We start from the raw sequence: 56,180 nt of genomic DNA, 5'->3' as shown, positions 1-56,180 counted from the left end.
CCGGGCTCACCGGGCTGCGCCTGTCGACCGGGCCGGACATGACGGCCGCCCACCGCCTGTACGAGCGCATGGGCTTCGTCCGCACGCCCGACCGCGACTGGGCGCCCGCGCCGGGCGTGGACCTGATCACCTACGCCCTGGCGTTCTAGCCGGGTGCGTCTAGGACGCGGCGCCCGGTTCCAGCGCGCCGTGCTCGGAGCAGCGGGCCGTCCAGCCCAGCGGCGTGACCTTGACGATCATCCGGCGGCGGCAGTGCGGGCAGTAGCGCGGCGGCTCCATCAGGCGGGCGGCGCGGCACGCCGCGTGGTCGCCCTCGGCGGCGGGTTCGCCGCACCTGTCGCAGTAGCTCAACGTTCCGCTCCCGGTGCCCGCATGCGCCCCACCACCCCGGTGTCGTAGGTCCCGTCGGCGAACTCGGGCCGGCCGAGCAGTTCTCGCAGGAAGGGCAGGTTCGTCGCGACCCCCTCGATGCGGAACGCGTCAAGGGCGGCGCGCGCCCGGCCCAGCGCGTGGGCGCGGTCGTCGCCGTGGACGCACAGCTTGGCGAGCAGCGGATCGTAGTGGGAGGTGACGGTGGTGCCCTCGGCGTACCCGGCGTCGATGCGGATGCCGTCCCCGACGGGCTCCTCCCACATCGTGATCTCGCCCGAGCCGGGGAGGAACCGCTGCGGGTCCTCCGCGAGGACGCGGAACTCGACGGCATGGCCGCGGGGCGTCACGCCGGTGAACGAGACGGGCTCGCCGGCGGCGACGCGGAACTGCTGCTCGACGAGGTCGATGCCGGTGACCATCTCGGTCACGGGATGCTCGGCCTGGAGGCGGGTGTCCATCTCCAGGAAGGTGAAGTCCTGTGCGGCGGGGTCGACGAGGCATTCGACGGTGCCGGCGCCGCGGTAGCCGACCGCCTCACCGGCGCGGACGGCGGCGGCGCGCATCCGCTCGCGCAGCGCCGGGGTGACGGCGGGCGACGGGGTCTCCTCGACGATCTTCTGGTGGCGGCGCTGGACGGAGCAGTCCCGCTCGCCGAGCGCGACGACGGCGCCGTCGGCGAGGCCGAGGATCTGCACCTCGACGTGCCGGGCGCCCGGCACGAACCGTTCGATCAGCACATCGTGCCCGGCGGCGCGGCCCCGCCCGGACAGGCGCTCGGCGGCGGCGCGGGCCGTCTCGTACGCCTCGCGCAGCGTCTCCTCGTCGTGGGCGGCGCCCATGCCGAGGCCGCCGCCGCCCGCGGCGGGCTTGACCATGACGGGGTAGCCGATGCGCTCGGCCTCCTCGACCGCGGTCTGGACGTCCGGGACGGGCTCCCACACCCCGGCCGCGACGGGCAGGCCCGCCTCCTTCATCAGGTTCCGGGAGTTGATCTTGTCGCCCATCCGGGCGATGACCAGCGGCGGCGGCCCGATCCAGACGCGGCCCTGGTCGGCGACGGCCCGGGCGAACGCGGCGCTCTCGGCGAGGTAGCCGTCACCGGGGTGGACGGCCTGCGCGTTCGTCCTGCGCGCGGCCTCCATGACCGCGGGGACGCTCAGGTAGCTGCGCGCGGGGTCGGCCGGGCCGATGAGGACGGCCTCGTCCGCCTCGGCGACGAACGGCAGGTCGACGTCGGCCTGCGAGTACACCGCGATGGCCTTGAGCCCCATCGCGCGTGCCGTGTGGATGACCCGGCCGGCGATCTCGCCCCGGTTCGCCACGAGCACGGACTCGAACACCTGCGGACTCCCCCCTCGCGGATCGGCGGGGCCGGTGCCCCGATCCGCCGAGACTAGCGGGGGCGGTGTCCCCGCGTCCGGCCGCGTACCCGACAAATCCCCGGCTCGCCGCTTGTGCGTCCCGGCAGCCCGCGGCGCTCCACGGGGCGCGCCCGGAGTCGCCTCCCGGCCCCGGCGATGATATCGGCGAAATCACCGGTCTCCTTTCGGACGGTTCGGCGAATTGACTGATCAGTGGTCCTCGGCGGCGTGGTTGTGCCGAGGCACAATTGACTTCACGTCGAACGGGGTTCACCGTGTGGACGTCGCGGCCGACCGTTTCCGCATTGACGCGGAATGATCTTGCAAATCCTTTCCCATCGGTCTGCCGCCGCATGCAGAAAATGCGCCGCGGTTCCCCCGCTCGGCGCGGCTCCCCAAGGAGGAGACCTTGTCCCTCAGAAGAATCCTCGTCGCCATCGGTGCGGCAACGGCGCTGGCAGGCGCCGTGCCGCTCCCCGCCACCGCCCAGGCTGCACCGGCCGCGAAGGCGGCGCCGGCGACGGCGCAGTCGCAGACCGTGACCCTTCGGTACGGGCCCTACACCATTCCGGCGGCAGCCGACGGCGAGCACGGCATGCTGCCGAACCAGATCGATTTCAACATCGAGAAGCCGTGCGAGAACTGCTATGTCACGGGCTTCAAGCCGAATCTCGTCTACGCGGACGGAAGCAACGCCAACATCAACACCGGGCCGATGCTGCACCATGCGGTGATCTTCAATTCGTCCGCGCGGGACACCGTCTGCGCCGGGCCCGAGCGCGTCCTCGCGTCGGGCAACGAGCGGGTCGAGAGCGTCTTCCCGGCCGGCTACGGGTTCCGGATCGGGTCCCGCGACCGCTGGACGCTGCTCGCCGACCTGATGAACCACGCGCACGAGGAGAAGACCGCCTACGTCGAGTTCACGTTCACCTACCAGTCCGTGTTCGGCTCGCGCATCACGCCGGTCACCCCGCTCTGGCTGGACGTCGGCGGCTGCGCGGACTCGACCTGGGACACGCCCCCCGGCCAGGAGAGCGAGAACTCCCGGACGTGGCGCTCGACGATCTCGGGTGACCTCGTCCACATCCGCGGGCACCTGCACCACGGCGGCATCGCGGTGCAGACCGAGAACGTCACCACCGGGCAGCTGATGTGCCGCAGCGTGGCCGAGGAGGGCGGCACGCCGGAGTTCGTCGACCACCACGGCAACACCGAGATCTCCGACATGCCGTCGTGCGGCGGCAGCCCGATCGGCCGGATCGACCGGGGCGACACCCTGAAGATCACCGCGTCCTACAGGGCGTCCGAGGAGGGATTCACGGGCGTCATGGGCATCATGACCGGCTGGGTGACCGGGAGATGATCTCGGTGGACCGGCTGGGCGAACCGGTGCTCGCGCTGTTCCGCGCCGTCGTCGGGCTGCTGTTCCTGTGCCACGGGACGGCGTCGCTGTTCGGCGTGCTGGGCGGCAACCGGGGCAGCGGCCAGGCGCTCGACTTCGCCGCCTGGCCGGGCTGGTGGGCCGCGCTCATCCAGTTCGTCTGCGGCGCGCTGGTGCTGGCCGGCCTGTTCACCCGCCCGGCGGCCGTCCTGGCGTCCGGTTCGATGGCGTACGCGTACTTCGTCGTCCACCAGCCGGACGCGCTGCTGCCGATACGCAACGGCGGCGAGAGCGCGGCGATGTTCTGCTGGGCGTTCCTGCTGATCGCGGTGTTCGGGCCGGGCGCGTGGGCGCTGGACGCCCTCCTCGCCCGCCGCCGGACCGAGCCGGTGAGGGCCGCCTCGCGCACCTGATCCGGATCGACGCGGAGGGGCCCGGCGACTCGGCCGGGCCCCTCCCCGCGCATCACGCGCAGCAGTGGCCGTGCGCCTCGGCCCGATCCGGTTCGGGACCCGCCACAGGCCGGGGCGGCGCCGGTCGCTGCGAAAGGATCTCCGCCAGGACCGACAGGGCGATCTCGGAGGCGGTGCGGGCGCCGATGTCCAAGCCCGCCGGGGTGTGGATCCGGTCCCCGTGCTCCAGGGACGCGGCCACCGCCGAACCCCGTTTCCGGCTGGCGATCAACCCGATGTAAGGGACGCCGGCGTGCAGCGCGGCCTTGAGGATGGCCTCCTCGTCCCGCCCGTGCGTGGCGACGACGACCGCCGCCGCGTCCGGGCCGGGCGGGTCGGCGGCCCCGGACGGGCGGGCGTCGAACCCGGCGGCGCGTCCGACGTCGACGAGGGCGCGGGCGACCGGCCCGTCCCCGTGCACGTGGACCAGGGCCGGCGGGATGACCGTTTCGAGGAACACGTCGAGCGTCCCGCCCGACAGGCACGGGTTGTTGACCGTGACGAGCCCGTCCATGGGGGCGCTGCCGGCTCCCGGGGTGATGCGCAGCAGCGTCGACTCGCCGGATTCGAGGAGCCGGAGCGCCTGGTCGCGCACCGTCGACTCGGCGCACCCGCCGCCGACGAACCCCTCCAGCGTCCCGTCGGGCAGCACGAGCGCCCGGTCGCCCGTCTTCGCGCTCGTCGGACGTTCCGCGCGGACGACCGTGGCGAGCACATAGGGCGTCCGCTCGCTCCGCAGTGTCTCGCCCATGGTCGACAGGGCCCTGTCCATCATGGGATCGCCAGGTCGGTGCGGAAGGGCCGCCCTTGGATGACGCGCCAGACGTTCGCCGGGGTGAGCGGCATGTCGGCGTGCCGGACGCCGTAGGGCCGGAGGGCGTCCACGACCGCGTTGACGATCGCGGCGGGCGACCCGACCGTCGCGGACTCCCCGACGCCCTTCGCCCCGAGCGGATGGTGCGGGGACGGGGTGACGGTCTCGCCCAGCTCCCACGACGGGCACTCCATCGACGTCGGAAGCAGGTAGTCCATGAACGAGGCGCCGAGATGGTTGCCGTCCTCGTCGAACGCCATGACCTGCATGAGCGCCATCCCGACCCCGTCGGCGAGCCCGCCGTGCACCTGCCCCTCGACGATCATGGGATTGATCCGGACGCCGCAGTCGTCGACCGCGATGAAACGCCGGACGGCGACCTTGCCCGTGCCGGGATCGACGTCCACGACCGCGATGTAGGCGCCGAACGGGTAGGTGAGGTTGGGCGGGTTGTAGACGGTGGTCGCGTCGAGGTGGCCTTCGACGCCCTCCGGCAGTTCGAGGCTGCCGTGCGCGGCCATCGCGATCTCCTGCATCGTGGCGCCGGACGACGGGTCGCCGCGGACGATCCACCGTCCCGGCGTCCACTCGAGGTCCTCCGGCGACGCCTCCAGCATCGCGCCCGCGACGATCCGGGCCCGCTCGCGCACCTTCCGCGCGACCACCGCCGTCGCCGCGCCCGACACCGGCGTGGACCGCGACCCGTAGGTGCCGAGCCCGAACGGCGTCTGGTCGGTGTCGCCGTGGACGACCTCGACATCGTCATACGGGATGCCGAGTTCGTGGGCGACGATCTGCGCGAACGTCGTCTCGTGGCCCTGCCCCTGCGTCTGGACGGAGATGCGCAGCACCGCCTTGCCGGTCGGGTGGACGCGGAGTTCGGCGCCGTCCGCCATGCCGAGGCCGAGGATGTCCATGTGCTTGCGCGGGCCGGCGCCGACCGCCTCGGTGAAGAAGCTGATCCCGATGCCCGTCAAGGGCCCGTCGCCGCGTTCGCGCCGGCCGGCCTGTTCGGCGCGCAGCTTGTCGTACCCGGCGATGTCCATGGCGGTGCGCAGGGCGCGCGGGTAGTCGCCGGAGTCGTACTCCCAGCCGGTCGCCGTCGAGTACGGGAACTGCTCGGAGCGCAGCAGGTTGCGCATCCGGAGTTCGGCGGGGTCGACGTCCAGTTCGGCGGCCAGCAGGTCCATCATCCGCTCGACCAGGTATGCGGCCTCGGTGATGCGGAACGAGCAGGCGTAGGCGACGCCGCCAGGCGCCTTGTTGGTGTAGACGCCGGTGACGGCGCAGTGGGCGGCCTCGATGTCGTACGAGCCGGTGAACACGTGGAAGAACCCGGCGGGGAACTTCGTCGGCTGCGCGGTTCCGTTGAACGCGCCGTGGTCGGCGAGGACCTTCACGCGCAGCCCGCGGACGCGGCCGTCCCGCGTCGCGGCGATCTCGCCCCGCATGTGGTAGTCGCGGGCGAACGACGTGGTCATGAGGTTCTCCGACCGGTCCTCCATCCACTTGACCGGCCGTCCCGTGACGATCGACCCGACGATCGCGCAGACGTAGCCGGGGTAGATGCCGACCTTGTTGCCGAAGCCGCCGCCGATGTCGGGCGAGACGACCCGGATCTTGTGCTCGGGCAGCCCCGCGACCAGCGCGTACACGGTGCGGTGCGCGTGCGGCGCCTGGGTCGTGGTGTGGACGGTGAGCTTGCCCGTCACCTTGTCCATGTCGGCGACGATCCCGCACGTCTCCAGCGGCGCCGGGTGCACCCGCGGGTACAGGACGTCCTGGGCCACGACCACCTCGGCCTCGTCGAAGACCCGGCCGGTCTGCTCGGCGTCCCCGGCCTCCCAGTCGAAGATGTGGTTGTCGGTGCGTCCTTCCAGGTCGTCGCGGATGAGCGGGGCGCCGTCGTCCAGTGCGGTGCGGGCGTCGATCACCGGCGGCAGCGCCTCGTAGTCCACGTCGATCAGCTCCAGCGCGTCCCGCGCGGCGTAGTGCGTCTCCGCGACGACGAACGCGACCTCCTGCCCCTGGAACCGCACCTTGTCGGTCGCGAGGACGGCCTGCACGTCGCCGGACAGCGTCGGCATCCACGCGAGGTTCAGGCCCGCGAGCGTCTCACCGGTGATGACGGCCCTGACCTGCGGGTGCGCTTCGGCGGCCGTGGTGTCGACCGCGACGAGCCGGGCGTGGGCGTGCGGGCTGCGCAGCACCGCCCCGTACAGCATCCCCGGCAGCTTGATGTCGTCGACGTAGTTGCCCTGGCCGCGGATGAAGCGGGCGTCCTCCTTGCGCGGCACCCTGCCGAAACCGTGATGCCCGTTCTCGCTCACGACGTCACTTCCTCGGTCTGTTCCGCCGGGTCGCCCGCGGGATGCCCGGCCGCCCAGCGGACGGACCGGACGATGTTCTCGTAGCCGGTGCACCGGCAGATCTGCCCTGACACGGCCTCGCGGATCTCCGCCTCGGACGGGTCGGGGCGGTGGTCGAGCAGCCACCGCGACGTCATCAGCATCCCCGGTGTGCAGAACCCGCACTGCAGGCCGTGGCACTCGGTGAAGCCCTTCTGGACGGGGTCGAGTTCGCCGTCCCGTTCCAGGCCCTCCACGGTCCGGACCTCCTTGCCGGACGCCATCACCGCCAGGACCGTGCACGACTTCACCGGCACGTCGTCCAGCCAGACGACGCAGGCGCCGCAGTTGGAGGTGTCGCAGCCCCAGTGCGTCCCGGTGAGGTCCAGTTCGTCCCGCAGGAAGTGGACGAGCAGCAGCCGCGGCTCGACGTCGCGGGTGTAGGGCCGCCCGTTGACCGTCACGGTGATGTTCATGCTCCGCCCCTCGTTCCGGCGCACCTCGCGTAGGCGCGGCGCAGCGCGCGTGTGGTCAGCTCCCCGGCCAGGTGACGCTTGTAGTCGGCCGGTCCCCGCTGGTCGGACCCGGGGTCGCAGTGCTCGGCGGCGACCCGCCCGGCCTCGGCGAACACCTCCTCGGACGGGGCCGCGCCGCGCAGCACGTCCTCGGCCTCGGCCGCGACGAAGTGCTCGGCCCGGACGGCGGTCAGCCCGATCCCGGCGTCGGCGATCCGGTCGCCGTCCAGCCAGAGGGCGGCGCCGGCGGCGGCGAGCGGCCAGTCCCCCACCCGCCGCTCGACCTTCTCGTAGGCGCTGGCGTGTTGATACCGACCCCCTGACGGGGTCCCGCCCCCACCTCGGCCGGGCCGGATCGGGATCCGCAGCTCGGTGAGCAGTTCGCCCGGCTCGACGACCGTCTCGTACGGGCCGGTGTGGAACTCGCGGAGCGGCACCGTCCGCTCCCCGTCCGGTCCCCTGATCACCGCGGACGCCCGCAGCGCCCCGAACGCCGCCGACAGGTCCTCGGACGGGTCGGCCTGGCACAGCGAGCCCCCGACCGTGCCGCGGTTGCGGACCACCGGGTCGGCGATCACGCGTTCCGCGTCGTGCAGGATCGGGAAGTGCTCCCCCGCGACCGCCGAGTCGAGCAACTCGGCGTGCCGGACGAGGGCGCCCACGCACAGCATGCCGCCCTCGACGCGGATGCGGGACAGCTCGTCCACGTCGTTGATGTCGATCAGCGCCTCGGGCTGGGCAAGCCGGAGCTTCATCATCGGGATGAGGCTGTGGCCGCCCGCCACCACCCGTGCCTCGTCTCCATGGCGCGCGAGCAGTGCGAGGGCCTCCTCGACGGTCGCCGCCTTCTCGTACTCGAAGTTCGCCGGTACTTGCACGAGACCCCCTCGGGGTGGGATGTGGCCGGATTCTCACCCCGCCCGCGAACAGGCACAACAGCCGAATAAGCGAAGGCTTAACGCGCGGCCGTCCGGGGCGCAGACTGGCGGCATGACCCTCACGCAGCTCGGCGCGTTCGTTCTCGTCGCCAGGCTCGGCTCGGTGAAGGAGGCGGCCCGCGCGCTGAACGTGAGCGAGCCCGCGGTCTCCCAGGCGCTCACCGCGCTGCGCCAGCACATGGGCGACCCGCTCCTCGTCCGAGGGCCGGGCGGGATGACGCTGACCGAGGGCGGCGCCCGCCTCCTGCCGATCGCGTCGCAGATGGTGGTGCTCGGCGCCGAGGCGGAGGGCGCCGTGCGCGCGGCCCGCGGCGCGCCCGAGGCGCTGCGGGTCGTCGCCGCCCCCGCGGTCGCGGAGTTCGTCGCGACGCCGCTGCTGGACGCGTTCACCGCCCGCTCCGCGCGCGACGTCGAGGGCAGCTCGGGCGTCGTCGCGGGACGGGAGATGCCCGTCCTGCTGCACAACCGGCTCGCCGACATGGCGATCGGCCCGCACCTCGCCGACGACCAGGGCCTGGTCAGCGAACCGGTCTTCCGCGCGAGCATCGTCGCCGTCGGGACCGCCGCCGGTCCGCGCCCGCTGTGGCTGGTCGACCCGTCCGGCACCGACCCGTCCAGCGAGACGTCCCGGCTGCTGCGCCGGCTGAAGGTCCCCGAGGACAGGGTCCGCGTCTACCCCAACCAGACCGCCGCGTGGGCCGCGGCCGCCGACGGCGACGGCCTCGCCGTGGCCCTCGCGCACCTGGTCGCTCCGCGCGTCCAGCGCGGCGAGCTGCGCGTCATCGCGACGCCCGCGACCCCGGCGGAGATCCGCTGGCACGCCACGACACTCGCGCCCGACCGGCGCCCGCCGCTGGCCGGCGCGTTCCGCCGCTTCCTCGCCACCGCCGAGGCGCTGCACATCATGCGCTCCCCCGGTTCCGGCGTCCCCCCGTCCCGCTTCCGCCCCCCGGTCTACGTGACCATCTGGAGCTGACCGGGGCCGCACGGGCGGTGTTGCCTGTACGGCCCCGGCCGGACGGGGTTCAGCCCGCCGAGATGATCTTTTCGGCGACCGAGGGCGGGACTTCGGCGTGGGCGTCGAACTGCATCGTGAAGACGCCCCGGCCGGAGGTCATGCCGCGCAGCGCCCCGACGTAGCCGAACATCTCCGACAGCGGGACCAGGGCGCGGACGACCCGGGCGCCGGCGCGCTCGCCGGTGCCCTCGACCCGGCCGCGGCGGGCGTTGAGGTCGCCGATGACCGATCCCAGGTACTCCTCGGGGGTGGTGACCTCGACGGCCATCACCGGTTCGAGCAGCACCGGGCGTGCGCGCCGGACGGCCTCCTTGAACGCCATCGAACCGGCGATCTTGAAGGCGAGCTCGGACGAGTCGACGGGGTGGAAGTCGCCGTCGAGCAGGGTGACCCGCACGCCCGTCATCTCGTGCCCCGCGAGCACGCCGGTCTGCATCGCCTCCTGGCAGCCCGCGTCCACGGACGGGATGAACTCCTTCGGGATCCGCCCGCCGGTGACCCGGTTGACGAACTCGTATCCGTCCTCGATGGGTTCGAGGGAGATCTGCACCTTCGCGTACTGGCCCTTGCCTCCCGTCTGCTTCTGGTGCTTGAAGTCGACCTTGTCCACCCGGCGCCGGATGGTCTCGCGGTAGGCGACGCGAGGCCGGCCCACGTTGGCGCCGACGCCGAACTCCTCCTTCATGCGGTCGATGAGGATCTCCAGGTGGAGTTCGCCCATGCCGCCGATCACGGTCTGCCCGTTCTCGTCGTGGACCTGGAAGGACGGGTCCTCCTCGGAGAGCCGCTGGATGGCGGCGCCGAGCTTCTCCCTGTCGCCCTTGGACCTCGGCTCGATCGCGACCTCGATGACCGGGTCCGGGAAGTCCATGGACTCCAGGACGACGGGGTGCGCCTCGTCGCACAGCGTCTCGCCGGTCGTGGTCTGCTTCAGGCCCATGACCGCGACGATGTCGCCGGCGCCCGCCGACTCGATCTCCTCGCGGCTGTCCGCGTGCATGCGGTAGATCTTGCCGATGCGCTCCTTGCGCGACTTGACGCTGTTCAGCACCGGGGCACCCGACACCAGCCGCCCGGAGTAGATCCGGACGAAGGTGAGCCGGCCCAGATACCGGTCGCTCATGATCTTGAAGGCGAGCGCGGAGAGCGGTGCCTCGTCCGAGACATCGGCCACGTCCAGCGGCGACGGCAGGTACCGCACGACCGCGTCCAGGAGGGGCTGGACGCCCTTGTCCTTGAACGCGCTGCCGCAGAACACGGGGGTGACCGCGGACGCGACCGTGAGCCGCCGGATCGCCGCGTGCAGTTGCTCCCGCGACGGCTCGGCGCCCTCCAGGTACAGGCCCATGACCTCCTCGTCGTGCTCGGCGACCGTCTCGATGAGCGTGCCGCGCCACCGCCGGGCGTCCTCGGCGAGATCCGCCGGGACGTCGACGACCACGTACCCGCCGTCCGGCCAGACGTGCGCCCGCCCGGAGACGAGGTCGACGACGCCCGTGAACTCGGCCCCGGACCCGATGGGCAGTTGCATGACCAGGGGGACGGCCCCGAGCCGTGTACGGATCATGTCCACGCACCGGTGGAAGTCGGCCCCGGCCCGGTCGAGCTTGTTGACGAAGCAGATGCGCGGCACGCCGTACCGGTCGGCCTGCCGCCACACCGTCTCCGACTGCGGCTCGACGCCGGCGACGCCGTCGAACACCGCCACGGCGCCGTCGAGCACGCGCAGGCAGCGTTCGACCTCGATGGTGAAGTCGACGTGGCCCGGCGTGTCGATGAGGTTGACGGTGTGTTCGGCGTCGTCGACGGTCCAATGGCAGGTCGTGGCCGCGGACGTGATCGTGATGCCCCGGTCCCGCTCCTGTTTCATGAAGTCCAGCGCGGCGGCGCCGTCGTGGACTTCGCCGATCCGGTGCGAGACGCCGGTGAAGAACAGGATGCGCTCGGCGGTCGTCGTCTTGCCGGCGTCGATGTGCGCCATGATCCCGATGTTGCGAACCTTGGCGAGGGCAAGGAATGTGGCTGTCATCGGGAGTCCTCCTTCGCTCTTGATGACGACCGCCGCCGGACAAGATCGTCCATTGCGGCATGCGCGACGGTAACGGCGCGGGCCACCCGAAGGCGAAGGGTTTTCCGGTGCTCAGTGAGCGCGGTCCCGGTCGATCTGGGCGAGAGTCTCGATGACGCTGCGCAGATGGGCGCGGGCGGCGTGCTCGGCGGCCTCCGGATCGCGGGCGCAGATCGCCTCGATGATCTCCAGGTGCTGCGGGAGGGAGACCTGCGGGCGGCCCGGGTGCATGGCGAGCCTGAACTGGTGGCGGACGTTCTGGGCGCGCAGCCGTTCCAGGACGCCGGCGGCCGTCCGCTGGCCGCTGATCTCGCGGATGCGGCCGTGGAGCCGCTCGTTCAGCCGGGAGTAGCCGAGGACGTCGCCGGACGCGACCGCGGCGCGCATCTCCTCGCCGACCGCCCGCAGGTCCGCGGCGTCCCCGGCGGTGGCGCGCTCGGCGGCCTTGGCGGCGCACAGGCCCTCGATGACCATGCGGACCTCGGAGATCTCGACGGCCTCGTCGAGCGACACCGCGCGGACGCGGGCGCCGCGGTTCTGCATGCGCTCGATCAGCCCCTCGTTGGCCAGTTCGAGGAGGGCCGCGCGGACGCTGGCGCGGCTGGCGGCGAACTGCTCGGACAGGTCGGCTTCGATCAGCCGCTGGTTCGGGACGAACTCGCCGCTGAGGATCGCCTCGCGGATCCCCGCCACCACGTCGCTCACGGCCGCTCCGAGATTGTCGCCAATTTTGTCGCTGATCTAAGGTAGCCCAGGCGGAGGATGCGCCGTTCGTCGTGGAGAAGGAGAACTGTATGCCGACCATCGCGGTTCTGGGGCTCGGTGAGGCGGGCGGCGCGATCGGGAGCGATCTCGTCGCGGCCGGGGCGGTGGTGCGCGGATACGACCCCGCGGTCGCGGCCCCGGACGGGATGGCCGGGGCCGGAAGCGAGGCCGAGGCCGTCGCCGGGGCCGATCTCGTGCTGAGCGTCAACAGCGCGCACGACGCGGTCGCGGCGCTCGAGGCGGGCCTCGACGCCGTCGGCGACGGTGCCGTCTGGGCCGACCTGAACACCGCGTCCCCGGGGTTGAAGCGGGAACTGGACGCCGTCGCGAAGGCCGCCGGGGTCCGCCTCGCCGATGTGGCGATCATGGCGCCGGTGCCGGGACGCGGGCTGCGCACCCCGATGCTGGCCTGCGGCGACGGCGCCGGGGACGTCCGCCGGGTCCTCGCGCCGCTCGGCGCGTCCATCGAGGTGATGGACGCCGAGGCCGGGGTGGCGGCGGGCCGCAAGCTGCTGCGCAGCGTCTTCTTCAAGGGCCTGGCCGGGTCGGTCGTCGAGGCGCTGGAGGCGGCGCGGGCCGCGGGCTGCGAGGACTGGCTCCGCCAGAACATCGTCGACGAGCTGACGGCGGCCGGCGAGGGCACCGTGGAGCGGCTCGTCACCGGGACGTACAAGCACGCCGTCCGCCGCGCCGCCGAGATGGAGGCCGCCGCGACGATGCTGGACGAACTGGACGTCCCGCCGGCGATGGCCGCCGCCAGCCGCGACCTCCTGACCCGCCTCTCCCGTTAGCCGACCGGCGGGGTGCCGTGGGTGTGGAACGACTCGATGGTCTTCAAGCCCCATGCCTGGCCCTTCGCGCGCTCCGCCTCCGTCCAGGTGACGGTCTTCCAGTCCGGCGCCAGGATGAGGCGGGCGGACGGGTTGCACAGCTCGACGCGGTTGCCGCCCGGCTCGTAGACGTAGAGGAAGAACGTCTGCTGGATGGCGTGCTTGTGCGGTCCCGTCTCGATGAAGACGCCGTGGTCGAGGAAGATGTCGGCGGCGCGGAGGATGTCCTCGCGGGTGTCGGTCGCGAACGCGATGTGGTGCAGGCGGCCGCTGCTGCCCGTCCGGTCCCGCGTGTAGACGAGGTCGTAGGACTTGTTGGTGAAGGTGACCCAGCGTCCGGCGATCGTGCCGTCGTCCAGGCGGATCTGCTCGGTCGGGTGCCCGCCGAGCACGTCCCGCAGGAAGTCGGTGCTCGGCTCGACCTCGGCGGCCAGGAAGTTGACGTGGTCGAGGCGGCGGACGCACACGCCCATCGCCGGGTACGCCTGCGCCTGGTTCTTCAGCGACGGCGCCAGCTCCGGCGGCGCCCGGTACCACTCCGACTCCCAGTAGATCTCCAGCTCGTGGCCGTCCGGGTCGCGGAACACGTACGTCGGGCCGATGCCGGGGTCGCCGTCGCGCCAGCCGATGCCGAGGCCCGCGTCCTCGATCGCCCTGACGCGCCGGTCGAGCGCCTCCCGGCTCGACGCCCGCAGCCCGGTCCGCCGGATGCCGGACGTGGTGTGCGCGGTGAGCTTGAGGGTGTGGTGCTCGTAGTCGTCCCACGTCCGCAGGTACACCGAGTCGCCCTCGGCGCCGTTCTCGGTCAGGCCCATGACGCGGGTGAAGAACCACAGGCTCTTCTCGGGTTCGGGCGTCAGCAGCTCGACGTGTCCGACATGGGCGATCTCGTGCTTGATGGTCATGGTCTGCTCCGGGGGAAGACGGTTCCGTCGAAAAGCTTGCGGGCCGTCCGGACGATGCTGGACCGGCGGACGGTCATGCCGTCCAGCTCGACCCGCACGTCCAGGCGCCCGGTGGGGTGCTCGATGCTCATCGGGACGCCCGGCGGCGGGAACTCGGCGAGGTCGTGGCCGGCCGCGCCGTCGATCAGCACCGCGGTGGCGACGCTGACCGCGCCGAGCACGCCGATCGAGGTGTGCACGCGCAGCGGGATGAACGTGCGGGTGCAGATCGTCCCGCCGGCGCGGGGCGGCGCGACCAGGGTGGTCTTGGGCACCGAGGCGGCCGTGACGTCGCCGAGGCCCATCAGCTCCCCGGCCCGGAGCCGCAGCGACTGGACGCGGTCGCGCAGCGCGTCCAGTTCGTCCAGGCTCTCGTACCCGGTGACACCGAGGTCGGACGCGGCGGCCACCACCACCGGCATCCCGTTGTCGACGCAGGTGACCTCGATGCCGTCGATCACATCGCGTAGACGGCCGGTGGGAAGCAGCGCCCCGCAGGACGAGCCTTCCGTCTCCGCGAAGTCCAGGACGACCGGTGCGGCGGTGCCGGGCACACCGGAGACGGCGGTGCCGCCGTCGTAGTCGACGACGCCGCCGGGCGTGGGGAACGTCGCGGTCGCGACGCTCCGCGAGTTGACCATTCTGATGCGGACGCTCGTGCGCTCGTCCCCCGCCGCGACCAGCCCGCGCTCGACGGCGAACGGCCCGACGCCGGCCAGCACGTTGCCGCAGTTCTGCCGGTCGGACACGACCGGTTCCTCGACGCCGACCTGGAGGAACAGGTAGTCGACGTCGGCGGCCGCGTCGGCGGAGCGGGAGACGACGGCGACCTTGCTGGTGAGCGGGTGCGCGCCCCCGATCCCGTCGATCTGCCGGGGGTCGGGGGTGCCCATGACGCGCAGCAGCAGGTCGTCGCGCACGGCCGGGTCGGAGGGGAGGTCGCCGGCCAGGAAGTAGGCGCCCTTCGACGTCCCGCCGCGCATCATCATGCAGCGAACTCCGGCGTTCACGACTCGGTGTACTCGACGTACTCGATGCCCATCTCGGGCAGCCGGGCGCGCAGCCCGTAGCGGTCGAGGCCGAGTTCGCCGCGCTGGAACGCCTCCCTGGTCGCGGCCTCCTTCTCCTCCCGCGCCCTGGAGGCCGCGATGGCGTCGGGGACGCCGCCGCGGGGGACGCGCAGCACGCCGTCGTCGTCGGCGAGGATCACGTCGCCCGGCCGTATGAGCTGACCGCCGATCGTCACCGGGACGTTCACCGACCCCGGTGTCGCCTTCACGGTGCCCTGGGCGCTGACGGCGGCCGACCACACCGGGAAGCCCATCGCGTGCAGTTCCGCGACGTCCCTGACCCCGGCGTTGATGACCAGGCCGCGCACGCCCCGGTGCTGGAGCGCGGTCGCGAACAGTTCGCCGAACATCCCGTCGGTGGACGGCGACGTGGTCGTCACCACCAGCACGTCACCGGGCCGGCACTGCTCGACCGCGACATGGATCATCAGGTTGTCGCCGGGCCACGACAGGACGGTCACCGCCGTCCCGCCGATGCGCGAGCCCAGGTGGACGGGACGGATGGACGGCCCGAGGTAGCCCGTCCGTCCCATGGCCTCGTGGACGGTCGCGACCCCGTACCCGGCGAGCGCGTCGACCGAGGCGGCGTCGGGGCGCGGCGGGTTCGTGACGACGACCGTCCTCACGCCAGGACCCCCGTCGTCTGCGGGTACAGCCGGACGTACGCCTCGGCCATCGTGCTGTGCGGCAGCCCGAGGTTCGGGCCGGCGTTGCGCTTCAGCTGCACGCCCCGCCGCTTGGCGAGGTCGGTGTAGTAGTCCCACATGTGCTGCTGGGCGGGCAGGCACTCCATGGCCTTGCGCTTGCGGTCGAACACCGCGGTGATGTCGAGCAGCACGTCCGGCTTGAACTCGCACTGCTCCGGCTGGTGCGGTTCGAAGAAGAACACCGGCGGGGCGCCGAGCGGCTCGCCGGGCGCGTCGTACCCGATGGCCTGCGCCAGTACCCGCGCCTGGAGCGCCATCCGCGCCGCCGCCGGGTGGTCGCCGTTGTAGGGGTCGGCGAGGGTGTGGGTGAGCACCACCGCGGGCTCGAACTCCCGGTACACGCGGACGAGCCGGTCCACCAGCTCCGGCGTCTCGATGAGCGGGTAGTCCCCGGCGTCCAGGAACTCGATCTCCGCGCCGAGTTCGGCGGCCGCGGCCTCCGCCTCGGCCCGCCGGATCCCCTTGATCTCCTCCAGCCCCTTGCCCGCGCGCCACGCCTTGGCGGACTCGCCGCGCTCACCGAAGCTCAGGCACACCACCTTCGCGCGGTCGCCGCGCTCGGCCGCCAGCGCGATCGCGCCCGCGGCGCGCCAGACGAAGTCACCGGCATGCGCGCTGATCACGAGAAGGGGGCTGGACGGGGCGTCGTTGCTCATGGCCCCACACTCTGCGCCTTGTCACCCAAATTGTCAACAATCCTGAGACCATAAAGGTCGGCGGCCGCGGACCTGGTCGAGCGGGAGGGGCTGAGCCGCGGGAGGGGCTGAGCCGCAGGAGCCCCTTCAACCACGAGGGCCACCGCGTGGTCCGCCGGGGATGTGGGTGGCCGGCGGGCCGCGCGATGGCCGGTTCGCGGAGGCGGGTCAGCCGTTGGACGGGTCCAGCGAGCCGACGGCCTCGGGGGTGAGCCTGGCGGCGCGCTCCCGCTGCGGGAAGTGGCCGACGTCGATGCGCGCGACCTCCTCGGCCGTCCGGTAGTCGATCACCGAGATCTGGTTCTTCTCGGCGAGCGAGACGAAGCAGTCGTGGCCGTTCGGACTGGTCTGCGTCCAGTACGGCAGGGCGTCGGTGTCGTAGTGGACGGTCCCGTCCGTGGTCAGGCCCGGCCTGGACACGATGGAGACGTAGTCGTCGATCGTCCCGGCCACGCACAGCTTGGTCTCGCCGGCGTTCATGGCCATGCCGTGGTGGGCGGAGTTCTGCGGGTAGTCGTCCGGGCTCAACGCGGCGCCCTTGTCACTGAACGGCATCTCCACCGTCCGCGTGATCTCGCCGGCCGTCAGGTCGTACTCGACGAACCCGTTCAGGTAGGACAGCTGCGCGTACATCGTCTTGTTGTCGCGCGTGAAGACCGCCGGGCGGATCCCGTACTCGAACTCGTAGGTGCGCAGGTGCTCGAACGTGTTCGCGTCCACCGCGGTGACCGACCTCGACCCCTTCAGCCCGTTGAGGATCTTGGGCAGCGAGGTGATGCCGATGCTGGAGTTGTAGAGGATCGACCCGTCGGGCGAGTAGTCGTTGGCGTGCGGGTAGGCGCCGGTGGCGAAGGCCGTCACCAGTGCCCCGGTCGCCGTGTCGATGACCTCCGCCTTGCCCGCCGTGGTGGCGCTGACGACGAACTTCGTCCCGTCCGGCGACAGCGCGGCGTGGTCGGCCTTGAAGCCCTCGATCTTGCGCCGCCACAGCATCCGCTTGCTCGCGATGTCGAACGCGACGGCGTCCGAGAGCACGCCCCGCGAGATGTAGAGGGTCGTGCCATCGGGTGACACGGCCATGTCGTCGACGAGCTTGCGGTAGCCCTGGATGTTGTTGACCACCTCGTAGCCGATGCGCTCGACCGGGTTCATCGCGTCCAGGCGCTCCTGCAGGTCCGGGACGACGTTGATCGAGCCGAGGTTCTCGTACGTGGCGGTGTCGATGAAGCTGACGGTGCCGCCCTGGCCGTTGCCGACGGCCATCACGTCCCGCAGCTGGACGGCCTCCGCCCTGGGGGCGAGGCCGCCGGCCAGCGCCGTCACCGCCGCCAGGAGGGCGCAGACGAGCAGCGCGGCGGGTCTTCGGAGACTGAGGGAGGGCATGACTACCTCCTGTGGGGGATGGTCTCCAGTCTGAAAACGACCGTATTCTGACTTGGTTACTGGACGGTAGGACAACGGGAGGCTCGACACAAGGCCCATATGCGGGAAAATGCCGTCCCGGGCGCGAAGGGAGCGATGTGGCAGGCAGGCGCGCGACACCGACCGGCAGGTACGGCGGCCGGTCGGCCGCCGATCGGCGCGCCGAGCGGCGCCGCAGATTCCTGGACGCCGGCCTGGAGCTGTTCGGCCGCGGCCCCGGCTACCGGGCCACCACGGTCGCCGCCCTCAGCGAGGCGGCCGGCCTGTCCACCCGGCAGTTCTACGAGGAGTTCAGCGCCTTGGAGGACCTGCTGGCCGAACTCCACCTGGAGGTCAACGACACGGCGGAGCAGGCCGTCGTCACCGCCCTCCCCGGCGTCGAGGGCCTCCCCCTGGCCGAACGCACGGCCCGCCTCTTCCGCGCCTACGCCGCGAGCATCACCGCCGACCGCGCCCGCATCCGGATCGCCTTCGTCGAGATCATCGGCGTCAGCCCCCGGATGGACCGCCAGCGCCTCGCCCGCCGCGCCCGCTGGATCGACTTCATCTGCGCCGAGGCGGCCGCCGCCGCCGAACGCGGCGAGATCGCCGACCGCGACTACCGGATCGCCGCCGCGGCCTTCACCGGCAGCATCACCGGGCTCCTGCACGACTGGGACGCCGGCTGGGTCGACGCCACCCTCGACGAAGTCATCGACGAACTCGTCCTCCTGCTCCTCGGCCGCCTCCACGCCACCGACACCTGACCCCGCCCGCCGAGGTCGTCGAGGTACGCGCCCGGAGGCGGGCTTGGTCGGTCAGGGGCGCATTTTTACCGACTTCATGTCGGCGATCGCCGGGGTGATGACGGCCAGGCGGGCGCCGGCCGGGTCGGTCATGACGGAGAACCGGCCGGGCTGGATGTCGGTCGGCGGGACGTGGATCCGTGCCCCGAGGTCGGCGGCCCGCGCGGCGACGGCGTCGCAGTCGGAGACCCAGAAGTAGGGAGTCCAGTGCGACGGGAAGCCGGCCGGCCACCACTCCTCCAAGGGGACCATGCCCGCCACGGACCAGTTGCCGACCTTCCAGTTGACGTAGGTGGGCGCGTAGTAGGAGCGGTCGACGGACTTCCAGCCGAAGACCTGGCCGTAGAAGCGGCGGGCCTCGTCGATGTCGGGACAGGCCAGTTCGACCCAGCACATCGCGGACGGCTCGTCGACGACGCCGGCGCCTTTGAGGTTGTAGGCAGTCCACAGGGCGAAGTAGGCGCCCTGGGAGTCGGAGCACTGGGCCATCCGGCCGAGGTCGGCGATGTCCATGGGTTCGACGAGGACCCGGCCGCCGGCGTCGCGGACGGCGTCGAGCGTGGCCGGGATGTCGTCGGTGCGGAAGTAGATCGTCCAGGACGAGCGTTGCGAGTTGTCGGCGAGCTCGTACATCCCGCCGATCTCGGGGCCCTGGATGTCGCCGAGGGTGAAGACCTCGTACTCCCCCACCGAATCGGCGGTCAGCGTGTAGGTGTACCAGCCGAACAGCTCGCAGTAGAAGTGCTTGGACGCCTCCAAGTCCGGGCTTGCCAGCTCGACCCACGACGCGAAACCTGGGGGGAATTCGGTCATCTCGGGCATGGCAGTCCCCTCGGAGCTCGCATGCCCTTCACGGTAGGAACGCGTGCGCAATCTCCGGTGTCGGAAACCGCCAAGCCCATCTCAATGATTCAGATGCTGACGACGGTCTGCAGGAGGCCCCAGACGAAGTGGGCCGCATACGTGCCGTCCGGTGTGGTGAGGGTCGCGTGCCATCGGCTCGGCACGTCGCCGTCCTGGTGGGCCACCGTCCCGAAGCACGCATCGACGTCGCCGACCACGCACGACCACGGAACGAGGTCGTCGACGGTCTCCAGGCGCGGCGCGGGAACGCCGTCGGCGCGGACGAGCCATTCATGCATGACCGTCCCGTCCGGTGCCATCATGATCTCGAAGCCCAGGCCCGGCCACAGGGGCAGCGGGGGCCACCGGGCGACATCGCAGGCGACATCGCCGAGCCGCCGTTGCGCGACCGCGGCGGGCGGGCCGAGAACGACCTCGTAGCGGCGCCGCCCGCGCGGGAACGTCCGGGATCGCAGAATGCGCTGCCAGCGGGCGTTGGCCTCCCGCATCTCGGTGCGGGACGCGCCCAGTTCGCGCATCGCGTCCTCGACGAGGCCGGGCTGGTAGTCGGCCATCCGGCGGAGCAGCACGAGCTGGAACTCCCGCCGAGCGAATCCCTTCATCACCGGTCACGCTACCGCGTGCGGGGTTCGGGCACCCTGTGCGTCGAGCCGTACCGCAGGACGGCCGGGGTGGGCCCGCGTCAGGACTTGCGGGCGCCGATGGAGGCCGCGATGGCGGGCCAGCTGCTTTCCAGCTCGCGCTTCCAGTACTTCCAGTTGTGCATGCCGGGCCCGTACAGGTTCGCTGTGACGGGGATGCCCGCCCGCTTGGCGGCGGCGACGAAGTTCTCGGTCATCGTGCCGGAGAGCTGCTCGCCGATCCGGCCCGCGTCGTGCGGGGGCGTGTCGGGTTTGTCGAAGGGACCGGGCTTCCCGTTGCCGGACGAGACGTAGACGCCGGTGCCCTTGAGCTTGGACACCATGACGGTCGCGTCGTGGGCGCGCCAGTTCGACCGCGCGAGGACCGGGTCGCCCCAGATCGCGGTGCCCGAGTCCCGGTTCATGGACGTCAGGATGACCGGCATGCCGGGGGCGGTGATGTTGAGGGCGCCGCTGTAGGACGCGGCGTACTTGAACGTCCCGGGGTTCCGCTCGGCATAGGTGATGGCGCCCTGCCCGCCGGACGACAGGCCGATCGCGGCGCGCACCGACCCGGCGTGGAAGTTGCGCTCCATCAGCGGGATGACCTCGCGGATGTGGAAGGTCTCCCACTCGGGGATGCCGCCCTTGCCGCCGTTGTACCAGTTCGTGTACGAGCCGTTCCAGCCGCCTTCGGGCATGACGACCATCGCGTTGTACGGGCCGATGATCTGCTCGATGTTGGAGTCCTTCGTCCAGGACATGAAGTTGTTCTGGCCGCCGTGGTAGGCGTACACGACAGGCCACGTCTTGGTGGTCTTGGATTGCCAGCCCGCCGGGACCATGACGCGGGTCTTCACCTCGGCGCCGAGCGCCGGGGACGCGATCGTCACGTCGAAGATCCGCGAGTTGAGCTTCTTGACACCGGTGATGGTGGCGCCGTCGGGGGCCTTGGCGTAGCCGCTGGACGCGGACCCCGCGGGCAGCTTCGGCTTCTTGCCGCGGTTGGCGGCGTTGGTGTCGGGGTTGCCGGGAGCGGGCGAGCCGCCGCCCGTGCTGAACGGGTTGGCGGTGAGCGGCACGTTGGGCAGCTTCGCCGGCTTCGGCGACTTCGACGGGGACGCGGCCGCCGCCGACGGCTGCGTCGCGGGACCGAACGAGGGCACCGGCTCGGAGTTGCCACTGGCACCCGACAGCCCCTTCGGCACGCCGACGCCGGCCTGCGCGAGGCCGACCATGACGGCGGGCAGCAGCACGGCCGCCGCCGCCGTCCCGGCGATGGCGATCTTCCTGTCGGTACGCTTCTTCATGGACTCCCCAGCCGGCTCAGGCCGCCCCGGGCCCGACGCTCCACTCGAACGTCGAAACTACTGTCCCCGCAGTCACACCCGCAAGTATTGTCAGTGAATGCAATAAAGGCGAGACGTTCGTGACGCTGCGTCACGTGGTTCCGGTCACAGCGCCTGCCCGGGGCGGACGGACTGGGCGTGCCGGAACACGTTCAGCGGGTCCCAGTTTCGCTTGATCTCCTGCAGTTTCGCGTAGGCGTCCTTGTAGTAGAGCGTCTCCCAGGACTGGCCGGACTCGTTCCACCGCTCGTCGTTCAGGTCGGTGTCCGGATACCCGATGTAGCAGCCGTCCGTGACGTCGCCCCCGGCCACGGGCACGCCGCCGGTCTCGGCGAACGTCGCCTTGTAGGTGTCGCGGATCCATGCGATGTGCGTGTCCTCGTAGGCGTCCTGCCTCGTCCAGTAGACCTGGTACTGGAGTTTCAGGACGGAATCGCGCTGCCGCACCGCCGTGTGGTGCAGGGGGCTGTTGATGGCGCTGCCGTAGGAGTCGACCTGGATCAGCGCCTGCTTGTTCACGTAGTCGGTGTATTTCTCCTTGCCGAGGTAGGCCCACATCGCGTTCATCTGCTGTTCGGTGAACGGCTTCCTGAGATAAGCGGACTTGTATTTTCCGCAGCGGTTCTCACCGCTGGCGTTCAGCGCCTGCGTGGCCGTCAGCCACGGCATCACCCGGGGAATGTCCATGTGGACGAAATGTTCGCCCATCACCGACTTCATCTTCGTCGCCGTGGGCCCGATCCGGCCATCGACGGCCTCGATGAAGTCGGTCATCGCCTGCGGCCCGTCAGGGTCGTCCACGTCCACCTGTGCCAGCAGCCCGATCTGGCCGTTGCTGACGTGGTTGAGCTTGAGCAGCGCGAAGAGCTTGCCGGCCGCCGTGGACGCGTTCTGATGGGCGTGGAAGTACTCCCCGTACGCGGTCACGAGCGCGGTGAACTCGTCCTTGGTGAAGTCCTTCCAATCCCAGGCGAGGGCGGTCAGCAGCACCTGTCTCGGCGGCTCGGGCAAGCCCCGGAACCAGAAACGGGTCACCACGCCGAAGTTCCCGCCGCCGCCCCCGGTGTGCGCCCACAGCAGCTCGCGGAGCCGCTCGTCCTCGTCGTCGCGTCTGGCCACGACGAGCTTGACCGTCTTGTCGGCGTTCACGACCGCCACCTCCACGGCGTAGAGGTAGTCGACGGTCAGCCCGTGCTGCCGGGACAGGAGCCCGAACCCGCCCGCCGGGATGTGCCCGCCGAGCCCCACCGAATAGCAGGACCCGCCCGGCAGCGTCTTCCCGCTGACCGGATACAGGTGGCTGTAGACGTGCCAGTTGGTCGCCCCGGCCTCCACGCAGTACGCCTGCATCCCGCTGTCGTACGACACCCCGCACATCGGGCTCACGTCCAGGATCACCCGCACGTCCTCGCCGCAGACGAAGTCCTCGTAGCAGTGCCCGCCGGCCTTCACGGTGATCCGTGTCCGCCGCGGGTTCTCCGGGACCTCGTTGACCGCCTCGGCGAGCGCCGCCCGGACCTCCTCGGGCGCCCGCACCAGCCGCACGTACTCCGGCTCGGCGATCCACCGCTGGTTGAACCCCCGGCTGAGCGCCGGATACCGCTTGTCACCGGGCCGGACGACCGTCGTGGGCAGTGAGATTTCGCTCATGGGAGCATCGCCTCCGCGCGCCTCGGAGCACCAACGCGAAGGTCCCTGCCCATCCGTTCCGGTGGGCAATCAATCGGTGACACACAGTTAACTTCTTGGAGAGGTCGGTTCCATGTCGGCGAGAAGCGAACCGGCCACTGCCTCCTCCAGGACCGCGGCGTCACGGGCGACCAGAGCCTGCGCCAGGCCGTCGTCCCAAGGAGCCTCTGTCACCCGTCCCGGCGGCGGATGCGGCCCCGGCGCCGCGTCCAGCGCCGCGAGATAGTCGCCGGACGACATGCGCCACGGACGGGCACCGGTCTTGGCCATGACATAGGCGGCGATCCGCAGGCCCTCGCCGTCGAAGTCACCGTGGTACCGGAGCGTCGCCCCGGAACCGCCGAGCGTGCGCAGCAGCCGGATGACGGCGCTGTTCGGCCAGCCCGACGAGCACACCAGCGGAGGGCAGCGGTCACCGAACCGCCGGACGGCCAGAGCCAGCACGGTGGGGTTCTCGGTCACCCACACCTCGGGCACGTCCAGACGGAGATCGTGCGAGTCGCGCAACTGCTGGAGGGTCACCGCGGACGCCTGGCCCGCGCCCGCCCACATCCGGAGAACCGGCGCGAGGACGCTCGGTCCCGCCGGCCTCAAGCCCGCGACCAGCACGGACGTGGACAGCGCGTCGCACTCGACGCCCGCGAGTTCCCACAGCGCCCTGCGCTCCTGCGCATCACCCGGCGGCTCGGCGCCTTGGAGAACCGCCCGGGCGCGCAGAACCAGCCCGGACAGCCGCCCGCCGTCGTCCAGCGCATGCGAGTCGCCCAGCACGCCGGTGGCGAAGGAGGCGAGCGGGACGCCGTCGGCGGGCAGCGCCGCCAGGACCTTGAGCGCCCGTTCGAGCAGCGCACGCGTGGACGGGACCGACGCCGAGACGAGCCCCTGGCGGCGGACGTCCGCGACCCACCCGAGCAACGCCGGTTCGGCGGTCACGACGGGATGCCCTGCGAGCCATTCCCAGAGGGCGGCCCGTTCGCGCTCCCGTTCCCTTCGGTCGCGCGCCCGGTCGCCGATCGGCCCGCGTATCTCCTCGGTGACCGTCCTGGCGTCGCAGCCGGTGAGTTCCAGGAGGACGGCGTCAAGGCTCGCCACGGGGAGGGAGACCGTGGGCGGCGGGTAACGGTCCATCCCGAGCAGGTCGGCCAGGGCGGCGCGCTGGCCGCCGTCCAGGCCCTTGACCGTGACGCGGCTGACCTGGGCGCCCGTGGAGAAGCGCCGGTGCAGTTCGCTCCACAGCGGTTTCAGGTCGGCGTCACGGAGGCGATCGGGGACGGTCATACGAGGACGTCCTCGTCCGGAGTCTCGGTGTCCGCGGCTTCGGTGCGGTGCCCGTCCCAGACGAACCGCGCGGTCGTCACTGCGTCGTCGCCGTCGCCGGTGATGAGCTGGTGGATGGCGATGCCGTCAAGCTCCCGGTAGTCGCACCACTCGTGATCGGACGTCAGCACCAGATCGAGCTCCAGATTCACGAGCAGGTCGAAGACCTGACCGCGGTTGGCGGTGTCCACGCCGACGAACACCTCGTCCAGCAGGATGAACCGGGGGCAGCCGGAGTCGGTCTGGTAGTGCGCCGCGACGGCCGCGAACAGCGGAAGATGCAGCGCGATGGCCTTCTCACCTCCCGACAGCGCGCCGTGGAGCTTGCGGGTGAGGTCCTGCCAGCCCTTCCCGTCGCCGCGTTCGAGCCGGACGGTGAAGCGGTGCCAGGCCGTGTAGTCCAGCACCTCCATGAGCTGCTCCTCCCAGCTCGCCGCCGTGTTCGCGGCCCGCGCCTCCTCCACGCGGTCGCGGAAGAACCGGTAGAGGGCCTCCCGGTCCTGCTCGTTCAGCCGAGTGGGGTCGCGCAGCAGCAGGTCGCGCGCGGCGCGTATCCCGGCGCTCTGCTGCGGATCCACCTGCCACACCAGCCGCACCGCCACCCGCGACGCCGTCCGGACGCGTTCGAGCCGCCGGTTCATCCCCTCGACGAGTTCCGTCGCCTGCCGGATGCGGTCGGCGAGATGCCTGCGCGTGTCCCCGGCGAGCGTCCGGTCGAACAGGTCGCGTTCCTTGTCGGTGATGTCCTGGCGCCGCTGGTCGCGTTCCGCCCGCAGCGCCGCGCTCAACTCCGCCGCCCCGACGCGCACCCCGTTCATCGTCGCGGTGAGCAACTGGACGTCGTCGTCCTGGACGAGTTCAAGGTCGGCCTGATCGGCGAGGACGTCCCGCGCGTGGTGCATCGCCTCGGACAGCCTCGCCTCCGCGTCGCGCACGTTCTTCGGCTCGTGGGGCGTCTTGTCCAGGGACACCCCGACCGAACGCGCACATTCGAGCGTGGCCTGTACGCCGCCGTCCGGGGAGAGCGCGATGTCGAGCCCGGCGTCGGCGGCCAGATGCCCGCTGACGAGATGCCGGAATCGTTCGGCGACCTGGTCGCGCACCCGGACGGCCTCGTCCCGCGCCCGCTCGGCCGCGGCCATGGTCGCCTGAAGGGATCCGAGTCGTTCCCGTAGTTCGAGCAGGTCGCCACGCAGCTCCTGCCGCCGGGTCCTGCACTGCTCGGATTCGGCCTTGGCCTTCTGCAGGTCTTCCAGGACCTGCCGGTGCTCGGCGCCGATCACGGCGTCGATGGTCCTGAGCTTTTCTTCGAGTCCCTCGGCCGCGCCCCTCGCGTCCCTCGCCCGCTCGCCCGCCTCGGCCGCCGTGCGTTCGTAGTCGGCGGCCGTCGTCTCCTCCGCGCGGGCACGGGCCTCGGCCGTGAGGAGCCTGGTGCGATGGTCGAGCCAGACGGTGCCGGTGTCGTGCATGTCCCCGACGGCTTCGGCCAACGTGCCGAGGGCCTGCTCGTCGACGGGGAGCCCGTGCTCGGCGCCGAGCGCCGTGAGGGCACGGAGCGCGCTCGTCGCGGTCTTCTCTCGCTCGGCCAGCCGCGCCTGCGTGTGCTTCAGGTCGTCGGCGCGTGCGGCCACGTCCCGCTCCGCGTCCCGGACGGCGCGCGCCGCCGCGACGACGGGTTCGTGCGGCGGGCGCCCGGCGAGTTCGGCGTCCAGCGCGGCCCGGTCCGCCTCCAGGGTCTCCAGTTCGCCGTCGCAGGCGGCCAGCTCACCCGCCAGTTCCTCGATCTCGGCGTCGAGTTCGTCGATGCGGCGCAGGCGGGCGCGTTCGCGGGCCGTCGCGCCGATGAAGGCCGGTTCGGGTTTCGTCCAGGCACCGGTCGCCACGCCGAGGCGCCAGGACCCGTCCGCCCCGACCGCGGCGGGGTGGTCGATGTCCAGTGCGTTCTCACCGAACGCGACACCGGTGAGGACGGCCCGCACCACGTCCGCCGCCACCGGGGCCCCGGGCTCGGGGGTGAGGACGTCGTTGAGGCTGCCGCCCACGGACGGCGGGCGGGCGAGGAGCGCCGGGGCGAAGGCGTCGTGCGCGTCACGGAGCAGGTCGCCGTCGGGCATGACCCACACGTCGAGCAGCCCGGCCGCTTCGAGCGCGGCCTCGATCCCCGCCTGGACGCCGGGTGCCACGCCGTCCCCGAACGCGACGAGGCGCCAGAGCGGTGCGCCCGGACGCCCGGACCGGCCGGCGGGCCGCGTGTGCGGATGCTCCGGCTCGATCACCGGCTGCCGGGCCAGCTCCTCGCGCCGCGTCCTGGCGCCGGCCAGGCTGTCGCTGACGGCGGAGCGCCGGTTGTCGAGGCCGGACCGTGCCCGGGCGAACCGCTCGGTCGCCTCGACACGCGCGGCCACCACCACGGCGTCGCATTCGCGCTCGTCCTCGGCGGCCTGGGCGAGGGCGTCCGGGTCGAGGGACGCCAGGTGCACGCAGCGCCGCGCCCAGGAGGCCAGCTCACCGGCCAGCACCTCGCGCGCCTGCGCGAACGAGACCTCGGCCGCGTCGCGTTCCCCGGCCGCGTCATCGAGACGGCCTTGGCTCGCGTCACGGTCCTCCTCCGCCTCCGTCCGCTGCCGGACGGTCGTTCGGTGCCGCTCGATCGCCGAACGCAGCGCGGCGATCTGCTGTTCACGGCTGCGCAGCGCCGCCCGCAGCAGTTCGCGCGCCCGGCGGATGCCGTCCTCCGCCTCCGCATCGCCGCTCTGTGCGGGGTGGCCGCTCTGTGCGGGATGGCCGCTCTGTGCGGGATGGCCGGTCTGTGCGGAGTGGGCCGGTTCTGCTCCGCGCTCGCCGGCTCCGGCACGCGGACCGGCGGCGCGGGCGGCCTCCTGGTGGACGCCGGCCAGTCCCGCGCGGTCGGCGGCGCGGGCGGCCTCCCGCTCGGCGTGGTGGGCGAGGTCCCGCCGCCTGGACGCGTCCGCGCGGGCCTGGTCGGCCGCGGCCCGTTTGCGCGCCGCGTCCACGGCGTGCCGGCCGGCGTCCCGCTCGGCGCGGGCGGCGACGTCCCCGGCCCTCCTGACGTCGTCCCTCAGCTGGTCGAGTTCGCGCCCCTTCTGGTAGGCGTCGCTCTCCTTGAGCGCTTCGATCCGGGCGCCGAGGAGGTCTCCGCGCCGTTCCTGGTCCTCCAGCGCCGCGGTGGCGCCGTCGCGTTCGGCGTTCGCGCGCTCGTGGTTCTCTCGGCCCGCGCGGGCCTCGGCGGTGAGGCGGTCCATCGTGCTCTTCGCGGAGACGACCCGTGCCGAGGCGGCGCGCAGGACGCGCTCCGCGTAGGTGCGCTGGCGGGCGGCGAGGCGGTCGGCCTCCTGGACGTGCCCGTCCAGCCGCCGCAGGTCCTCGCGCTGCCGGTCGAGCCGCTCGAAACCCTCGGCGATCTCGTGGATCTCCCCTTCGCCGAGCGGCGGCAGCGCGCTGGACAGCAGGTCCGACAGCAGGCCGGGGTCGAGACGCTCGGAGAGCTTGGGCGTGCGGAGCTGCCGCAGCGCGGTGAGGAGGGAGTCGTAGCGCTGCTGGGTCAGCCCGCCGTAGAGGGTCCGGCGGACGGTGGTGCGGTAGGCGTCCGCCGAGTCGTGGACCTGCCCGTCCTGCCCGATCGCCTCGACCAGATGGGCGCGGGTGAGCGGCTGGCCGCCGTCGCCCGTGAGGGACAGGCCGCCCGGAACCCCGATGCGCTGCTCCGTCGTGAAGTACGCGACCGTGACGTTCTTGGTGTTGGACGTCGCCTGCAGGCGGGCGCCGCAGGTGAACCGGCGCGGGCCGTCGGCGAACTCCAGCCACACGTAGCCGACCCGGGTCTTGCCGGTGTGGCCGTCGCCCATGAGGTTCCAGTGCATGGTCCGCTCGCTGCCGCCGAACGTGGACAGGCGGCTGGGCTTCAGGCTGGCGTCCAGCAGATACGGCAGCAGCAGTTCGAGGACCTTGGACTTGCCGCTGCCGTTGGGGCCGCGCAGCAGCAGCCGTCCCTTGTGGAACTCGAAGACCTCGTCGTAGTAGCGCCAGACGTTGAGGATCCCGGCGCGGGTGGGCCGCCAGCGCGGAGCCGGCGCCTCGGCGGGGACGAGTTCGGTGACGGTCATGGCTCCTCGCGGTTGACGGTGTACCGGTGGGCGGCGGGCATCGCCCGGACAAGGCCGTCCTCTGTCTTGGCCAGCCCGAACCCGGTCAGGACGGCGAGGGCGTCGTCGGCGAGCCGTCCGGCGCCGCCGTCGGACTGGTAGGCCATGGCCCAGCGCGGACGGCTCGCCAGGAGCCGCCCCGCCTCCTCCACGAGCCCCGCCGACGGAAGCGGCCCGTCCTTGATGAGCCGGTCGAGGAGCAGCAGGGCCGCCACCTTCGCGTGGCTGCCGTCGTCGGGGAACTTGGAATCCGTGGCGAGGGCGTCGGTGTCCACGAGCAGGTAGCCCTCGGCGCGTTCCTCGAACTCCAGCCCCGCCTCCCCCGCCGCCCTCCGGAGGATCTGCCGCCCGGTCGGCGACGCCGCGTAGGCGAGTTCGGCTTCGCTGAGGTCTTCACGGTAGACGACAGGGTCGTCCAGGAGTTTGCGCAGCAGCGAATGCCTGGCCCACAGGTTCCGCTGCGTCTCGGTGGAGTCGTCGGAGCCGTAGCGCCGCTCGACGGTCAGCTCCCGCAGGTCGGGCCAGCCGGTCTCCGGGAGCCGCGACGGCGCGACCGGGGCGGACAGCAGCCGCATGACCCGCGTCGCGTCCACCCGGTACAGGACCTTGGCTTCGGCACTGTCGAGATATGCGTCGGTCGCGCCGTCGACGGCCGTCACCGCGCCGTGGTGCTCCAGCAGTTTCAGCGCGTCCACGAAAGCGGCCCGCTCGTCGCCCCGGACGGGGTCGAAGGCGGGGATGTCCTCGTCGGCGGCGGCCGCCTGCACGACCCGCTGCGCGAGCATGCCGATCGTGGTGACCGGTGCGGCGAGCGCCTCGGCGGCGGCCAGGCACAGCAGCGTGTACCGGCGCCGGTCGAACGGCGCCCGCGTCGAGCGGCGCCTCCTCGCCGGACGGGACGGGTCCGCGTCGCCCCGCACCTTGACCAGCCGGGCGTACCCGAGCCGGGGTTCCACGAACAGCCGCCAGCCGCAGAAGTAGTCGAACCACGGGGCGAGCGCCGAGTGGCGGCGGCGGACCAGGTCGAAGCCGTCGGGATCCGTGTGCAGGGAGATCAACGGCCGGCGCAGCAGCAGCCGGACGGCCCGCGACAGTTCCTCTTTCTCCGCCTGGACGAGCTGGTTCGCCAGTTTGCTCATGCGCCCGACACCTTGCGGGTCGGCCCGGCGGCGAGGAAGCGGATGTCCACCAGATAATCGGGGCCCCTGAAGCGTCCCTTGGCGGTGCGCAGTTCCGCCGTCCGCCCGTCCGGCGGCGGCCACAGCCGCACCTCGATGCGCCCGTCGGACGTGAGGGCCCGCCTCAGCCCGTCCGCGTCGGGGCGTGCCGCGAGGGCACGGCCGATCAGGTCCAGAAGCCGCCTCAGCGTGTCGTGTTCGAGCCGTCCGAACGCGGACAGCCGCAGCGGCCCGTCAGTGGCGAGCCGCTGCCAGGCCGCCTCCAGCTCCGCCCGCTCACGCCGGGCCCGCTCACGCCGTTCGGTGCGCAGGGCCTTGACGTCCCGGACCTTGGCCGTCCGTCCCATCCGCTCCGTGCGCCCGCTGGTGCGCAGCAGCGCCGACACCTCGACCGGCGGCGTCTCGGCCCAGCGCGCCGCCGTGGGGATGGGCTCGGCGTCGGCGTGGGCGAGGTGGGCGTGCCGCGCGGACGTCAGCCCGAACGCCGTACCCCAGAGCCGGTGGGCGTCGTCCTCGCTCGGCGCGTTGGCGAACCATCGGGCGAGGGTCCGGAAGTCGGACGCGGCGCTGGACGACCGTCGCCGCGACTCGGTGATCCGGTCGAGCACCTGGAGCAGCGACACGATCGCCCTGCGCGCCACGTCGTGCAGTTGCCGGACCCGCGGCGTGCCTTCCTTCGGACGGAACCACAGGAGAAGCCCGTCCCACTTGGCCCTGCGCGCGGCCAGCCACGCGACCGCCGGGTCGGCGCCCTGCAACGGCGGCAGCTCCGCCCCGTCCAACGCCCGGCTGTGCAGGACGCTCACGCCGCGCTGCTCCACCACGTCCAACGCGGCGCCGATCGCGTCGGCGCGCACGTCCAGGTTGGTGACGAACTCCTGCAGGTAGGCGACCGTCGCGCCTTTCACGTCGCTGAACGTCGTGAGATCGGCGCCCTCCGCCCGCATCAGCCGTTGCAGCTCACCATTGAAGGACTTGGTGTTGTTGCGCAGCGCGTCGAGATGCCCTTCCAGCTCTTGCAGCGTCGTGAATATCCGCCGGTTGACGCCCGGGTCGTCGTCCTTGAGCAACTCCCCCAATTCCCCGAGCCGATCACCGATCGCATCGAGCACGGCCGTCTGCAGCGCACCGGACGTGGTGAGCACGGCCAGCGCATGCTGAACGCCCGCGAACGCCGCCTCGCCCTTCCGCGTCAGCGAGTACTGGAGGTTCTTCCGCTCGTACTCTTCAGCCGTCGCGTAACTGCCGGCGTGGTTCTGCACGACATCGAGGAGTTCCCACGCGGCGAGCTGCCCGAGCGCCCGCGTCAGCCCGGCGTCGTCCACGGGCGCGTAGAACCCGACCTGCCGCAACCGCTCCCGGACCTGGTCGAAAGTCAGCGACGTCTCCAGCCGCTCGTTCGCCTCCCCGAACGCGTACATGACCGCCGTATGCAGATCGGCCCGCTCGGTGGTGGTGAACTGGAACATCCCTTCCGGGACGCGCGGCAGCGCCAAACTCTCCCCCAAGCAGCCCTTTGACGAAGGCGGACAGCGCGCCGCCCTGGGCGGAACGGTACCCACTCTGTACGGGCCGTTGGGAGCATTTCCAGGCCGAGCACCGTGACCCCGGCGGGGTGGAGACCGGGGTCACGGCGTGGGGACCGGACTCAGCTGACGTCAAGCCGGCCGGTCACCAGGGTCAGGCCGGGTTGAAGTCGTACGTGGCGGTGACGGTGGCGGAGCCCGGGCAGAGCCAGCCGCTGGTCTTGGCCACGGTCTGCTCGGTGAAGGTGGCGGTGACCGGGAGGTCGGTGCCGGTGAAGCTACCGCTGATGTTCCCGCCGTAGGTGCAGCCGATGGCGCTCATCGAGAAACCGTTGATGCTCGCGACGCCGTTGTTGAGGCTGCCGCTCCAGGGCAGGCCCTCGGGCGTGACCGTGACGCCGCAGCCGCTGACCGAGGCGTCGGTGATGGTGAGGTTGCCGGCGGCGTCGATGGTGCCGGTCAGCGTGGAGTCGGTGCACTCGGCGGCGATGCCCGCGTCGATGACCATGTTGCCGTTGAGGGTGGCCGTGAAGTTACCGGCCGTCCAGGCCAGGGCGGGCGTGGCCGTCACGGCGACGGCGAGGGCGGCCGCGGCGGTGGTCGATGCGATCGCGGCCAGCTTCTTCGTGGTGCGGGACAAGGGAGTCCTCTTTTCGAACGGTGGGCGTCGCGCCTGCACCCGAAGGAATGGGGTGGGAGATCCTCGACCCGTGCTGCACCTCGCCCGTGGCCAATGGGCGGCGGGGCGTCGCGAATCGAGGAACGGGAGCCGGGAACCGTCGTGTCCGCATCGACGCGACGCTCCGAACGGCAACTAGAACGCGTTCTATCGAGAACAATAGCAAAAGCGACGGGATGGTCAATACCCGGACAGAGATATCGTCGTGGCCCCGGAGAGTGCATCACGGCACACGAGAACCTGTTGCAGAGTCAGGTAGGCGGGCAGGGCGATATCCCGGGGAATGGATCGAATACGGGCGGCCGAATCCCGCCCCTTCGGACACGTTCCAAGCGGGCGCGGCCGCACAGCGGCCATCGATCTGGGACTGAAATTTCACAACGGTCCCGATCTGGTTTGAATTTCGATGTGCGGTGACCGGCCTCTTAGAACTGTGGCCTGGTCTTTCGGGTGCCGGGTGCGCCTTTCGGGACGTTCCGGCGGATGGGAGGGCCGGCATTGTCACGCGGGTGGTTTCCGTTCATCGTGACGGCACCGCCAGCGTCCGTGAGCGTCCTTGAGGCCACCCCGCAATGCGACGCCGGGCGCGCAGAGCCGGACGGCAGGTGTCCCGTATGAACAGCTCCCGCAAACTGTGCTCCCTTCTCACCGTCCCGGCGGCGCTCGCCCTGGTCCTGGCCGGGCCCGCCGCCTCCTCCGCCGCCTCCGCCCCGGGTCCGGCGGAAACCGCCCGGCAGTACGTGGTGACCGGGCCCGCGACCGTCCAGCAGCGCAGCCAGGTGGCACGGACCGGGGCGGCGATCGACGACGTCCGGACGGACGAACTCAAGGTCACCGCCATCCCGTCCGAGGTGCGGGCGATCCGGAGGCTCGGCTTCACGGTGCAGGCCGCGCCGTCGCCGGCCCCGGCCCCGACCAGGGCGGCGACGTCCTACCACACGTTCGCCGAGATGCGGCAGGAGGTCGACTCCGTCGTCGCCGCGCATCCGCAGATCGCCCGCCAGTTCGTCGCCGGCCGGTCCTACCAGGGCCGCGACATCGTCGGCGTGAAGATCAGCGACAACGTGGCGGCCGACGAGGACGAGCCCGAAGTGCTCATCATCGCCAACATCCACGCGCGCGAGCGGCTCACCGCCGAGCAGGCGCTCGACTACATCGGGCAGCTCACCGACGGGTACGGGACCAGCTCCCGCATCACCGACCTGGTGAACGAGCGCGAGATCTGGGTCATGCCGATGGTCAACCCGGACGGCCAGGTCTACGACATGACCAGCGACACCTCGCCCGGCCGGTGGTGGCGGAAGAACCGCCAGCCCAACACGCAGTCGGTGGGCACGGACCTGAACCGCAACTTCGCCTACCGGTGGGGCTGCTGCGGCGGCTCGTCCGGCAACGGCTCCAGCCAGACCTACCGGGGCCCCAGCGCCGAGTCCGCGCCCGAAACCTCGGTGATCGCCGACTTCGTGCGGAGCCGGGTCGTGGGCGGCGAGCAGCAGCTCGGCATGTTCCTGGACATCCACTCAGAGGCGGAACTGGTGCTGTGGCCGTTCGGCTACACCTACAACAACACGGTCCCCGGGTCCATGTCCGCGGACGACGAGGCCGCCCACCGCACGATCGGCCGTGAACTGGCCGGGACGAACGGCTTCGTCCCGCAGCAGTCCAGCGACCTGTACATCACCGACGGCACGACCATCGACTGGACGTGGGGCGAGTACCGCATCTTCTCGTACACGTTCGAGCTGGGCGGGGGCAGCTTCTACCCGCCGCCGTCCGCGATCGACCGCGAGGTCCAGCGCAGCCGCGAGGCGCTGCTGCGGCTGACCGGCTACGCCGACTGCCCCTACCGGGCGATAGGCAAGGAGGGCCAGTACTGCGCCGCCTGACGTCCGCCCGCCGCGCGGCCCGGATCGTCGTGGAGCCGGCCGCACGCGCGGCTGCATGAGAAGACCGGCGGGTGAGACCACCCGCCGGTCTTCTCCATGGAGGCCGAACCGGGGTTTGACAAGTCGAACTACAGGATACCTATAATTCGAGTTGTAGGTTTCTTCTGCAGCGATCAGGTATCCGGGTCCCTGGGAGACCCGGGACATCTTCGGAGGTGAAGCACGATGCTGCTGACGTCGATCGACCCCTTCGTGCAGGAGTTCGAGCGCCAGTTCGACCGGGCGTTCCGGCAGGTCACCGGCGGCGGGAACGGCGGCGCGGGCATGCCGATGGACGGCATCCGCCGCGCCGACGACGTCGTCCTGCGGTTCGATCTGCCCGGGGTGGACCCCGACTCGGTGGAGATCACCGTGGACCGCGGGGTCCTGTCGGTCACCGCGCGCCGCGAGGAGGAGATCGCCGAGGACGAGCGCCCGTTCGTCCGCGAGCGGGTGATGGGCTCCTTCACCCGCCGGGTCTACCTGTCCGAGCACCTGGACGCCGAGGCGATCGAGGCCGCCTACGACAACGGCGTCCTCGCCGTCCGCATCCCCGTGCTGGAGAAGGCCAGGCCCCGCAAGATCGCCATCCGGCAGAACGGCCGCGGACGCAAGGCGATCAAGAGCTGACCGGCCCGCCGCGCGGCCACGGATCGGATCAGCCGGCGGCGGCCGATCAGCGCGGCCCCGTCCCGGCGAGGCGGTACCCCGGGTCACAGGTGCCGTTCCACCGGCGGCGGGGCCGCAGCCCCGGCCGCATGCGCCAGAGAGGGAGGGCGCGTGAAGCTGCCCATCGACGACGAGCACGCCGCCCTGTTCACCGTCGGCCAGGTCGCCGACATGCTCAACGTGCAGCAGGCGTTCCTGCGCCGCATCGACCACCAGCAGGTGGTCTCCCCGCAGCGTTCGACCGGAGGCCAGCGCCGCTACAGCCGCCACGAGATCGGCCGCATCCAAGAGGTCGTCATCATGATGGACGAGGGCATGACCCTGCCCGCCATCCGCCGCATCATCGAACTCCAGCACGAACTCGCGCAGGTGACCCGCGAACGCGACGAACTCGCGCACCACCTGGACGCCCTGCGCTCCGCCCCTGGAGACCGGCCCTGACCGAGCTCCGGGAGTCGAGCGCCCGCCGCCCGCGTCACCGTGGCCGGACGGGTGCGCTCCTCCTCGTACGAGCCGACCGCGGGCCGCCAAGGTTCGGGCGCGGACGGCCGAGCTGTGCGGTGCCGAGATCCGTTGTGGACGGGCCCTGCCGGCGCTGGTCCTGAAGGCTTCAGCAGACCTTTACCGTGCGGGTGATCTCCTGGTGGCTCGGGCTCTGCAGGACTAGGCGGTAGGTGTAGGTGCCCGGAGTCTCGCCCTGGAGGCCGCCGCTGGCGAAGGACGGCTCCGCGACGGTCTCGATCGGGTGGCCTCTGCCGAGGCGGCCGTTGAAGTAGATGCTGAACTTGATCTTCGTCGGGTTCTCGCTGCCGGTGATCTTGTATTTGAGCTCGAAGTAGCCTTCGGGATCCTCGCAGGCGGCGCCGGAGCCGACGGTGAAGTAGTCGATCCGGGCGGTGGGGCCGCCCGGCTCCGCGCCGCCGGTGCCGCCGGTCGAGCCGCCGCCGGTCGTGCCGCCGCCGGCGCCGCCACCCGTGGCGGTGCCGGGCCTGGAGGAGGTGCCTGGCGAGCCGGTCTGCCCGCCGCCGGGCCGCTTGGACGCCGTGCTCGACGGGGACGGTTTGCCCGACGCGCCGGGCTTCGACCCCGCTCCGGGGCCGTCCACCGTGCCGGAGCCCGTGCGTCCCTGCGGGTTCGCGCCGACGCGTCCACCCTGCTCACTGCTGCCCGCGGCGCCCGACTCCTCCGGCCACAGGACCCAGACCGCGACGCTGGTGAGCAGGGCCACCGCCACCGCGCCCGCTCCCGCGCCCAGCAGCACGACGGGACGGCGGCCGGGGGTCTTCTTCTTCCGGCCGGCGTCGTCGACCGTCTGCGGTGCGGCGGGCATCGGCGGCGGGCTCGGCATCGGCGTGGGACGCGGTGGGTCGACCACTGTCCGCGCGTCGGCCGGGCCGGCACCCCTGGCCTGCGCGCCGAGGAGGCGCAGGAGCACCGCCTGCATCGTGGGGCGCCGGGCCGGGTCCTTGACCAGGCACGCGGCGACGGTGGAGCGCAGCGGGTCCGGAAGGTCGCCGAGGTCCGGTTCGCCCTGCAGGACGCGGTGCATGATCGCCGGGAAGGTGTCCGCGCCGAACGGGGGCCGGCCCGTCGCGGCGTAGACGACGACCGAGCCCCACGCGAACACGTCCGCCGGCGGGCCGACCGCCTCCGCCGCGAACTGCTCGGGCGCCATGTACGCGGGCGTCCCGATGATGCTGCTGGTCAGCGTGAGCGGCGACTCGGTGTCGCGGGCGATGCCGAAGTCGATGACGCGCGGGCCGTCCGGGCCGAGCAGGACGTTCGACGGCTTGAAGTCGCGGTGGACGACGCCGGCCTCGTGGATGGCGGCGAGGGCGGTCGCGGTCGCCACGGCGAGGCGCTGCAGCGCGGATCCGTCCCGCGGCCCGGCCTGCTGGAGCGAGGGCCCCTCGATGTACTCGGTGACGATGTAGGGGCGCCGGTCGTCCAGGGACGCGTCGAGGACCTGCGCGATGCAGAACGGGTCGACGCGGCGGGCGGCGGCGATCTCCTTGGTGAACCGCTCGCGGACGCGGTTGTCGGCGGCCACCTCCGCGCGGAGCACCTTGACGGCGACCGGCACGCCGTCGGCGCCGTGCCCGAGGTAGACGACCCCCTGACCGCCCATGCCGAGCCGCCCCGACAGCCGGTACGGGCCGACGCTGGACGGATCGTCGGGTTCCAGGGGGTCGGTTGCCGGCATCGGATGTGACTCCTGGTGCGTGGGAGCGGGATTTACGCAACCTTATTGGATGAAAGGTCCGCTCCCACGCGAATCGCTGATCATCCGAAGCGTTCCCGGAGGGCCGGGAGGAGGTCGGACTCCGCCCAGGTGCGGAAGTCCTTCTGGTGCTCGGGCCCCGACTGGCAGAGCGCGATGTGGGTGAAGCCGGCGTCCGCGAACTTCTGGACGGCCTGGACGTAGTCGTCCACGTCGTCGCCGCACGGGACGGACTCGGCGACGTCCTCGGGCCGGACGGTCTGCGTCGCGGCCTCGAAGTTCACCGGGCCCGGGAGTTCGGCCATCACCTTCCACGCCGGCGTCGAGAACCTCCAGATGCGGTGCGCCCGCTCCCTGCACTCGTCGTAGTCGGCGCCGTAGGAGACGGGGATCTGCCCGTAGACGGGTTTGCCGGCGCCGCCCTCGTTCCGGAACAGGTCGACGACGTCGCCGACGGGCTGGTCGGAGATCAGCAGGTCGGCGTGCCGGGCCGCCAGCCGTCCGGCGCGCGGCCCGTAGGCGGCCATCCCGATCCGGACGGGCTGGTCCGGCAGGTCGTACACCTTCGCGGAGTCGACGCTGAAGTGCCGGCCCCGGTAGTTGACGTGGTCGCCGCCGAGCAGCGCCCGGATGATCTCGACGGCCTCCTCGAACATCTCGTGCCGGACGTCCACCGACGGCCAGCCGCGTCCGACGACGTGCTCGTTCAGGTTCTCGCCGGAGCCGAGCCCGAGCGTGAACCGCCCGTCCGACAGGACGCCCACCGTGGCGGCCTTCTGCGCCACCACGGCCGGGTGGTAGCGCATGATCGGGCAGGTCACCTGCGTCATCAGCGGGATGCGGTGGGTGGCCTGGGCGAGGGCGCCCAGCACCGACCAGGCGTAGGCGGAGTGGCCCTGGTCCTCCAGCCATGGGAAGTAGTGGTCGGAGATGACCGAGTAGCCGAAGCCCGCCTCCTCGGCCTCCACGAGGTCGGCGACGAGCTGCTTTGGCGGTGTCTGCTCGCAGAGCAGCGTGTATCCGAATTCCATGTCGGCTCGCATACCCGTCCGGACCTTCCGAACCGTAAAAGCACGGTCGGCACCGCCAAGACGCGTCAATCTCCAAGCAAATCCATGAGGTCGTGCGCGTGTGCGCGCAGGGGCCCTGGGGCCGCTCGCGCCCCGCCCATTCCGGGGGCTCCGATCACGCGCCGGAGCTGCGGATTCCCCGGCCTGCCGGGCCCGGACCTCCTGCCCGGCAGGGGCCTCGGAAACGCACACACAGGGGACGGAAGCGCAGGTGGAAGCACGCTTGGCCACCGTCCGTGACATCTGCTATACGTAGAGCTACCCGCTTCCGACCGGGGGGCGGGAGGGACATCCGGAATCCATGTGCGATCCGGGCGTGACAAGGGAGAAAAGGAACCACATGAAGTCCTACAGCTACACCGAGCTCGACAAGCTGACCGGCGAGATCCTGCCGGAGCGCGCCGTCCTGTCCACCCTGCTCGCCGGCGGTGGCCACGGCAACGGCGGCACCGTCGTCGTGCCGAACTGCGCGAGCAACGTTGTCAACAACGGCGCCGGCCTCGGCCAGCTGCTGCTCGGCGGCCCGAACACCACGAGCGTCGTCTGCAGTGGCGCCACGGTGGCCCACTGACCGATCGAGCATGATCCGCGGGCGCATGCCCGCACGGAAGGGCTGGTGTACCCGCCAGCCCTTCCCCCTCTTTCCGGGACAATGCGAAGGCGAACCGATGGGCCAGACGAACCCTCAGAACCTCACCTATGCGGACCTCGACCGGCTGTCGGGCCAACTGCTGCCCGGGCGGCTGCTGCTGTCGGCCGTCGGCCAGGGAGGTCACACCGAAGCGGTGTACGCCTGTCAGTACACCCACTCGGCCGGGACGACCGGTGTGCTCGGCACCGGCCTGCTCGCCGAACCCGAGCGCACGACGGCCGTGTGCTTCCCGGTCACGGTCGACCACGACTCATGAGCGGCCCCCCCGCGAACCAGGCCACCGACGGAGTGGACGCTCAGGTTTCCCTCACTCTTCCCGCCCTCACCGACGGCACCGAATTCGTCGGCGAGTTCAAGAACTCGGGCTACCGGGAGCCGCCCCAGCTCGTGTGCCTGCCCAACCGCCAGATCGTCAGGCTGCCGCCCCTGCTGTTCCTTGTCGCGAAGGCACTGCACGAGCACCGGGACCTGGCCGGCACACGGGACACGCCCGCCGCGCTCGACACGGTGGCCGCGTCGGTCAGCGAGCAGGCGGGAGCCCGGCTGACCGCCGAACAGCTCGTCTACCTGGTCGACCGCAAGCTCGCGCCGCTCGGCGTCACCACCTACAGCGACGGCACGCCGCCGCGGCTGGTCAAGGCCGACCCGTTCCTCGGGCTGAAGTTCAAGGTCGCGGTGTTCCCCGAGTCGGTCACCTGGTTCCTCGCCGGGCTGTTCAGCTGGCTGTTCCGGCCGATCATCGTCGCGGTCGCGGTCACGGCCGTCATCGTCGGCGAGGTCTGGCTGCTGACCTCCCGGTCGCTCGCGGACGCGCTCCAGCAGACCCTGCTCGTCCCGGTCAGCATTCTGCTGATCATGGGGCTGGGGATGCTGTCCTGCGCCTTCCACGAGGTGGGACACGCCGCCGCCTGCCGCTACGGCGGGGTCCGCCCAGGAGTCATGGGCTGCGGCATCTACCTCGTCTGGCCCGCGTTCTACACCGACATCACCGAGTCGTACCGGCTCGGCCGCGCCGGACGCCTCCGCACCGACCTGGCCGGCGTCTACTTCAACGCCATCTTCGTGGCCGGGCTCATCCTGCTGTACCTGTGGACGGGGTTCGATCCGCTGCTCGTCGCCGTGCTGTTCGTCAACTTCGAGATGATCCAGCAGCTGCTGCCGACGCTCCGGTTCGACGGGTACTACATCATGTCGGACCTGATCGGCATCCCCGACCTGTTCAAGTACATCGGGCCGATCCTGCGCCGGACCCTGCTGCGTCGTCCGGCCGACCCGAGGCTCCAGGACCTCAAGCGCTGGCCGCAGATCTTCGTCTCGGTGTGGGTGCTGACGGTCATCCCGCTGCTGCTGTTCCAGCTCGGCCTGATCATCAGCCAGATCCCGAAGCTGGTGGCGAAGGACTGGTGGATGATCCGCGAGCTCGCGTCCGCCGCGGCGAACGGTGCGGACCCGCTCGCACTCGTCACGTCCGGACTGCAGATCGTCCTGCTCATCCTGCCGCTGCTCGGCGTGGCTCTGATCCTGTTCGCGTCCGGAAGCTGGCTGGTGCGGCGGGCCGTCCGCTACGTGAACGGTCCCGCCGCCGAGCCCATGCCGCACGGCTGAGTTCACCGGAGCGCCGGAGCGCCGGGCACCCGCAGGGGCGCCCGGCGCTCTCCCGTATCCGGCCCGAATGCATTTTATATCTATTATCAATGGCCTTTGAATAAGTGCCGCCGCGGGAATCTGCATATCAGCCGCACGACGGCGCTCCCCCTGTCAAGGCCGGCACATCCCCGCCGGTGTTTCCGGAAGGCCCCCCCATTGTTTCGCCGCACCACCCTCGCCGCATTGCCGGCGGCCTTCGTCCTGCTCGTCCCACTCGTCCGGCCCGCCCTGATGGAACGCTCCAGCGCGGTGGCGGGCACCGGCGCCGAGGTCGTCGCCGAAACGCCCGTCGCGGCCCGCACCCTGGACCTGACCATCGACTCACCCGCCATGGACCGCCGCGAGAAGGTCCGGCTCCTCCTGCCGCGCGGGTGGTCGGAGAACGCCCGCCGCACCTGGCCCACGCTGTGGCTGCTGCACGGCGGAGTCGACGGCTACGAGGCCTGGACGCGCGACACCGACGTCGCCGAACTCACCGCCCGCAGCGGCGTCATCGTCGTCATGCCGAACGGCGGACGCTGCGGCAACTATTCCGACTGGTGGAACTACGGGAACGGCGGCTCCCCGCAATGGGAGACATTCCACATGACCGAACTCCGGCGGATTCTCGAACGCGACTACCACGCCGGAAAGCGGCGGGTGATCGCCGGTAATTCCATGGGCGGTCTCGGCGCCATGCTGTACGCGGCCCGATTTCCCGGCATGTTCGAGGCCGCGGCCGCGTTCAGCGGATACCTGCACACCCTCCACGGCCACGAGCCGGGCCGGAACTCGACGGGCTGGGGGCCGGCGCTGGCGTGCCCCGGCACCGACTGGCGGCGCGTCTGGGGCGACCCCGACGACCAGGCCGCGATCTGGCGCGCGCACAACCCCACCGACCTCGCGGGGCGGCTGCGCGGCGTCCGGCTGTGGGTGGCCAGCGGCAACGGCAGGGCCGGGTCGCTCGGCGGGCTTCCGTTCACCGACCCGGTCGAGGCGGCCGCGAGCGAACACGCGCACGCGTTCGTCGGTAGGCTCCGGGACCTCGGCGTCCCCGTCAGCGCCCGCTTCTTCGACGGGCAGCACGACTGGCCGTACTGGGAGCGCGACCTGCACGAGGCGTTCCCGATGCTGATGGACGCCCTGCGGCCCGGGTAGGCCGCGGCTCAGGTCTGGCGCATCGGTTCCGAGGCGTCCTTGGGGACTTCGGGCGGGCCGTGCCATTCGAGGAGCAGGACGGTGGCGTCGTCGTCCAGCCGGCCCGCGTGGTGCTCCAGGATCTTGTGGATGAGCCGCCGCAGCGTCTCGGGGACGGGCAGGCCGTTGGCCTCCTGCTTGATGATGAAGTCGACGAAGCGGCGGAGGCCGAACTCCTGCTTGTCCGGGTCGCGTGCCTCCACGATGCCGTCGGTGTAGAACAGGACCCGGTCACCCGGTTCGAGTTGCAGGTCGCACAGCTTGGGGACGATGCCGAGGCCGGTGCCGAGCGGGGTGCCCGGCCGGCACTCCAGGGTAGTCACCCAGCGTCCCCGCCGGAGGACGACCGGCGGGGGATGCCCGTACAGGGCCCACGACAGGATCCCCGTCCGGATGTCGAGGTCCGCCAGGGCGGCCGTCACGAACCGCCCGCCGTCCTGTTCGGCCAGCACGTCCTCGATCGCCCGGCCCGTCTCGATGAGGTCCGCGCCCTGGAGGCGGCTGTTGCGGCAGGCGGCGACGGCGAGGTTGGACGTCAGCCCCGCGGCCGTGTCGTGCCCCATGGCGTCGAAGACGGCGAGGAAGGCGGTGTCGGCCGCCAGCGCGTAGTCGAAGGCGTCGCCGCCCAGCCGGTAGGCCGGCTCCAGGGCCGCCCCGACCACCACCTGGTCGTTCGCGAACGTCATCGGCGGCATGAGCCGCCACTGCATCTCCGCCGACACCGTCATCGGCCGGGTCCGCACCAGCCGGGAGAAGGAGTCGCTGTACGGCCCCTTGCTGACGATGATGAGCGCGACCAGCCCGGCCAGGAACTCGGCGTCTTCCTCGGCCCGCTCGTCGTCCCGGCGGACGGTGACCCGGATCACCCCGATCCGCTCGGCGCCGTCGAGGACCGGCACCCACCGCTGGCAGGTCCCGTCGTCGAACGTCTGGCCCGTGACGGGTTCCACGGTCTGGAACGCCCGCCCGGCCAGCGTGCCCTCGATCTTGAGCTCCGCGGCCTCGTGGCCGGGGTCCCGCCCGGCGTCGTTCCCGCGCCCGGTCAGGAGCCGCAGAACCGTCTGCTGCAGGTCCGCGACGTAGATCACCGCGTCGTCCATGCCGGACTCGGCGGCGTGCCGGGCGACGGCGCCCGGCAGCTGCTCCATGGACATCATGTGGCTGGCCGCCACCAGCTCTCTCAGCATCGACTCGCCGCCCTACACCCGTCCGCTCTCCGTCGAAACCCGGCTCACACCTCTGGAAGAGCGCCCTACCCGCCCTGGGCCGCGCCATGTGAGCCTTGTGTCACGTGCGACGGGGCGACGGGGCGGCGGGCAGCATCGCGGTGAACTCGGGCTTCAGCAGGTCGCGGACGCTCGCGTAGGAGCCGGCGAAGCTCAGGTTGCCGCAGCCGTCACTGCCGCCGGCGAGGAAGGCGATCTGGAACTCGCCGGCGGTGAAGAACGGGCTCAGGAAGGGCGGGTCGGTCTCCCTGCCCGGGGCGGAGGACGGCTTCCTGGGGAAGAAGTCGGAGACCTTGAACCGTCCGTCCGAGCTGCAGTCCGCCCAACGGCGTTCGCCTTCCGAGCGCTGCCGGACGAGCGACTGGAGCCGCCGCACGCCCGCGGCCGTCAGCGTGCCGGGACGGAACACGTCGGCGGCGGTGAGCCTGCGGCCGGTGCGCAGGTCGACGGTGACGACCTCGCCGCCGGGCGACCCGTCCGCCTGCAGGCACCAGTCGGAGATCTGGAAGTAGCGGACGGACACCAGGCGGGGGCCGCGGACCCCGAGCGTCGTCTCGGTGCCGATCTTCACCGGCCTGCCCTGGCAGGGCAGCGCGCTGTCGCCTCCCCCCGCCATCGCGATGAGCCGGTCGAGCGGGCCGCGCAGCTCGGCGTTGATCCGGCGCTCCAGGGCCGGGTCGTCCAGGCCGCTGACCTTCGGGTACCGCGCGTTCTGGATCTGGATCGTCGTCCGGCCGGCGATCGTCCGGTTGTCGGCGGCCAGGGTCACGACCGCGACGGGCCGGGGCGGCGGCTCCGTGCTGTCCTTCACCGCGTAGACCGTGCCGCCCGCCGTCGCGGCGACCACGGCCGCGCCGGCGGCGGCCATCGTGCCCTTGCCGGCCGCCGTGGCGAGGAAGCCCTTGCTCACGGCGGCCCCCGTGGTACCGGCCGTCGTGCCTCCGCCCGCCCCGGCCGCGCCCGTCGCGCCGGCCGTGGCGGCGGTGCCCGCGGTGGCGGACGCGGCCGGGGCGACCGCGAGCGCGCCGAGCGGGAACAGCGCGGCCAGGGCGACCGCGGCGGCCGCCAGCGCGCGGACGCCGCGCTGCTCCCAGTCGGTCCCGTAGGCGGCGGCCGCGGCGGACTCCAGCTCCGCCACGAACGCCGCCGCGCCGGGGGGCCGCTCCGCCGGGTCCTTCGCCATCCCGCGCAGGACGAGGGGGCGCAGCGGCTCGGGCACGTCGCGGGTGTCGACCGGCGCCGTGAGGTGCTGGTTCATCAGCGCGGCCCGCTCCGCCGCGGCGAACGGCCGCCGCCCGGTCACGCATTCGACGAACACGCAGGTCGCGGCGTACACGTCGGTGGCGGGGGCGGACGGTTCGCCGCGCCACTGCTCCGGCGCCATGTAGACCGGCGTCCCGGCGGACGAGCCGTGCCCGGCCAGGACGGCGACGCCGAAGTCGACGAGCTTGCTGAGCCCGTCGGCCCGCACCACGACGTTCGCGGGCTTGTAGTCGCGGTGGACGACGCCGACGGCGTGGGCCGCCGCGAGCCCCAGCAGCGAGCCCTTCAGGACGAGCAGCGCCGCCTCCGGTGCGAGGGACCCGTGTTCGCGCAGCACGTCCTTCAGCGATGCCCCGTTGATCGCCTCCATCACGATCGCGGCGCCGTGGTCGCTCTCCACGAACCGGTAGAGGCGCGCCACGTACGGGCTGGTCAGCCGGCCGAGCATCTGCGCCTCGGCCCGCAGCCCGGCGACGGCCCCCGCGTCGGCGCCGGCGAGGTACTTGATCGCGACCGGGGTGCCGGCCGTGGCGTGGCGAGCGAGGACGACGCGTCCCTGGGCGCCCCGGCCGAGTTCGCGGTCCTCGGTGAAGTCCGCCAGCCGCCAGTCCATCCGGTCTCCCCTGCTTCGTCGATCATGCCTCACAGACGGTGACGCCGCCGTGTGCGGAAAGGTTCGCGGAAAGTCCGGCCGGGCGTCACCCCCGGGCCGCGGAGGCGGGTGAGATGGGCCACACCGGACACGGCGGGCGCGCGAGCCCGGGAACGTTCGAAGGCACAGGTCACGGGCCCGGCTTATCGCTATCTGACAAACCGGGCCAGAAAGGTTGGGCCTGAATTGCCGGAGGGATTGTGCTAAACCCATCTGGGGTTCGCCGGACTGGAAGGATCTTCATGGGCGCAGCGGAGGCTCTCGGCCGGGTGATCGATACGAGGCGCTATCCGCTGACCGAGCCGGACGGCGCCGGATGGGACTCCGTCGTTTCCCGCACCCGCGCCGCACTGGCGGAATCGGGGTGCTGTGTACTGCCCGACTTCATCCGCCCGTCATTGCAGGACGAACTGAGCGCGGAATGCGCGACGATCGCACCGCGCGCCCATTTCGACGTCGAAACGGTCAACGCCTACAACATCGACGTCGGCACGCCATTGCCGGAAGATCATCCGGGCCGCATCACGATCGAGCGGGGCAACGCGTTCGTCGCCCGCGACCACATCCCCGCCGGCTTCATCATCCACCGGCTCTATTCGAGCGGGCTCTTCCAGCGGTTCGTGGCGGCCTGCTTCGGGCTGCCGCGCGTGCACGAGCTCGCCGACCCGCTGTCGGGGCTGTGCCTCAACGTCGTCAACCCCGGGATGGAGCACCCCTGGCATTTCGATACCAACGAGTTCACCGTGAGCCTGCTGACCCGGGAGGCTGAGGACGGGGGCGCCTTCGAGTACTGCCCGAACATCCGGTCGGCGGAGGCGGAGAACTTCGACGACGTCCGCCGGGTGCTGACCGGGCACGGCGGGGACCTCGTCCGCCGGCTGACGCTGCGCCCCGGCGACCTGCAGCTTTTCAAGGGACGCTACTCGCTGCACCGGGTGGGCGCCGTCGGCGGCGACACGGCGCGGCACACGGCGATCTTCGCCTACAGCGAGCGCCCGGGGGTCGTCGGCAGCGTCGCGCGCACGAAGCAGCTCTTCGGCCGCGTCCTGCCCGAGCACCTGGCGGCGGAGGGACGCGCCGTCCGGGTCGACCGGCTGCTGGACTGAACATTCTCCATCCGGCCCGTCCCCGGGGCCGTCACCCGTGCCGGCCGCCGAGAATGGAAAGTGTTCACTAGGGAGGCTCTCCGTGCGCGTCGACACGACGGGCAAGATCTCGCTCGACCACATCTACACGCGGCCCGACCCCCGCGCCTACTTCAGCACGCTCCGCGAACTCGACTACAACATCCCGGAACTGGCCAAACCGCACTTCCGCCGGCTCATCGCCGAATACCGGGAGGCGCGCCGGGCGCCGTCCCCGGCCGTTCTGGACATCGGCTGCTCCTACGGCATCAACGCGGCCCTGGTGAAATACGGCGCCACCATGGACGAGCTGTACGATCGCTACAGCGGCCGTGACGCCCACCGGCGCACACGCGCGGCGCTGCTGTCCCGCGACCGGGAGCTGATCCGTTCCGGTGAACCTGCGAACAACCTGCGCTTCTTCGGCCTGGACGCCTCGGAGCAGGCCCTTTCCTACGCGCTCGAAGCCGGATTCCTGGACGGCGCCGTCCACGCCGATCTGGAGGACGCCGAGCCGACCGACGAACAGCGCGCGCAACTCGCCCATACGGACCTGGTCATCTCCACGGGCTGTCTCGGATACGTCACCGAGCGCACCATTTCCCGGATCATCGAGGCGCAGGAAGGGCGCAGGCCGTGGATGGCGCATTTCGTCCTGCGCATGTTCCCGTTCGACCCGATCGCCGAGACGCTCGCCGGCGCCGGGTACGAGACCGTCCGCCGCGACGGCCTGTTCAGGCAGCGGCGGTTCGCGACGCCGGAAGAGCAGTCGCTGGTCCTGGACCGCCTCGCGGACATCGGCGTCGACCCGGGCGGCCTGGAGGCCGACGGCTGGTTCTACGCGCAGCTCCACATCTCCAAGCCCCGCGACTGAGCACTGACGACACGAGGAACGAATGAACGCCAGCGAACAACTCTCGACCCGCACCTTCGGCAACGAGGAGCGTCTGCCGCGGGTGCCGTTGCCGACGCTCGACGCGACCTGCGAACGGTTCCTGGAGTGGTGCGGGCCGCTGCTGACCGAGGACGAGCGGGCCCGGACCGAGTCCGCGGTGGCCGAGTTCACCCGCCCGGACGGCCCGGGCCGCGTGCTGCACGCGGCGCTCGAACGCTACGACGCGGCCGAGGGCGTGCACAGCTGGCTCGACACCTTCTGGCCGTACCGCTACCTCGGCCGGCGCGACCGGATCGCGTTGAACGCGAACTTCTTCTTCCTCTTCAAGGAGTCGGACGAGGGGCAGGTCGAACGCGCCGCCGGGCTCATCGCCGGCGCGCTGGACTACAAGCTGCGGCTCGACGACGAGGCCGTCCCGCCCGTCCTGCAGCGCGGCCGGCCGCTGACGATGGAGCAGAACAAGTTCCTGTTCTCCACGACGCGCATCCCCGACGCCGAGCAGGACACCGTCCGCGCCCCCTACACCGAGGAGTGGCCGGGGCCGTCGCGGGCCCGCCACATCGTGGTGTTCTTCCGCGGCAACATGATCCGGATGGACGTTCTCGGCCCGGAGGGGCGCCCCCACACGCTGGACGAGCTGACGGCCGGGCTGCAAGCGATCATGAAGGCCGAGGCGGCGGCGGAGCCGTCCACCGGCCACCTCACCACCAAGGCCCGCGCCGAGTGGGCCGAGAGCCGCCGGGCCCTCCTCGCACTCGACCCCGGCAACGCGAAGGCGCTCGACGACGTGGAGACGGCGCTGTTCTGCGTCTGCCTGGAGAACTTCACCCCCAAGAACACCCTCGACGCCTGCGACCATCTGCTTCACGGCGACAGCGGCAACCGCTGGTTCGACAAGGCCGTGTCGTTCGTCGTCTTCGGCGACGGCACCGCGGGCATCAACGTCGAGCACTGCGGCCTGGACGGCACGACGATCCTCAGCTTCGTCGACGCGGTGCTGAACACCTCCCCCGAGAAGCTCTCCCAGCGGTCGGGCGCGGTGTCGCAGGGCCTCCCGATCGTCGAGGCCGTCGAGTTCGTCCTCGACGACGACCTGCGACGCGACATCCGGGACGCCGCGTCGTCGTTCGCCGCGTACGGCGCCGCGACGGCCACCGCCACCGTGTCGTTCGACGACTTCGGCACCGACGCGATCAAGCGGCTGAGAATGTCGCCGGACGCGTTCGTCCAGATGGCCTACCAGCTCGCCCACAGGCGAGCGAAGGGCCTCACCGGCGCCACCTACGAGTCGATCGCGACCCGGCAGTACCGGCACGGGCGCACCGAGGCGATGCGCGTCGTCACCCCCGAGGTGCTGCGCTTCGTGGAGATCATGGACGATCCCACCGCCGGCATCGTGGCCCGCCGGGACGCGTTCCGCGCCGCCGCCGACGCGCACGTCAGGCGCGCGAAGGAGTGCCAGTCCGGCCAGGCCCCCGAGCAGCACCTCTGGGAGCTGCAGCTGATCCAGAAGCGGCGCGGCGACGAGCTGGGCGTCACCGGGCCGCTCCCCCTGTTCGATTCGCCCGGCTGGGTCACGATGCGGGACGACTACCTGAGCACCAGCTCGGCGCCGTCGGTCAACATCCGGTACTTCGGTTTCGGGGCGACCAGCGAGAAGTGCGTCGGCGTCGCCTATGTGCTGCTCCCGGACCGCTTCAACGCCTACCTCAGCACTCCCCGCCCGGTGGCGGACGCGATGCAGACGTTCGCGGACCGGCTCCGCGACGCCGTCCACGAACTGCGGGAGCTGCTCGCCTGATCAGCGGCCCGGCCGGGCGGGGCGGTGGATCCGCCCGACCGGGTACGGCCGGCGCCGCGGCCGCGCACCTCGGGGTCATGCCGCCGCCAGGGCCTCGGTGGGGCTGAGGCGGGACGCGCGCACCGCCGGGTAGAGGCCGGCCACCGCGCCGATGACCAGTGTCGCGGCCACACCGCCCGCCACCGCCCACGCCGGGATGACGACCGGCCAGCCCTGGTAGAGGGCGTAGACGGCGGTGACGAGCGCGCCGATGAGCGCGCCGCCGGCGCCGCCGAGCGCCGACAGCAGCAGCGACTCGGCGAGGAACTGCGTGCGGATCTGGCCGCGGGTCGCGCCGAGGGACCGGCGCAGGCCGATCTCCGAACGGCGCTCCAGCACCGAGATGACCATCGTGTTGGCCACCCCGACGCCGCCGACGAGCAGCGCGACGGCGCCGAGTCCGAGCAGCAGCCCGGTGAACGCCTCACCGGCGGCCTTCTTCGCCGCCAGCGCGTCCGACGGGCGCGACACCTCCACCTCGTTCGGCGCCTGCGGGTTCGCGGTCGCGCCGAGCACGTCCCGGACGTCCTCGACGCTCGCCTCGTGCGAGCGGGTGTAGATCGTCGTCGGATGCCCGTCGAAGCCCAGCCGGTCCTGCGCCGCCGGCCAGCCGACCAGCGCCGCGGTGTCCAGCTCGGGGGCGAGCGGCGCCGGTTCGAGGATGCCGATGACGGTGAACCACCGGCCGCCGACGAGCACCCGCACGTCCGGGGCGGCGTGCCCGATGCCGAGCCGTTCCGCGGCGGTCGCCCCGAGCACCGTCGCCGGGAACGCGCCGGTCGCGGCGTTCAGCCAGACGCCGCTGCCGAGTTCGGCGCCCGTGGCGGCCCGCAGGTCGGTGCGGGCGGCGTAAGCGGCGATGCCCTTCGTCTCGGTCTCGGGCACCTTGTTCGTCCGGTACACCTTCGCCTCGTCCAGCAGGCCGATCGCCGACACCTCCCGCACCGGGGCGATCCGCGCCACCATCGCCTCCGACTCGGGGGGAAGCTGCGCCTCCTCACCGGTGAGCGTGTTGCCGGGCGAGACCGTCAGCAGGTTCGTGCCGAGCGCGGCGAGCGCCCGGTCGAGGTCGGCGCGGGAGGACGAGGACACGCCGACGACCGCGACCATCGCCGCGATCCCGATCGCGATGCCGAGCGCCGACAGGAACGCCCGCATCGGACGGGTGCGCAGCCCGACCGCGCCGACCCGGACCACGTCCCCCGGCCACATCCGCGCAGGCCGCAGCGCGGGGCGCCGCACCGGGGCCGTCATCGCGCCGCCCCCGGGGCGGGCGGCCCGGCGAACGCGGCGCCGGCGGCGGAGTCGTCCACCACGAGGCCGTCGCGCATCCGGACCCGGCGGGGCAGCCCGGCCGCGATCTCCCGGTCGTGCGTGATGATCACGACGGTGGTGCCGGCGGCGTGCAGTTCGCGCAGCAGCGCCATCACCCCGTCCCCCGACGCCGAGTCGAGCGCGCCGGTCGGCTCGTCCGCCAGCAGCAGCGCCGGCTCGCCGGCCACCGCCCGCGCGATCGCGACGCGCTGCCGCTCGCCGCCGGACAGCTCGTGCGGCAGATGGTCCATCCGGTGGCCGAGGCCGACCCGCTCCAGCGCCGCCGCGGCCCGCCGGCGCCGCACCGCCGGGCGCAGCCCCGAGTACAGGAGGCCGTCCGCCACGTCGTCGAGCGCCGGGGTGCCCGCGGCCAGATGGAAATGCTGGAAGACGAAGCCGATGCGGCTCGCCCGCAGCGCCGACAGCCGGTTGTCGGCCAGCCGTCCCACGTCGTGCCCGTCGATGTGGACGCTGCCCGAGGTCGGGCGGTCCAGCGTGCCGAGGACGTTGAGCATGGTCGACTTGCCGGAGCCGGACGGCCCGGCGATCGCGACGAGTTCTCCCGCGCCGATGTGCAGCGAGACTCCGTCGAGGGCCCGGACGCCGCCGGGGTAGAGCTTCGTCACGTCCCGCAGACTGATCATTTCGGCACCCCCACGACCGTGCCCTCGGCGATCCCCGGCCCGGAGACCTCCACCCTGCCGTCCGCGAACAGGCCGGTCTCGACGGGGACGTACGACGAGGCGGCGCCCTTGACGACCTCCACGCCGAAGCCGCCCTCCCGCAGCGCGACGAGCGCGGCGACCGGCACCGTCAGGACGTTCTCGCGCTCCCCGGCGGTGAACGCGACGTCGACGGACGCCAGCGCGTACTCGGCGGCGGCCTTCTTCGCCTCGCCGGAGTCGAGCCAGATGGTCACCTCCACCTTCGTCGACGGGTCCTGGCCCTGCTCCCCCGGCTCGATCACCGTCGTGACCTCGTCGATCTTCGCCGTGACGGTCTCGTTCTCCGGCAGGGTCACCTCGACCTCGGCGCCCTCCTCGGCCATCCGCTGGTCGGCGGTGTCCAGTTCCACGGTCACGGCCTTGGCGGTGCCGGTGCAGTCGAGGATCTTCTTGCCGGGCGCCGCCGGCTCGCCCGCGTTCGCGTGGACGCCGTCCACCCTGACGGGCCCGGACGCGAACGCGACCCGTCCGAGTTCCACGATCCCGGTCTCGGCCACGCCGATGTCGTCCTGCCATTGCATGACCGCGTCGGCGGTGTCCGCGGTGTACTCGCCGTCCACGGTGAAGCCGCCGTAACCGAGCTTGGCGAGGTTCGCCTCGAACCGCTTCACGTCGGATCCCTCGGCGCCGATCGCCAGAGGCCGGTAGGACGGCTTCGACCCGTACATCAGCACGACCGGGTCGCCGTCCACCTCGTACAGCTCATGGCCCCGGGTGATCTCGTCGCCGCTCTCGGGAAGCTTCGTCAGCGTCCCCTTCGCCTGGCTCGTCACCGTGTGCGCCGGGCCGTAGCCGAGCCGCCCGTCCTCGGTCAGGGTGTCCTTGAGCGTCTGCCTCGTCACCTTCGCGGTGGCCGGCGGCAGGCCCGCCGCCGTCCCGCCGCCGGAGTCACCGCCGCCGCCGAGCGCCGCGGCCGTCGCCACGCCGCCGACCGCGACCAGGGCGCCGACGGCCAGGGCGACCTTCAGGCGCGGGAGGCGGCGGCGCGGCGGATGCTCGTGCTCCTTCGCCGGCGCCCGTTCCGCGGTGGCACCGCCCATCACTTCCCGCCGCCCTGCAGGACCTTCTCGCATTCCTGCTGCGCCTTCTCCAGGTCCGGGTCATCGCCGACCTCGTTCTTGTTGATCCGGATGCCGGGCTGGTTCGGATCGGGGTCGGGGAACTTCTCCACCCCGTTCCGGCGCATGCACTCGGCGAACTCGCGGGCCCGCTCCTGCTGCCTCGGATCCGGCGCGCCGGTGCGGTTCGCCTGCGGGCTGTACTGCCGGCACGCCTCCATGGCCTTGTCCACGACGGCCTTGTCGCCCTTGACCTTGAACCGGACGCCCTGGCCGGGCTTCGGGTCCTCCATGTCCACGCCGTGCTCGCGCATGCACTGGGCGAACTTCACGCCCATCTCCTCCGGGCTCGGCTTGTCGCCGTCCCCCGCCGCGCCGCCCTGCTTCGCGCCGCCCGCCGACGCCACGCCCGAGCCGTCCTCCTCGTCCGAGCCGCAGCCGGACAGGGTCAGGGCCAGGGCCAGCGGCACCACCGCAAGGATCCGCAGTCGCATCGTGTCGTCCCCTCGTCTCCGCGGCCGGAGCGGTTCCGGCCGGACGGACAGCGATGCAACCCCGCCGGACGTTTCCCCCGCGTTTCCGCGCCCCGGGCCCTGCACGGCCGGCCGGTTCACTAACGGAAACGAAACACCCCGCCGGGCACACTTTCACCGGTCGAGGCAGGTGGAGGGAGCATCATGCGGGTGCTGGTGGTGGAGGACGAACGGCTGCTCGCCGGCGCGATCGCCGAATGGCTGCGGGACGAGGCCCACGCCGTCGATCTCGCCCACGACGGGGCGGCCGCCCTGGAACGCGTCGGCGTCAACGACTACGACGTCGTCGTCCTGGACCGCGACCTTCCCCTCGTCCACGGCGACGACGTCTGCCGGGAGATCGCCCAGGGCGAGGCCACGGCGCGCGTCCTGATGCTCACCGCCGCCGCCGAGATCACCGACCGCGTCGGCGGCCTCGGGCTCGGCGCCGACGACTACCTCACCAAACCGTTCGCGTTCCCCGAACTGGCCGCCCGCGTCCTCGCCCTCGGCCGCCGCTGCCGCCCCGCCGCCCCGCCGACGCTGCACCGCGCCGGCATCACCCTCGACCCCGCACGCCGCGAGGTGTTCCGGGACGGACGCTACGTCCCCCTAGCGAAGAAGGAGTTCGCGGTCCTCGCCGAACTGCTCCGCGCCGACGGCGCCGTCGTCTCGTCCGAGCAGCTCCTCGAGAAGGTGTGGGACGAGCACGCCGACCCGTTCACCGGGGCCGTCCGGCTCACCGTCCTCAAGCTGCGCCGCAAGCTCGACGACCCGCCCGTCGTGGAGACCGTCAAGGGAGCGGGGTACCGGATCCCATGAGGATGTCGCTCCGCACCCGGCTGACCCTCACCTACGGCGTCCTGTTCTTCGTCGCGGGCCTGCTGCTCCTCGGCGTCACCTACGTCCTGTTCGGCCAGCAGCTGTCCCGCGGCGGCAACACGAAGTTCCTCGCCACCCACACCGGCCCCGGCCCCGCCGAATCGCCCGCGCTCCCGGACGACAACGGCCGGCTCATGGCCGAGACCCGGCGCCTCTTCGAGAAGGAGCGCGACGAACTGCACGACGCGGCCACCACCTCCCTGGTCACCCAGGGGTCGATCGCGCTCCTGGTCGTCGGCGGGGCCGCGGCGGGCTTCGGGTGGCTCATCGCGGGCCGGGTCCTCACCCCCTTGCACCGCGTCACCGACACCGCCCGCCGCATCGCCGCCTCCCCCGCCGCCGACCGCGGCCTGCACGAGCGCATCGCGCTCCGCGGCCCCCCCGACGAGGTCAAGGAACTCGCCGACACCTTCGACGCGATGGTCGAGCGCCTCGACCGGTCCTTCGACGGCCAGCGCCGCTTCGTCGCCAACGCCTCCCACGAGCTGCGCACCCCCCTCACCCTGGGCCGCGCCCTGGTCGAGGTGGCGATGCACCGCGCGTCGGCGTCCCCGGACGTCCGGCAGCTCGGCGAGACCCTCCTGCAGATCAACACCCGCCACGAACGCCTCATCACCGGCCTGCTCCTGCTCGCCCGCTCCGAGAACGAGATCACCACCCGCGCCCCCGTCGACCTCGCCGACGTCGTCGCCCACGTGACGTCCCAGACCGCCCGGGAGGCGAAGGACGCCGGCGTCACCATCGAGACCGACACGGCCGAGGCCGTCACGACCGGCGACGCCCTCCTCCTCGAACGCGTCGTCCAGAACCTCCTGGAGAACGGCCTGCGCCACAACACCGAATCCGGCTGGGTCACGATCTCGTGCCGGACACAGGACGACCAGGCCGTCCTGGAGGTCGCCAACTCCGGCCCCGCCGTCCCGCCCTACGAGGTCCCCGCCCTCTTCGAACCCTTCCGCCGCCTCGACGCCGACCGCATCGTCACCGCGAAGGGCGCGGGCCTCGGCCTGTCGATCGTCCAGTCCATCGTCCGCGCCCACAACGGCACCGTCACCGCCGTCCCCCGCGACTCCGGCGGCCTCCACCTGACCGTCACCCTCCCCCACCTCCCACCCGTATAGCCGCACAGGCTGAGTGTGCACTTGTCCGCAGTCCGCGGGAACGGCGCGGGTTACGGTGAGCCCAGGTCGGTCTAACCGCGGAGGGCCCGGCATGACGACCTATCTGGGCGGGGCGAACATCGGGGGCGACTCGGTCTCCGGCAACAAGATCGTTCACATGGCCGCGGCACCGCCGGAGGCCGACGAGCCCCCGCGTCAGCTTCCCCTGGACATCCCGGGGTTCACCGGACGCCTGGACGTCCTCTCCCAGCTCAACTCCCTCGTCGAGGCCGGCGGCTCCGCTCCGGTGATCATCGCGCTCACCGGTATGCCCGGAATCGGCAAGACGGCACTCGCGGTGCACTGGGCGCACCTGATGTCGGAGCGCTTCCCCGACGGGCAGCTTTTCATCGATCTGCGCGGCTACTCCAAGCGCGGCGCTCTGTCGCCCCGGGAGGCGCTCGGCCAGGCACTGCGGACGCTGCGGGTTCCGGCCAGCCGGCTGCCCGTCGACGAGGACGAGCTCGCGGCCCTCTACCGCTCGCGGCTCGCCAACAAGCGCGTCCTGATCGTCCTGGACGACGCCGCCGACCCGCAGCAGGTCTACCCGCTGCTGCCAGGCACGTCATCATGCGTCGTCGTCGTGACCGGACGACGGAAGCTCACCGCGCTCGTGGCGCGGTACGGCGCGCGGGCCATACCGCTCGATCTTCTGCGCGCGGCCGAGGCACTCGACCTGGTCAGCGAGGTCGCGGGAGCCGAACGCACGCGCGCCGAGCCGAACGCCACCGCGGAACTCGTCCAGATGTGCGCGCGGCTCCCGCTGGCCCTGCGCGTCGCCGCCGCGAACCTCGCCACCAGCCCCCATCGGACGGTCGCCGACACGGTCGCCGCGCTCGCGGAGGGCGACCGGCTGTCGAAGCTCGCCCTCGGCGAGGACCCGGGCGAGGCCGTCGGCGCGGCCTTCGACCTGTCGTATCGGGGCCTCGTCCCGGAGACGCGGCGCGCCTTCCGGCTGCTCGGGCTGGTGGAGGGGCCGAACGTCGCACCGGAGGCGGTAGGGGCGCTCCTGGGAACGACACCGGAGGCGGCACGGCGGCTGCTCGACCGGCTGGAGACCGCCGGCCTCGTCCAGGCGATGGGACGCGGCCGCTTCCACCTTCACGAACTGCTCCGCGAGTACGCGCACGGGCGGGCGCTGAAGGAGGACTCGCCCGTCGTCCGGACCGCGGCGATCCAGCGGTTCGCGACGTGGTACCTCACCACCGCCCAGCAGGCGGGACGGTTCCTCGACAGGTACCGCCGGACGATCCGGCAGGAACTGACCGCGCCGCCCGTCAACCCCGACCCCGCCGAGCGGGCACGCCACCTCGAATGGTTCGCCGCCGAGCAACAGAACCTGACCGAGCTCACCCGGCAGGTCGCCCGCCTCGACTGGGACCAGCTGACCTGGGAACTGGCCGACGCCGTCTACGACTTCTTCGAGCTGCGCCGGTACTGGCACGAGAACCTGGAGGTCCACAGGCTCGGGCTGGAGGCGACGCACCGGGGATCCAACCCGCTCGCTCGCTTCTTCATGCATCACCACATCTCGGTCCTCTACCGCGAGCTCGGCCGGACGCAGGAGGCGCTCCTGGAGGCGGCGTGCGCCCTCCAGCTCGCCACCCGGCTCGAGGACCGCTACGGCGAGGCGGCCGTCCTGGACAACATGGCCCGGACGTATCTTCAGCTCAGCGACTACCGGATGGCCCTCGAACTGGGCAAGGAGGCGCTCGCGATCCGCCGCGAGATCAGCGACCGGCACGCCGAGGCGACGACGCTGGACACCCTGGCCCGCGGCTACCAGGGGCTCAGCGAGTACGGCATGGCCTATGAATGCGCCGCCGACGCCCTGGAGATCCGCAGGGAGATCGAGGACCTGAGGGGCGAGGCCGAGACGCTCGACATCATGGCCCGGATCTACTACGGGTGGGGGCGGATCAGCGAGTCACAGGCGTCCACCGAGCAGGCCCTGAAGATCCGCCGCGAGATCGGGGACCGCCATGGCGAGGGCGAGACGCTCGCGTTCCTCGGCTACCTGTACATGCGGATCGGCCGGCACTGCCAGGCACGGGCGCACGCGGAAGAGGCGCTCATCATCCGCCGCAAGATCACCGACCGGCAGGGGGAGGGTCATGCCCTCGTGTACCTCTCCACGATCAGGCGGCGTCTCGGCTGGCACGAGAAGGCCGTGGAGGCCGGGCTGGAGGCGCTCGACATCCTCCAGGAACTGCGCGACCGGCATGGCGAGGCGGAGGCGCTCGACAGCCTGAGCCGCTGCTACCGGCGCATGGGCATGTACACGAGGGCGAGAGAGGAC

The 56,180-nt window shown here is 71.9% G+C and carries 49 protein-coding genes (2 of these 49 running past the window's edge); 19 read left to right on the top strand and 30 right to left on the bottom strand.

Translation table 11 applies throughout. The features are described from left to right. On the top strand, positions 1-149 hold the final stretch of the coding sequence (locus AB0C35_RS14100) for a GNAT family N-acetyltransferase (protein WP_358454732.1). 346 nt of this gene lie to the left of the window's left edge; the window shows 149 of its 495 coding nt (coding positions 347-495); its start codon lies off the left edge, out of view; the stop codon is at positions 147-149. A gap of 10 nt (positions 150-159) precedes the next feature. Here AB0C35_RS14100 and AB0C35_RS14095 read toward each other — a convergent pair whose 3' ends face one another. Both AB0C35_RS14095 and AB0C35_RS14090 read right to left on the bottom strand, forming a co-directional pair. Continuing rightward, positions 160-351, bottom strand: a complete 192-nt coding sequence (locus tag AB0C35_RS14095; protein WP_358454729.1) for a hypothetical protein — start codon at positions 349-351, stop codon at positions 160-162. Next, positions 348-1,712 carry a biotin carboxylase N-terminal domain-containing protein gene (locus AB0C35_RS14090; protein WP_358454726.1) on the bottom strand — a complete coding sequence of 455 codons (1,365 nt, stop codon included), beginning with the start codon at positions 1,710-1,712 and terminating at the stop codon, positions 348-350. Before AB0C35_RS14090 ends, AB0C35_RS14095 begins: the two co-directional genes overlap by 4 nt. A gap of 430 nt (positions 1,713-2,142) precedes the next feature. Here AB0C35_RS14090 and AB0C35_RS14085 point away from each other — a divergent pair, with 430 nt between their 5' ends. Both AB0C35_RS14085 and AB0C35_RS14080 read left to right on the top strand, forming a co-directional pair. After that, a complete protein-coding gene (locus AB0C35_RS14085; protein ID WP_358454723.1) occupies positions 2,143-3,096 on the top strand; it encodes a hypothetical protein in 954 nt (317 codons plus the stop codon). After that, positions 3,093-3,527, top strand: coding sequence for a DoxX family protein (locus AB0C35_RS14080; RefSeq protein WP_358454720.1), 435 nt, complete (start codon positions 3,093-3,095; stop codon positions 3,525-3,527). Before AB0C35_RS14085 ends, AB0C35_RS14080 begins: the two co-directional genes overlap by 4 nt. 52 nt (positions 3,528-3,579) lie before the next feature. Here AB0C35_RS14080 and AB0C35_RS14075 read toward each other — a convergent pair whose 3' ends face one another. The 4 genes from AB0C35_RS14075 to AB0C35_RS14060 are packed head-to-tail and all read right to left on the bottom strand — an operon-like array spanning position 3,580 to position 8,121. Continuing rightward, a complete protein-coding gene (locus AB0C35_RS14075) occupies positions 3,580-4,317 on the bottom strand; it encodes an XdhC family protein (protein ID WP_358454717.1) in 738 nt (245 codons plus the stop codon). Between the two features lie 20 nt (positions 4,318-4,337). Beyond that, positions 4,338-6,710 (bottom strand): aerobic carbon-monoxide dehydrogenase large subunit, encoded by a 2,373-nt coding sequence (locus tag AB0C35_RS14070; protein WP_358454714.1) that lies wholly within the window; start codon positions 6,708-6,710, stop codon positions 4,338-4,340. Next, positions 6,707-7,204 (bottom strand): (2Fe-2S)-binding protein, encoded by a 498-nt coding sequence (locus tag AB0C35_RS14065; RefSeq protein WP_358454711.1) that lies wholly within the window; start codon positions 7,202-7,204, stop codon positions 6,707-6,709. The genes AB0C35_RS14070 and AB0C35_RS14065 overlap by 4 nt, the downstream gene beginning before the upstream one ends. Next, positions 7,201-8,121: a xanthine dehydrogenase family protein subunit M gene (locus tag AB0C35_RS14060; protein ID WP_358454708.1), complete on the bottom strand. Its 921-nt coding sequence runs from the start codon at positions 8,119-8,121 to the stop codon at positions 7,201-7,203. The genes AB0C35_RS14065 and AB0C35_RS14060 overlap by 4 nt, the downstream gene beginning before the upstream one ends. A 112-nt stretch (positions 8,122-8,233) precedes the next feature. Between AB0C35_RS14060 and AB0C35_RS14055 the strand changes: the two genes are divergently transcribed. After that, positions 8,234-9,157: a LysR family transcriptional regulator gene (locus tag AB0C35_RS14055; protein WP_358454705.1), complete on the top strand. Its 924-nt coding sequence runs from the start codon at positions 8,234-8,236 to the stop codon at positions 9,155-9,157. A gap of 49 nt (positions 9,158-9,206) precedes the next feature. Here AB0C35_RS14055 and fusA read toward each other — a convergent pair whose 3' ends face one another. Then, complete coding sequence (gene fusA, locus AB0C35_RS14050) at positions 9,207-11,228, bottom strand: elongation factor G (protein WP_358454701.1); 2,022 nt, start codon at positions 11,226-11,228, stop codon at positions 9,207-9,209. Between the two features lie 111 nt (positions 11,229-11,339). Continuing rightward, positions 11,340-11,972 carry a GntR family transcriptional regulator gene (locus tag AB0C35_RS14045; RefSeq protein WP_358454698.1) on the bottom strand — a complete coding sequence of 211 codons (633 nt, stop codon included), beginning with the start codon at positions 11,970-11,972 and terminating at the stop codon, positions 11,340-11,342. An 89-nt stretch (positions 11,973-12,061) separates the two neighbouring features. Here AB0C35_RS14045 and AB0C35_RS14040 point away from each other — a divergent pair, with 89 nt between their 5' ends. Beyond that, a complete protein-coding gene (locus AB0C35_RS14040) occupies positions 12,062-12,823 on the top strand; it encodes a DUF1932 domain-containing protein (RefSeq protein ID WP_358454695.1) in 762 nt (253 codons plus the stop codon). On the opposite strand, the gene AB0C35_RS14035 is transcribed toward AB0C35_RS14040, so the two are convergent. From AB0C35_RS14035 to AB0C35_RS14015, 5 genes are all read right to left on the bottom strand, one after another. Next, complete coding sequence (locus tag AB0C35_RS14035; RefSeq protein WP_358454692.1) at positions 12,820-13,767, bottom strand: catechol 2,3-dioxygenase; 948 nt, start codon at positions 13,765-13,767, stop codon at positions 12,820-12,822. The two genes, AB0C35_RS14040 and AB0C35_RS14035, sit on opposite strands and share 4 nt — an antisense overlap. Further along, complete coding sequence (locus AB0C35_RS14030) at positions 13,764-14,795, bottom strand: 4-oxalomesaconate tautomerase (RefSeq protein ID WP_358454689.1); 1,032 nt, start codon at positions 14,793-14,795, stop codon at positions 13,764-13,766. Before AB0C35_RS14030 ends, AB0C35_RS14035 begins: the two co-directional genes overlap by 4 nt. A gap of 17 nt (positions 14,796-14,812) precedes the next feature. Then, positions 14,813-15,502, bottom strand: a complete 690-nt coding sequence (locus AB0C35_RS14025) for a 4-carboxy-4-hydroxy-2-oxoadipate aldolase/oxaloacetate decarboxylase (protein WP_358454687.1) — start codon at positions 15,500-15,502, stop codon at positions 14,813-14,815. Then, positions 15,499-16,239, bottom strand: a complete 741-nt coding sequence (locus tag AB0C35_RS14020; RefSeq protein ID WP_358454685.1) for a PIG-L deacetylase family protein — start codon at positions 16,237-16,239, stop codon at positions 15,499-15,501. The genes AB0C35_RS14025 and AB0C35_RS14020 overlap by 4 nt, the downstream gene beginning before the upstream one ends. A gap of 207 nt (positions 16,240-16,446) precedes the next feature. Further along, complete coding sequence (locus tag AB0C35_RS14015) at positions 16,447-17,661, bottom strand: YncE family protein (protein WP_358454683.1); 1,215 nt, start codon at positions 17,659-17,661, stop codon at positions 16,447-16,449. A gap of 137 nt (positions 17,662-17,798) precedes the next feature. Here AB0C35_RS14015 and AB0C35_RS14010 point away from each other — a divergent pair, with 137 nt between their 5' ends. After that, the gene (locus AB0C35_RS14010; RefSeq protein ID WP_358454681.1) at positions 17,799-18,446 is read left to right on the top strand and encodes a helix-turn-helix domain-containing protein; all 648 of its coding nucleotides are present in this window, start codon (positions 17,799-17,801) and stop codon (positions 18,444-18,446) included. A gap of 51 nt (positions 18,447-18,497) precedes the next feature. On the opposite strand, the gene AB0C35_RS14005 is transcribed toward AB0C35_RS14010, so the two are convergent. The 9 genes from AB0C35_RS14005 to AB0C35_RS13965 all read right to left on the bottom strand — a co-directional run bounded on the left by AB0C35_RS14005 (position 18,498) and on the right by AB0C35_RS13965 (position 31,831). Continuing rightward, positions 18,498-19,307, bottom strand: coding sequence for a VOC family protein (locus AB0C35_RS14005; RefSeq protein ID WP_358454679.1), 810 nt, complete (start codon positions 19,305-19,307; stop codon positions 18,498-18,500). Positions 19,308-19,396: 89 nt separating this feature from the next. Next, positions 19,397-19,951 (bottom strand): hypothetical protein, encoded by a 555-nt coding sequence (locus tag AB0C35_RS14000; RefSeq protein ID WP_358454676.1) that lies wholly within the window; start codon positions 19,949-19,951, stop codon positions 19,397-19,399. Between the two features lie 80 nt (positions 19,952-20,031). Next, positions 20,032-21,279, bottom strand: coding sequence for an alpha/beta hydrolase family protein (locus tag AB0C35_RS13995; protein WP_358454673.1), 1,248 nt, complete (start codon positions 21,277-21,279; stop codon positions 20,032-20,034). Between the two features lie 144 nt (positions 21,280-21,423). Continuing rightward, entirely contained in the window at positions 21,424-22,968 is a 1,545-nt protein-coding gene (locus tag AB0C35_RS13990; RefSeq protein WP_358454670.1) for an FAD-binding oxidoreductase, read from the bottom strand. An 87-nt stretch (positions 22,969-23,055) separates the two neighbouring features. Continuing rightward, entirely contained in the window at positions 23,056-24,285 is a 1,230-nt protein-coding gene (locus AB0C35_RS13985) for a TIGR02679 family protein (RefSeq protein ID WP_358454668.1), read from the bottom strand. Then, positions 24,282-28,448, bottom strand: a complete 4,167-nt coding sequence (locus AB0C35_RS13980; RefSeq protein WP_358454665.1) for a TIGR02680 family protein — start codon at positions 28,446-28,448, stop codon at positions 24,282-24,284. Before AB0C35_RS13980 ends, AB0C35_RS13985 begins: the two co-directional genes overlap by 4 nt. Then, positions 28,445-29,626: a TIGR02678 family protein gene (locus AB0C35_RS13975; protein WP_358454662.1), complete on the bottom strand. Its 1,182-nt coding sequence runs from the start codon at positions 29,624-29,626 to the stop codon at positions 28,445-28,447. Before AB0C35_RS13975 ends, AB0C35_RS13980 begins: the two co-directional genes overlap by 4 nt. After that, positions 29,623-31,161 carry a TIGR02677 family protein gene (locus tag AB0C35_RS13970; RefSeq protein ID WP_358454660.1) on the bottom strand — a complete coding sequence of 513 codons (1,539 nt, stop codon included), beginning with the start codon at positions 31,159-31,161 and terminating at the stop codon, positions 29,623-29,625. Before AB0C35_RS13970 ends, AB0C35_RS13975 begins: the two co-directional genes overlap by 4 nt. Positions 31,162-31,345: 184 nt before the next feature. Continuing rightward, positions 31,346-31,831, bottom strand: a complete 486-nt coding sequence (locus tag AB0C35_RS13965) for a hypothetical protein (RefSeq protein ID WP_358454657.1) — start codon at positions 31,829-31,831, stop codon at positions 31,346-31,348. A 653-nt stretch (positions 31,832-32,484) separates the two neighbouring features. On the opposite strand from AB0C35_RS13965, the gene AB0C35_RS13960 reads away from it, so the two are divergent. The 3 genes from AB0C35_RS13960 (at position 32,485) to AB0C35_RS13950 (ending at position 34,905) form a co-directional block, all read left to right on the top strand. Next, on the top strand, positions 32,485-33,756 hold the full coding sequence (locus AB0C35_RS13960; RefSeq protein WP_358454655.1) for a M14 family metallopeptidase: 1,272 nt from the start codon (positions 32,485-32,487) through the stop codon (positions 33,754-33,756). Between the two features lie 225 nt (positions 33,757-33,981). Further along, on the top strand, positions 33,982-34,425 hold the full coding sequence (locus tag AB0C35_RS13955) for an Hsp20/alpha crystallin family protein (protein WP_358454652.1): 444 nt from the start codon (positions 33,982-33,984) through the stop codon (positions 34,423-34,425). Positions 34,426-34,575: 150 nt separating this feature from the next. Further along, a complete protein-coding gene (locus tag AB0C35_RS13950) occupies positions 34,576-34,905 on the top strand; it encodes a MerR family transcriptional regulator (protein ID WP_358454649.1) in 330 nt (109 codons plus the stop codon). A gap of 169 nt (positions 34,906-35,074) precedes the next feature. Here AB0C35_RS13950 and AB0C35_RS13945 read toward each other — a convergent pair whose 3' ends face one another. Continuing rightward, positions 35,075-36,667 carry a serine/threonine-protein kinase gene (locus AB0C35_RS13945; RefSeq protein WP_358454646.1) on the bottom strand — a complete coding sequence of 531 codons (1,593 nt, stop codon included), beginning with the start codon at positions 36,665-36,667 and terminating at the stop codon, positions 35,075-35,077. 80 nt (positions 36,668-36,747) lie between these two features. After that, positions 36,748-37,716, bottom strand: a complete 969-nt coding sequence (locus AB0C35_RS13940) for a TIGR03557 family F420-dependent LLM class oxidoreductase (RefSeq protein ID WP_358454643.1) — start codon at positions 37,714-37,716, stop codon at positions 36,748-36,750. 379 nt (positions 37,717-38,095) lie between these two features. Between AB0C35_RS13940 and AB0C35_RS13935 the strand changes: the two genes are divergently transcribed. The 4 genes from AB0C35_RS13935 (at position 38,096) to AB0C35_RS13920 (ending at position 41,191) form a co-directional block, all read left to right on the top strand. Beyond that, on the top strand, positions 38,096-38,326 hold the full coding sequence (locus AB0C35_RS13935) for a hypothetical protein (RefSeq protein WP_358454640.1): 231 nt from the start codon (positions 38,096-38,098) through the stop codon (positions 38,324-38,326). Between the two features lie 97 nt (positions 38,327-38,423). Continuing rightward, positions 38,424-38,663, top strand: a complete 240-nt coding sequence (locus AB0C35_RS13930; RefSeq protein WP_358454638.1) for a hypothetical protein — start codon at positions 38,424-38,426, stop codon at positions 38,661-38,663. After that, entirely contained in the window at positions 38,660-40,012 is a 1,353-nt protein-coding gene (locus AB0C35_RS13925; protein WP_358454636.1) for a hypothetical protein, read from the top strand. The genes AB0C35_RS13930 and AB0C35_RS13925 overlap by 4 nt, the downstream gene beginning before the upstream one ends. Before the next feature lie 198 nt (positions 40,013-40,210). Next, the gene (locus AB0C35_RS13920) at positions 40,211-41,191 is read left to right on the top strand and encodes an alpha/beta hydrolase family protein (RefSeq protein WP_358454633.1); all 981 of its coding nucleotides are present in this window, start codon (positions 40,211-40,213) and stop codon (positions 41,189-41,191) included. 8 nt (positions 41,192-41,199) lie between these two features. Here the strand turns inward: AB0C35_RS13920 and AB0C35_RS13915 are convergent, their stop codons facing one another. Together AB0C35_RS13915 and AB0C35_RS13910 are read right to left on the bottom strand one after the other, a co-directional pair. After that, complete coding sequence (locus AB0C35_RS13915; protein WP_358454630.1) at positions 41,200-42,417, bottom strand: PP2C family protein-serine/threonine phosphatase; 1,218 nt, start codon at positions 42,415-42,417, stop codon at positions 41,200-41,202. A 100-nt stretch (positions 42,418-42,517) separates the two neighbouring features. Continuing rightward, complete coding sequence (locus tag AB0C35_RS13910) at positions 42,518-44,332, bottom strand: serine/threonine-protein kinase (protein ID WP_358454627.1); 1,815 nt, start codon at positions 44,330-44,332, stop codon at positions 42,518-42,520. Positions 44,333-44,613: 281 nt separating this feature from the next. Here AB0C35_RS13910 and AB0C35_RS13905 point away from each other — a divergent pair, with 281 nt between their 5' ends. The 3 genes from AB0C35_RS13905 (at position 44,614) to AB0C35_RS13895 (ending at position 48,191) form a co-directional block, all read left to right on the top strand. Then, the gene (locus tag AB0C35_RS13905; RefSeq protein WP_358454625.1) at positions 44,614-45,477 is read left to right on the top strand and encodes an arpA protein; all 864 of its coding nucleotides are present in this window, start codon (positions 44,614-44,616) and stop codon (positions 45,475-45,477) included. 82 nt (positions 45,478-45,559) lie between these two features. Next, entirely contained in the window at positions 45,560-46,369 is an 810-nt protein-coding gene (locus AB0C35_RS13900; protein ID WP_358454622.1) for a class I SAM-dependent methyltransferase, read from the top strand. A gap of 22 nt (positions 46,370-46,391) precedes the next feature. Then, the gene (locus AB0C35_RS13895; RefSeq protein ID WP_358454619.1) at positions 46,392-48,191 is read left to right on the top strand and encodes a choline/carnitine O-acyltransferase; all 1,800 of its coding nucleotides are present in this window, start codon (positions 46,392-46,394) and stop codon (positions 48,189-48,191) included. A gap of 75 nt (positions 48,192-48,266) precedes the next feature. Here the strand turns inward: AB0C35_RS13895 and AB0C35_RS13890 are convergent, their stop codons facing one another. Genes AB0C35_RS13890 through AB0C35_RS13875 form a run of 4 tightly spaced genes read right to left on the bottom strand, consistent with a single transcriptional unit; the run spans position 48,267 to position 51,821 of the window. Continuing rightward, the gene (locus tag AB0C35_RS13890) at positions 48,267-49,484 is read right to left on the bottom strand and encodes an ABC transporter permease (protein ID WP_358454616.1); all 1,218 of its coding nucleotides are present in this window, start codon (positions 49,482-49,484) and stop codon (positions 48,267-48,269) included. Continuing rightward, on the bottom strand, positions 49,481-50,188 hold the full coding sequence (locus tag AB0C35_RS13885; protein ID WP_358454613.1) for an ABC transporter ATP-binding protein: 708 nt from the start codon (positions 50,186-50,188) through the stop codon (positions 49,481-49,483). The genes AB0C35_RS13890 and AB0C35_RS13885 overlap by 4 nt, the downstream gene beginning before the upstream one ends. Then, complete coding sequence (locus tag AB0C35_RS13880; RefSeq protein ID WP_358454610.1) at positions 50,185-51,309, bottom strand: peptidoglycan-binding domain-containing protein; 1,125 nt, start codon at positions 51,307-51,309, stop codon at positions 50,185-50,187. Before AB0C35_RS13880 ends, AB0C35_RS13885 begins: the two co-directional genes overlap by 4 nt. Next, entirely contained in the window at positions 51,309-51,821 is a 513-nt protein-coding gene (locus AB0C35_RS13875) for a hypothetical protein (protein ID WP_358454607.1), read from the bottom strand. The genes AB0C35_RS13880 and AB0C35_RS13875 overlap by 1 nt, the downstream gene beginning before the upstream one ends. A 183-nt stretch (positions 51,822-52,004) precedes the next feature. On the opposite strand from AB0C35_RS13875, the gene AB0C35_RS13870 reads away from it, so the two are divergent. The 3 genes from AB0C35_RS13870 to AB0C35_RS13860 all read left to right on the top strand — a co-directional run. Beyond that, the gene (locus AB0C35_RS13870; protein WP_358454604.1) at positions 52,005-52,661 is read left to right on the top strand and encodes a response regulator transcription factor; all 657 of its coding nucleotides are present in this window, start codon (positions 52,005-52,007) and stop codon (positions 52,659-52,661) included. After that, positions 52,658-53,842: a HAMP domain-containing sensor histidine kinase gene (locus AB0C35_RS13865; RefSeq protein WP_358454601.1), complete on the top strand. Its 1,185-nt coding sequence runs from the start codon at positions 52,658-52,660 to the stop codon at positions 53,840-53,842. Before AB0C35_RS13870 ends, AB0C35_RS13865 begins: the two co-directional genes overlap by 4 nt. Before the next feature lie 91 nt (positions 53,843-53,933). Continuing rightward, positions 53,934-56,180 carry the 5' portion of a tetratricopeptide repeat protein gene (locus tag AB0C35_RS13860; RefSeq protein ID WP_358454599.1) on the top strand. 537 nt of this gene lie beyond the right edge of the window, so 2,247 of the gene's 2,784 nt are visible here — the first part of the coding sequence; its start codon is at positions 53,934-53,936; its stop codon lies beyond the right edge, outside the window.

It is taken from the genome of Spirillospora sp. NPDC048819, assembly GCF_040650055.1.
Taxonomy (GTDB): domain Bacteria; phylum Actinomycetota; class Actinomycetes; order Streptosporangiales; family Streptosporangiaceae; genus Spirillospora.
This window is presented reverse-complemented; position numbering and strand designations above follow the sequence as displayed.

What these genes read in the sequence shown, in the direction of transcription:
- AB0C35_RS13890 (WP_358454616.1), bottom strand. Translation starts at nt 49,484, where the DNA reads ATGACGGCCCCGGTGCGGCGCCCCGCGCTGCGGCCTGCGCGGATGTGG.
- AB0C35_RS14080 (WP_358454720.1), top strand. Translation starts at nt 3,093, where the DNA reads ATGATCTCGGTGGACCGGCTGGGCGAACCGGTGCTCGCGCTGTTCCGC.
- AB0C35_RS14000 (WP_358454676.1), bottom strand. Translation starts at nt 19,951, where the DNA reads ATGAAGGGATTCGCTCGGCGGGAGTTCCAGCTCGTGCTGCTCCGCCGG.
- AB0C35_RS14035 (WP_358454692.1), bottom strand. Translation starts at nt 13,767, where the DNA reads ATGACCATCAAGCACGAGATCGCCCATGTCGGACACGTCGAGCTGCTG.
- AB0C35_RS14030 (WP_358454689.1), bottom strand. Translation starts at nt 14,795, where the DNA reads ATGATGATGCGCGGCGGGACGTCGAAGGGCGCCTACTTCCTGGCCGGC.
- AB0C35_RS14065 (WP_358454711.1), bottom strand. Translation starts at nt 7,204, where the DNA reads ATGAACATCACCGTGACGGTCAACGGGCGGCCCTACACCCGCGACGTC.
- AB0C35_RS13980 (WP_358454665.1), bottom strand. Translation starts at nt 28,448, where the DNA reads ATGACCGTCACCGAACTCGTCCCCGCCGAGGCGCCGGCTCCGCGCTGG.
- AB0C35_RS14040 (WP_358454695.1), top strand. Translation starts at nt 12,062, where the DNA reads ATGCCGACCATCGCGGTTCTGGGGCTCGGTGAGGCGGGCGGCGCGATC.
- AB0C35_RS13865 (WP_358454601.1), top strand. Translation starts at nt 52,658, where the DNA reads ATGAGGATGTCGCTCCGCACCCGGCTGACCCTCACCTACGGCGTCCTG.
- AB0C35_RS13990 (WP_358454670.1), bottom strand. Translation starts at nt 22,968, where the DNA reads ATGAGCGAAATCTCACTGCCCACGACGGTCGTCCGGCCCGGTGACAAG.
- AB0C35_RS13880 (WP_358454610.1), bottom strand. Translation starts at nt 51,309, where the DNA reads ATGGGCGGTGCCACCGCGGAACGGGCGCCGGCGAAGGAGCACGAGCAT.
- AB0C35_RS14020 (WP_358454685.1), bottom strand. Translation starts at nt 16,239, where the DNA reads ATGAGCAACGACGCCCCGTCCAGCCCCCTTCTCGTGATCAGCGCGCAT.
- AB0C35_RS13955 (WP_358454652.1), top strand. Translation starts at nt 33,982, where the DNA reads ATGCTGCTGACGTCGATCGACCCCTTCGTGCAGGAGTTCGAGCGCCAG.
- AB0C35_RS13930 (WP_358454638.1), top strand. Translation starts at nt 38,424, where the DNA reads ATGGGCCAGACGAACCCTCAGAACCTCACCTATGCGGACCTCGACCGG.
- AB0C35_RS13910 (WP_358454627.1), bottom strand. Translation starts at nt 44,332, where the DNA reads ATGGACTGGCGGCTGGCGGACTTCACCGAGGACCGCGAACTCGGCCGG.
- AB0C35_RS13940 (WP_358454643.1), bottom strand. Translation starts at nt 37,716, where the DNA reads ATGGAATTCGGATACACGCTGCTCTGCGAGCAGACACCGCCAAAGCAG.
- AB0C35_RS13915 (WP_358454630.1), bottom strand. Translation starts at nt 42,417, where the DNA reads ATGCTGAGAGAGCTGGTGGCGGCCAGCCACATGATGTCCATGGAGCAG.
- AB0C35_RS13895 (WP_358454619.1), top strand. Translation starts at nt 46,392, where the DNA reads ATGAACGCCAGCGAACAACTCTCGACCCGCACCTTCGGCAACGAGGAG.
- AB0C35_RS13960 (WP_358454655.1), top strand. Translation starts at nt 32,485, where the DNA reads ATGAACAGCTCCCGCAAACTGTGCTCCCTTCTCACCGTCCCGGCGGCG.
- AB0C35_RS13975 (WP_358454662.1), bottom strand. Translation starts at nt 29,626, where the DNA reads ATGAGCAAACTGGCGAACCAGCTCGTCCAGGCGGAGAAAGAGGAACTG.
- AB0C35_RS13905 (WP_358454625.1), top strand. Translation starts at nt 44,614, where the DNA reads ATGGGCGCAGCGGAGGCTCTCGGCCGGGTGATCGATACGAGGCGCTAT.
- AB0C35_RS14055 (WP_358454705.1), top strand. Translation starts at nt 8,234, where the DNA reads ATGACCCTCACGCAGCTCGGCGCGTTCGTTCTCGTCGCCAGGCTCGGC.
- AB0C35_RS13875 (WP_358454607.1), bottom strand. Translation starts at nt 51,821, where the DNA reads ATGCGACTGCGGATCCTTGCGGTGGTGCCGCTGGCCCTGGCCCTGACC.
- AB0C35_RS13995 (WP_358454673.1), bottom strand. Translation starts at nt 21,279, where the DNA reads ATGAAGAAGCGTACCGACAGGAAGATCGCCATCGCCGGGACGGCGGCG.
- AB0C35_RS14015 (WP_358454683.1), bottom strand. Translation starts at nt 17,661, where the DNA reads ATGCCCTCCCTCAGTCTCCGAAGACCCGCCGCGCTGCTCGTCTGCGCC.
- AB0C35_RS13985 (WP_358454668.1), bottom strand. Translation starts at nt 24,285, where the DNA reads ATGACCGTCCCCGATCGCCTCCGTGACGCCGACCTGAAACCGCTGTGG.
- AB0C35_RS13935 (WP_358454640.1), top strand. Translation starts at nt 38,096, where the DNA reads ATGAAGTCCTACAGCTACACCGAGCTCGACAAGCTGACCGGCGAGATC.
- AB0C35_RS13885 (WP_358454613.1), bottom strand. Translation starts at nt 50,188, where the DNA reads ATGATCAGTCTGCGGGACGTGACGAAGCTCTACCCCGGCGGCGTCCGG.
- fusA (WP_358454701.1), bottom strand. Translation starts at nt 11,228, where the DNA reads ATGACAGCCACATTCCTTGCCCTCGCCAAGGTTCGCAACATCGGGATC.
- AB0C35_RS14005 (WP_358454679.1), bottom strand. Translation starts at nt 19,307, where the DNA reads ATGCCCGAGATGACCGAATTCCCCCCAGGTTTCGCGTCGTGGGTCGAG.
- AB0C35_RS13925 (WP_358454636.1), top strand. Translation starts at nt 38,660, where the DNA reads ATGAGCGGCCCCCCCGCGAACCAGGCCACCGACGGAGTGGACGCTCAG.
- AB0C35_RS14075 (WP_358454717.1), bottom strand. Translation starts at nt 4,317, where the DNA reads ATGGGCGAGACACTGCGGAGCGAGCGGACGCCCTATGTGCTCGCCACG.
- AB0C35_RS13945 (WP_358454646.1), bottom strand. Translation starts at nt 36,667, where the DNA reads ATGCCGGCAACCGACCCCCTGGAACCCGACGATCCGTCCAGCGTCGGC.
- AB0C35_RS13870 (WP_358454604.1), top strand. Translation starts at nt 52,005, where the DNA reads ATGCGGGTGCTGGTGGTGGAGGACGAACGGCTGCTCGCCGGCGCGATC.